Origin of the sequence: Pusillimonas sp. SM2304, from assembly GCF_031628915.1 — a bacterium.
Taxonomy (GTDB): Bacteria; Pseudomonadota; Gammaproteobacteria; order Burkholderiales; family Burkholderiaceae_B; genus Pusillimonas_C.
Genome location: NZ_JAVLUJ010000001.1, coordinates 1,832,449 through 1,888,072, shown reverse-complemented (window position 1 = coordinate 1,888,072; position 55,624 = coordinate 1,832,449). Strand labels below are relative to the sequence as shown.

At 60.5% G+C, this 55,624-nt stretch carries 59 protein-coding genes and 1 pseudogene (2 of these 60 running past the window's edge); 33 read left to right on the top strand and 27 right to left on the bottom strand.

All coding sequences use genetic code 11. The features are described 5' to 3' along the window. The 3 genes from RE432_RS08840 to RE432_RS08830 all read left to right on the top strand — a co-directional run. Nucleotides 1–389, top strand: the end of a protein-coding gene (locus RE432_RS08840) for an alpha-hydroxy acid oxidase (protein WP_310932962.1). 739 nt of this gene lie to the left of the window's left edge; 389 of the gene's 1,128 nt are visible here — the last part of the coding sequence; its start codon lies off the left edge, out of view; the stop codon is at nt 387–389. A 311-nt stretch (nt 390–700) separates the two neighbouring features. Next, nucleotides 701–2,878 (top strand): TonB-dependent receptor, encoded by a 2,178-nt coding sequence (locus tag RE432_RS08835; protein ID WP_409079838.1) that lies wholly within the window; start codon nt 701–703, stop codon nt 2,876–2,878. Nucleotides 2,879–2,983: 105 nt separating this feature from the next. Then, a complete protein-coding gene (locus RE432_RS08830) occupies nt 2,984–3,724 on the top strand; it encodes a tetratricopeptide repeat protein (protein ID WP_310932960.1) in 741 nt (246 codons plus the stop codon). A gap of 34 nt (nt 3,725–3,758) precedes the next feature. Here the strand turns inward: RE432_RS08830 and RE432_RS08825 are convergent, their stop codons facing one another. The 3 genes and pseudogenes from RE432_RS08825 to RE432_RS19605 all read right to left on the bottom strand — a co-directional run. Further along, entirely contained in the window at nt 3,759–4,397 is a 639-nt protein-coding gene (locus RE432_RS08825) for a carbonic anhydrase (protein WP_310932959.1), read from the bottom strand. Nucleotides 4,398–4,529: 132 nt separating this feature from the next. Further along, nucleotides 4,530–7,049 carry a membrane-bound PQQ-dependent dehydrogenase, glucose/quinate/shikimate family gene (locus RE432_RS08820; protein ID WP_310932958.1) on the bottom strand — a complete coding sequence of 840 codons (2,520 nt, stop codon included), beginning with the start codon at nt 7,047–7,049 and terminating at the stop codon, nt 4,530–4,532. A 137-nt stretch (nt 7,050–7,186) separates the two neighbouring features. Continuing rightward, nucleotides 7,187–7,279 (bottom strand): annotated as a pseudogene (locus RE432_RS19605) (class A beta-lactamase LEN-27); the annotation flags it as partial. Between the two features lie 132 nt (nt 7,280–7,411). Here RE432_RS19605 and RE432_RS08815 point away from each other — a divergent pair. Both RE432_RS08815 and RE432_RS08810 read left to right on the top strand, forming a co-directional pair. Next, nucleotides 7,412–7,669 (top strand): AbrB/MazE/SpoVT family DNA-binding domain-containing protein, encoded by a 258-nt coding sequence (locus RE432_RS08815; protein WP_310932957.1) that lies wholly within the window; start codon nt 7,412–7,414, stop codon nt 7,667–7,669. After that, entirely contained in the window at nt 7,666–8,064 is a 399-nt protein-coding gene (locus tag RE432_RS08810; RefSeq protein ID WP_310932956.1) for a type II toxin-antitoxin system VapC family toxin, read from the top strand. Before RE432_RS08815 ends, RE432_RS08810 begins: the two co-directional genes overlap by 4 nt. A 60-nt stretch (nt 8,065–8,124) precedes the next feature. Here the strand turns inward: RE432_RS08810 and RE432_RS08805 are convergent, their stop codons facing one another. The 6 genes from RE432_RS08805 to RE432_RS08780 all read right to left on the bottom strand — a co-directional run bounded on the left by RE432_RS08805 (nt 8,125) and on the right by RE432_RS08780 (nt 12,961). Then, nucleotides 8,125–8,505, bottom strand: a complete 381-nt coding sequence (locus RE432_RS08805; protein ID WP_310932955.1) for a PIN domain-containing protein — start codon at nt 8,503–8,505, stop codon at nt 8,125–8,127. Further along, nucleotides 8,502–8,708 carry a type II toxin-antitoxin system VapB family antitoxin gene (locus tag RE432_RS08800; protein WP_310932954.1) on the bottom strand — a complete coding sequence of 69 codons (207 nt, stop codon included), beginning with the start codon at nt 8,706–8,708 and terminating at the stop codon, nt 8,502–8,504. Before RE432_RS08800 ends, RE432_RS08805 begins: the two co-directional genes overlap by 4 nt. 83 nt (nt 8,709–8,791) lie before the next feature. After that, a complete protein-coding gene (locus RE432_RS08795; protein ID WP_310932952.1) occupies nt 8,792–12,028 on the bottom strand; it encodes an autotransporter outer membrane beta-barrel domain-containing protein in 3,237 nt (1,078 codons plus the stop codon). Nucleotides 12,029–12,184: 156 nt separating this feature from the next. Further along, nucleotides 12,185–12,430: a PIN domain-containing protein gene (locus RE432_RS08790; protein WP_310932951.1), complete on the bottom strand. Its 246-nt coding sequence runs from the start codon at nt 12,428–12,430 to the stop codon at nt 12,185–12,187. Next, nucleotides 12,427–12,708: a type II toxin-antitoxin system YafQ family toxin gene (locus RE432_RS08785; protein WP_310932950.1), complete on the bottom strand. Its 282-nt coding sequence runs from the start codon at nt 12,706–12,708 to the stop codon at nt 12,427–12,429. The genes RE432_RS08790 and RE432_RS08785 overlap by 4 nt, the downstream gene beginning before the upstream one ends. Then, the gene (locus tag RE432_RS08780) at nt 12,695–12,961 is read right to left on the bottom strand and encodes a type II toxin-antitoxin system RelB/DinJ family antitoxin (protein ID WP_310932949.1); all 267 of its coding nucleotides are present in this window, start codon (nt 12,959–12,961) and stop codon (nt 12,695–12,697) included. The genes RE432_RS08785 and RE432_RS08780 overlap by 14 nt, the downstream gene beginning before the upstream one ends. 287 nt (nt 12,962–13,248) lie before the next feature. On the opposite strand from RE432_RS08780, the gene RE432_RS08775 reads away from it, so the two are divergent. Further along, a complete protein-coding gene (locus RE432_RS08775; RefSeq protein WP_013744695.1) occupies nt 13,249–13,536 on the top strand; it encodes a co-chaperone GroES in 288 nt (95 codons plus the stop codon). A gap of 30 nt (nt 13,537–13,566) precedes the next feature. After that, nucleotides 13,567–15,213 carry a chaperonin GroEL gene (groL, locus tag RE432_RS08770; protein ID WP_310932947.1) on the top strand — a complete coding sequence of 549 codons (1,647 nt, stop codon included), beginning with the start codon at nt 13,567–13,569 and terminating at the stop codon, nt 15,211–15,213. Between the two features lie 121 nt (nt 15,214–15,334). Here groL and RE432_RS08765 read toward each other — a convergent pair whose 3' ends face one another. Genes RE432_RS08765 through RE432_RS08755 form a run of 3 tightly spaced genes read right to left on the bottom strand, consistent with a single transcriptional unit; the run spans nt 15,335 to nt 18,009 of the window. Beyond that, a complete protein-coding gene (locus tag RE432_RS08765; protein ID WP_310932946.1) occupies nt 15,335–16,528 on the bottom strand; it encodes a CoA transferase in 1,194 nt (397 codons plus the stop codon). Nucleotides 16,529–16,552: 24 nt separating this feature from the next. Further along, nucleotides 16,553–17,014, bottom strand: a complete 462-nt coding sequence (locus RE432_RS08760; protein WP_310932944.1) for a MaoC family dehydratase — start codon at nt 17,012–17,014, stop codon at nt 16,553–16,555. 26 nt (nt 17,015–17,040) lie between these two features. Beyond that, a complete protein-coding gene (locus RE432_RS08755; protein ID WP_310932943.1) occupies nt 17,041–18,009 on the bottom strand; it encodes a tripartite tricarboxylate transporter substrate binding protein in 969 nt (322 codons plus the stop codon). 162 nt (nt 18,010–18,171) lie between these two features. Here RE432_RS08755 and RE432_RS08750 point away from each other — a divergent pair, with 162 nt between their 5' ends. From RE432_RS08750 to pyrF, 3 genes are all read left to right on the top strand, one after another. Beyond that, a complete protein-coding gene (locus tag RE432_RS08750; RefSeq protein ID WP_310932942.1) occupies nt 18,172–19,098 on the top strand; it encodes a LysR family transcriptional regulator in 927 nt (308 codons plus the stop codon). Between the two features lie 74 nt (nt 19,099–19,172). Continuing rightward, nucleotides 19,173–19,556: a diacylglycerol kinase gene (locus tag RE432_RS08745; protein ID WP_310932941.1), complete on the top strand. Its 384-nt coding sequence runs from the start codon at nt 19,173–19,175 to the stop codon at nt 19,554–19,556. A 126-nt stretch (nt 19,557–19,682) separates the two neighbouring features. Next, nucleotides 19,683–20,498 (top strand): orotidine-5'-phosphate decarboxylase, encoded by an 816-nt coding sequence (gene pyrF, locus RE432_RS08740; protein ID WP_310932940.1) that lies wholly within the window; start codon nt 19,683–19,685, stop codon nt 20,496–20,498. On the opposite strand, the gene RE432_RS08735 is transcribed toward pyrF, so the two are convergent. The 6 genes from RE432_RS08735 to ribBA are packed head-to-tail and all read right to left on the bottom strand — an operon-like array spanning nt 20,482 to nt 24,716. Continuing rightward, nucleotides 20,482–20,988, bottom strand: coding sequence for a CinA family protein (locus RE432_RS08735; protein WP_310932939.1), 507 nt, complete (start codon nt 20,986–20,988; stop codon nt 20,482–20,484). The two genes, pyrF and RE432_RS08735, sit on opposite strands and share 17 nt — an antisense overlap. Further along, the gene (locus RE432_RS08730; RefSeq protein WP_310932938.1) at nt 20,985–21,509 is read right to left on the bottom strand and encodes a phosphatidylglycerophosphatase A; all 525 of its coding nucleotides are present in this window, start codon (nt 21,507–21,509) and stop codon (nt 20,985–20,987) included. Before RE432_RS08730 ends, RE432_RS08735 begins: the two co-directional genes overlap by 4 nt. A gap of 33 nt (nt 21,510–21,542) precedes the next feature. Next, nucleotides 21,543–22,502, bottom strand: coding sequence for a thiamine-phosphate kinase (thiL, locus tag RE432_RS08725; RefSeq protein WP_310932937.1), 960 nt, complete (start codon nt 22,500–22,502; stop codon nt 21,543–21,545). A gap of 11 nt (nt 22,503–22,513) precedes the next feature. Then, nucleotides 22,514–23,038, bottom strand: coding sequence for a transcription antitermination factor NusB (nusB, locus tag RE432_RS08720; protein ID WP_310933073.1), 525 nt, complete (start codon nt 23,036–23,038; stop codon nt 22,514–22,516). Further along, on the bottom strand, nt 23,001–23,525 hold the full coding sequence (gene ribH, locus RE432_RS08715) for a 6,7-dimethyl-8-ribityllumazine synthase (protein ID WP_310932936.1): 525 nt from the start codon (nt 23,523–23,525) through the stop codon (nt 23,001–23,003). The genes nusB and ribH overlap by 38 nt, the downstream gene beginning before the upstream one ends. Nucleotides 23,526–23,540: 15 nt before the next feature. Then, the gene (gene ribBA / locus RE432_RS08710; protein ID WP_310932935.1) at nt 23,541–24,716 is read right to left on the bottom strand and encodes a bifunctional 3,4-dihydroxy-2-butanone-4-phosphate synthase/GTP cyclohydrolase II; all 1,176 of its coding nucleotides are present in this window, start codon (nt 24,714–24,716) and stop codon (nt 23,541–23,543) included. 130 nt (nt 24,717–24,846) lie between these two features. On the opposite strand from ribBA, the gene RE432_RS08705 reads away from it, so the two are divergent. The 6 genes from RE432_RS08705 to RE432_RS08680 all read left to right on the top strand — a co-directional run bounded on the left by RE432_RS08705 (nt 24,847) and on the right by RE432_RS08680 (nt 30,331). Then, complete coding sequence (locus RE432_RS08705) at nt 24,847–25,668, top strand: IclR family transcriptional regulator (RefSeq protein ID WP_310932934.1); 822 nt, start codon at nt 24,847–24,849, stop codon at nt 25,666–25,668. Between the two features lie 109 nt (nt 25,669–25,777). Beyond that, nucleotides 25,778–26,770, top strand: coding sequence for a phosphate/phosphite/phosphonate ABC transporter substrate-binding protein (gene phnD, locus RE432_RS08700; RefSeq protein WP_310932933.1), 993 nt, complete (start codon nt 25,778–25,780; stop codon nt 26,768–26,770). A 6-nt stretch (nt 26,771–26,776) separates the two neighbouring features. After that, a complete protein-coding gene (gene phnC, locus RE432_RS08695) occupies nt 26,777–27,547 on the top strand; it encodes a phosphonate ABC transporter ATP-binding protein (protein ID WP_310932932.1) in 771 nt (256 codons plus the stop codon). After that, nucleotides 27,535–28,416 carry a phosphonate ABC transporter, permease protein PhnE gene (gene phnE, locus RE432_RS08690; protein ID WP_409079827.1) on the top strand — a complete coding sequence of 294 codons (882 nt, stop codon included), beginning with the start codon at nt 27,535–27,537 and terminating at the stop codon, nt 28,414–28,416. Before phnC ends, phnE (RE432_RS08690) begins: the two co-directional genes overlap by 13 nt. After that, nucleotides 28,413–29,216, top strand: coding sequence for a phosphonate ABC transporter, permease protein PhnE (gene phnE / locus RE432_RS08685; protein WP_310932930.1), 804 nt, complete (start codon nt 28,413–28,415; stop codon nt 29,214–29,216). The genes phnE (RE432_RS08690) and phnE (RE432_RS08685) overlap by 4 nt, the downstream gene beginning before the upstream one ends. Before the next feature lie 98 nt (nt 29,217–29,314). After that, nucleotides 29,315–30,331 carry a CYTH domain-containing protein gene (locus tag RE432_RS08680; protein ID WP_310932929.1) on the top strand — a complete coding sequence of 339 codons (1,017 nt, stop codon included), beginning with the start codon at nt 29,315–29,317 and terminating at the stop codon, nt 30,329–30,331. Here the strand turns inward: RE432_RS08680 and ftsY are convergent. After that, a complete protein-coding gene (gene ftsY, locus RE432_RS08675) occupies nt 30,328–31,656 on the bottom strand; it encodes a signal recognition particle-docking protein FtsY (RefSeq protein WP_310932928.1) in 1,329 nt (442 codons plus the stop codon). The genes RE432_RS08680 and ftsY overlap by 4 nt on opposite strands. A gap of 57 nt (nt 31,657–31,713) precedes the next feature. Here ftsY and rsmD point away from each other — a divergent pair, with 57 nt between their 5' ends. From rsmD to RE432_RS08660, 3 genes are all read left to right on the top strand, one after another. Further along, nucleotides 31,714–32,304: a 16S rRNA (guanine(966)-N(2))-methyltransferase RsmD gene (gene rsmD / locus RE432_RS08670; protein WP_310932927.1), complete on the top strand. Its 591-nt coding sequence runs from the start codon at nt 31,714–31,716 to the stop codon at nt 32,302–32,304. A gap of 88 nt (nt 32,305–32,392) precedes the next feature. After that, complete coding sequence (gene coaD, locus RE432_RS08665) at nt 32,393–32,905, top strand: pantetheine-phosphate adenylyltransferase (RefSeq protein ID WP_310932925.1); 513 nt, start codon at nt 32,393–32,395, stop codon at nt 32,903–32,905. Nucleotides 32,906–33,007: 102 nt separating this feature from the next. Then, on the top strand, nt 33,008–33,259 hold the full coding sequence (locus tag RE432_RS08660) for a YfhL family 4Fe-4S dicluster ferredoxin (protein ID WP_310932924.1): 252 nt from the start codon (nt 33,008–33,010) through the stop codon (nt 33,257–33,259). A 10-nt stretch (nt 33,260–33,269) separates the two neighbouring features. On the opposite strand, the gene RE432_RS08655 is transcribed toward RE432_RS08660, so the two are convergent. Then, nucleotides 33,270–33,659, bottom strand: coding sequence for an MOSC N-terminal beta barrel domain-containing protein (locus RE432_RS08655; RefSeq protein WP_310932922.1), 390 nt, complete (start codon nt 33,657–33,659; stop codon nt 33,270–33,272). Further along, nucleotides 33,656–36,280, bottom strand: a complete 2,625-nt coding sequence (locus tag RE432_RS08650) for an AsmA family protein (protein ID WP_310932921.1) — start codon at nt 36,278–36,280, stop codon at nt 33,656–33,658. Before RE432_RS08650 ends, RE432_RS08655 begins: the two co-directional genes overlap by 4 nt. 266 nt (nt 36,281–36,546) lie before the next feature. Here RE432_RS08650 and RE432_RS08645 point away from each other — a divergent pair, with 266 nt between their 5' ends. Further along, nucleotides 36,547–37,824 carry a bifunctional O-acetylhomoserine aminocarboxypropyltransferase/cysteine synthase gene (locus RE432_RS08645; protein WP_310932919.1) on the top strand — a complete coding sequence of 426 codons (1,278 nt, stop codon included), beginning with the start codon at nt 36,547–36,549 and terminating at the stop codon, nt 37,822–37,824. A 58-nt stretch (nt 37,825–37,882) separates the two neighbouring features. Here the strand turns inward: RE432_RS08645 and RE432_RS08640 are convergent, their stop codons facing one another. Further along, on the bottom strand, nt 37,883–38,296 hold the full coding sequence (locus tag RE432_RS08640; protein ID WP_310932918.1) for a YidB family protein: 414 nt from the start codon (nt 38,294–38,296) through the stop codon (nt 37,883–37,885). A gap of 130 nt (nt 38,297–38,426) precedes the next feature. Here RE432_RS08640 and RE432_RS08635 point away from each other — a divergent pair, with 130 nt between their 5' ends. The 10 genes from RE432_RS08635 (at nt 38,427) to RE432_RS08590 (ending at nt 47,329) form a co-directional block, all read left to right on the top strand. Beyond that, entirely contained in the window at nt 38,427–39,545 is a 1,119-nt protein-coding gene (locus RE432_RS08635) for a Re/Si-specific NAD(P)(+) transhydrogenase subunit alpha (protein ID WP_310932917.1), read from the top strand. Further along, on the top strand, nt 39,545–39,862 hold the full coding sequence (locus RE432_RS08630) for an NAD(P) transhydrogenase subunit alpha (protein WP_310932916.1): 318 nt from the start codon (nt 39,545–39,547) through the stop codon (nt 39,860–39,862). The genes RE432_RS08635 and RE432_RS08630 overlap by 1 nt, the downstream gene beginning before the upstream one ends. After that, nucleotides 39,859–41,298: an NAD(P)(+) transhydrogenase (Re/Si-specific) subunit beta gene (locus RE432_RS08625; RefSeq protein WP_310932915.1), complete on the top strand. Its 1,440-nt coding sequence runs from the start codon at nt 39,859–39,861 to the stop codon at nt 41,296–41,298. The genes RE432_RS08630 and RE432_RS08625 overlap by 4 nt, the downstream gene beginning before the upstream one ends. After that, a complete protein-coding gene (gene lhpI, locus RE432_RS08620; RefSeq protein ID WP_310932914.1) occupies nt 41,291–42,196 on the top strand; it encodes a bifunctional Delta(1)-pyrroline-2-carboxylate/Delta(1)-piperideine-2-carboxylate reductase in 906 nt (301 codons plus the stop codon). Before RE432_RS08625 ends, lhpI begins: the two co-directional genes overlap by 8 nt. Before the next feature lie 52 nt (nt 42,197–42,248). Beyond that, the gene (locus tag RE432_RS08615) at nt 42,249–43,712 is read left to right on the top strand and encodes a 2-hydroxymuconic semialdehyde dehydrogenase (RefSeq protein ID WP_310932913.1); all 1,464 of its coding nucleotides are present in this window, start codon (nt 42,249–42,251) and stop codon (nt 43,710–43,712) included. An 18-nt stretch (nt 43,713–43,730) separates the two neighbouring features. Further along, nucleotides 43,731–44,159, top strand: coding sequence for a RidA family protein (locus tag RE432_RS08610; RefSeq protein WP_310932912.1), 429 nt, complete (start codon nt 43,731–43,733; stop codon nt 44,157–44,159). Between the two features lie 41 nt (nt 44,160–44,200). After that, nucleotides 44,201–44,737, top strand: a complete 537-nt coding sequence (locus RE432_RS08605) for a 3-hydroxyanthranilate 3,4-dioxygenase (protein ID WP_310932911.1) — start codon at nt 44,201–44,203, stop codon at nt 44,735–44,737. Continuing rightward, entirely contained in the window at nt 44,734–45,735 is a 1,002-nt protein-coding gene (locus RE432_RS08600) for an amidohydrolase family protein (protein ID WP_310932910.1), read from the top strand. The genes RE432_RS08605 and RE432_RS08600 overlap by 4 nt, the downstream gene beginning before the upstream one ends. 94 nt (nt 45,736–45,829) lie before the next feature. Beyond that, a complete protein-coding gene (locus tag RE432_RS08595) occupies nt 45,830–46,591 on the top strand; it encodes a flagellar regulator YcgR PilZN domain-containing protein (protein ID WP_310932909.1) in 762 nt (253 codons plus the stop codon). 78 nt (nt 46,592–46,669) lie between these two features. Further along, nucleotides 46,670–47,329, top strand: a complete 660-nt coding sequence (locus RE432_RS08590; RefSeq protein ID WP_310932908.1) for a thiopurine S-methyltransferase — start codon at nt 46,670–46,672, stop codon at nt 47,327–47,329. A 36-nt stretch (nt 47,330–47,365) separates the two neighbouring features. Here the strand turns inward: RE432_RS08590 and RE432_RS08585 are convergent, their stop codons facing one another. Genes RE432_RS08585 through RE432_RS08565 form a run of 5 tightly spaced genes read right to left on the bottom strand, consistent with a single transcriptional unit; the run spans nt 47,366 to nt 52,543 of the window. Further along, nucleotides 47,366–48,646: a TRAP transporter large permease subunit gene (locus RE432_RS08585; RefSeq protein ID WP_310932907.1), complete on the bottom strand. Its 1,281-nt coding sequence runs from the start codon at nt 48,644–48,646 to the stop codon at nt 47,366–47,368. 12 nt (nt 48,647–48,658) lie between these two features. Continuing rightward, on the bottom strand, nt 48,659–49,162 hold the full coding sequence (locus RE432_RS08580; RefSeq protein WP_310932906.1) for a TRAP transporter small permease: 504 nt from the start codon (nt 49,160–49,162) through the stop codon (nt 48,659–48,661). Between the two features lie 52 nt (nt 49,163–49,214). Further along, entirely contained in the window at nt 49,215–50,603 is a 1,389-nt protein-coding gene (locus RE432_RS08575) for an FAD-linked oxidase C-terminal domain-containing protein (protein WP_310932905.1), read from the bottom strand. Between the two features lie 4 nt (nt 50,604–50,607). Then, a complete protein-coding gene (locus tag RE432_RS08570; protein ID WP_310932904.1) occupies nt 50,608–51,630 on the bottom strand; it encodes a TRAP transporter substrate-binding protein in 1,023 nt (340 codons plus the stop codon). 40 nt (nt 51,631–51,670) lie between these two features. After that, nucleotides 51,671–52,543 carry a fumarylacetoacetate hydrolase family protein gene (locus RE432_RS08565; RefSeq protein ID WP_310932903.1) on the bottom strand — a complete coding sequence of 291 codons (873 nt, stop codon included), beginning with the start codon at nt 52,541–52,543 and terminating at the stop codon, nt 51,671–51,673. A 112-nt stretch (nt 52,544–52,655) separates the two neighbouring features. Here RE432_RS08565 and RE432_RS08560 point away from each other — a divergent pair, with 112 nt between their 5' ends. The 3 genes from RE432_RS08560 to RE432_RS08550 form a co-directional block, all read left to right on the top strand. Continuing rightward, entirely contained in the window at nt 52,656–53,351 is a 696-nt protein-coding gene (locus RE432_RS08560; RefSeq protein WP_310932902.1) for an FCD domain-containing protein, read from the top strand. Nucleotides 53,352–53,551: 200 nt separating this feature from the next. After that, nucleotides 53,552–54,802 (top strand): branched-chain amino acid ABC transporter substrate-binding protein, encoded by a 1,251-nt coding sequence (locus RE432_RS08555; protein ID WP_310932901.1) that lies wholly within the window; start codon nt 53,552–53,554, stop codon nt 54,800–54,802. 109 nt (nt 54,803–54,911) lie between these two features. Continuing rightward, on the top strand, nt 54,912–55,624 hold the 5' portion of the coding sequence (locus RE432_RS08550) for a branched-chain amino acid ABC transporter permease (protein ID WP_310932900.1). It continues 229 nt past the right edge of the window; the window shows 713 of its 942 coding nt (coding positions 1–713); its start codon is at nt 54,912–54,914; the stop codon falls past the right edge of the window.

The window sequence follows — 55,624 nt, the reverse complement described above, 5'->3', positions numbered from 1 at the left end:
TCCAGGCTGGCGCTGCGGGTTTGCTTGTATCCAATCACGGCGGCCGCGTGCTGGATACCGTCCCAGCCACCATCGAGGTTCTGCCCGCGATCATGGACGCCGCCGGCAATACGCCCGTGCTGCTGGACGGCGGCATCAGACGAGGAACCGACGTGCTGAAGGCGCTGGCCCTGGGCGCCAAAGCCGTCCTGCTTGGCCGCCCCATCATCCATGGCCTGGCGGTCAATGGCCCATCCGGCGTCGCCCACGTCCTGCATATTCTTCGCACGGAATTCGAAATGGCCATGATGCTTTGCGGCTGTAAAACCCTGGCCGATATCGACCGGTCCGTTATCTGGCCCCCCGACGCCTCGCCACGGCTGACGTCCAAATCAAGCCTCGACGCGTGAATGTAAGCTTGAAGTCAGCAATATTTCAGCTTTATGACAGTATGATTTAAGCATTAATTCAGCACTATTTAAGCTTAAGTTCAGCTAACGCCGCCGAAACAGCAGAAATGTTGTTTTGATGCAAATAACTCGACAGAATCCACCAGATTTACAAGCCGACGCAAAAACAACCAGCGTAATATAAATTAAGAAACAAGAATTATTCGCATGTTTGTTTAAGGAAAATCCCTGTGTCAAATCAAAATATCCCGTCCCCCGCCGGCAGCTTGGGGCTGAGCGGAGGGCTTGCTGTTGCGCTGGCCACCCCCTCGCTGTTCCTGAGTCCTTCAGCTATTGCCCAGACAAGCAATCAAGACAAGCCCAGCCAGTTGGCGCCCATTGAAGTCCAGGGTGAAGTGGTCAATGAATACAACGTGAAGCAATCCGCTTCGCAGAAGTTCACCGCGCCGCTGGTCGACACGCCCAAATCGGTGCAAGTCATTCCACAGGAAGTCATCCGCGACCAGGCCGCATCATCACTGACCGACGTGCTGCGCAACACACCGGGCATCACCTTCGGCGCCGGCGAGGGCGGCAACCCGCTGGGAGACCGCCCCTTCATTCGCGGCTACGACGCGCAAGGCAGTACGTTTGTCGATGGCTTGCGCGATATCGGCGCCACCTCGCGCGAGGTGTTCAATCTGGAGCAAGTGGAGGTCGTCAAGGGGTCGGACGGCGCATACGGTGGACGCGGCGGCGCCGGAGGCAGCATCAACCTGATCAGCAAGACCGCCAAGCTGGATAACTTCACCAACGCCAGCCTGGGCGTCGGCACGGACAATTATTATCGCAGCACGGTCGACGGCAATTGGCAGTTGACCGACACCGCGGCCTTCCGCCTGAACGGCATGTTCCACTCGGCCGATGTGGCGGGGCGCGATATGGTGGACAACAAGCGCTGGGGGATTGCGCCCACCATTTCGTTCGGCCTGGGTACGCCCACCCGCGTCACCATGAGTTATTACCATCTGGATACCGACGATCTGCCCGACAGCGGCATCCCGTATGCATTTGAGCGGCCCCGAGTCCATGTCATGGGCCCGTTGAACGTGGATCGCGACAACTTTTACGGCCTGAGCAGCGACTATCGCAAGACCACCAGCGACATGGCGACACTGGGTATCGAGCACGACCTGAACGATAAACTCACGCTGCGCAACACCACCCGTTATACCCATTCGGATCAGCGCTATGTCTGGACCCAGCCCGACGACACGCAAGGCAACGTCGTGAATGGCCTGGTCTGGCGGCGCGCCAATACCCGCGACAGCGCAGTCAAGAGCCTGGCCAACCAGACGGAACTGGTCGGCCAGGCGCAAACCGGCTCACTCAAGCACAGCTTCAACCTGGGTATTGAACTGTCGAAGGAAGCGGGACGAAAAGACAGCCTGGACATTGCCCGCGGCTCGGGAAGCGGCCCGAACAACGCATGCAATTTCGGCGTGGGCGCGGCATCCAACTACAATTGCACAAGCCTGTACAACCCCAATCCGCACGATCCATGGGTAAATACCGGTACCGGCGGCCCGACCGGAAACCGGGGCGATTCCGAAACGATCACAAAGTCGATCTACGCGTTCGACACCATCGAGTTCAACGAGCAATGGCAGGCTGGCCTGGGCATACGGGTCGATGACTATTCCACCCAATACACCCCAAGCGGCGCCGATACCATCGATCGCGATGACACGCTGGTGAATTATCAGTTGGGCCTGGTGTATAAGCCCACAGAGAACGGCAGCATCTATGTCTCTTACGCAACGTCTTCCACACCGGCAAACTCAATGCTGGGCGAAGGCAGCGAAAGCCAGTCGCTGACGCCCGGACGCGGCGGGGTCGGCATCAACGCCGCCGATATGGCTCCGGAAAAGAACAAAACCTATGAGATTGGCACGAAATGGGACTTTTTCGATAGCCGCATGAGCTTCACAACGGCGGTTTTCCGAACGGAAACGACCAATGCCCGTGTCACACTGGCCAACGGCGACTATGCGATGGCCGGCAAGAAGCAAGTCGACGGTCTTGAGCTGGGTCTTTCGGGCGCTATGACACCCAAATGGCATATTTTTGGCGGCTACACCTATTTGCGCAGCGAGCTGAAGAACAACGGCACGGGCAGCGCATCCGCCAACGATGGCAATGATTTCCCCAACACACCCCGCAACAGCTTCAGCCTGTGGTCGACCTACCAGCCCACCACGCAGCTGACCCTGGGCGCAGGCGCCTATTATGTGGATTCGCAGTACGGTGATCCCGCCAACAAGCTGGAAATTCCGTCGTACTGGCGCTTTGACGCCATGGCCGCCTATCGCTTCAACAAACACTTGAGCGCCCAGCTGAACGTGCTGAACCTGACCGACAAGACTTATTACGACAAAGCGTACGGCGCCCACTACGCGAATATCGCCCCGGGACGCAGCGCCATTCTTAACCTGAGCCTTTCTTACTAGACCCAGCTTTTCGTGCCCGCAGGGCGCGGATTACCGGGCTGGCCGCCGCATGATCCGTGGCGGCCAGCCCGGCACCGTTGCGTTACGATCGCGTAAGTTTCCGACATGAACGAAATCCCCATACGGACCTTCAATGCCACAACACCCGAGCAGTTTCGCCAAGTGCTGCATGGCCCCGCCGACGAAGCTGCCCGATGGATGGCGACCGCCGCCGAACATGGCGTCCTGGAGGCCCAGGTTCATTATGGGCAGATGCTGCTTGACGGACGGGGCGTAAAGCGGGACGCCGGACAAGCTTTCCAATGGTTCAGGCTGGCCGCAAATGCCGATCATGTGATGGCCATGAACATGACTGGCCGTTGCTACGAAAACGGCTGGGGCGTGCCGCACGACTTGATCATGGCCAATTACTGGTTCAAGCTGGCGGCTGAACGCGGCCTGGACTGGGGTATGTATAACTACGCCACATCCCTGGCGCTGGGCCGTGGCCTGCCCCACGACCGCGGCCAGGCCCTGCGCTGGTTACTGCGCGCGACTGCGCTGGGCCATGCAAAATCCTGGAATTTGCTGGGCGGCTTTCATGAAGATGGCTGGGAAGTGGACGCCGACTTGGATAAGGCCATGGAATGCTATCGCAACGCTGCGGAAGGCGGCGATTTTCGTGGCCAGTTCAACTATAGCCGGCTGCTGGCCGAGCAAAACCGCATGCGGGAAGCGGTGGACTGGATGCGGCGGGTGCCCGAAACGGCAACCGCCGCCTTTATGCAGAAAACACGCCTGTTTCTGGCGGACAGCAGGCACCATGCATTTCAGGCGCTCAGCGCAAGCCACCTGTTTCAGCCTTGACGTTCCGAAGCAACAGGCAGGCCGGCATACCGTCTTAGTTTTCGCAATAGGGTTCAAATTGCCCGGTGGCCGAATTGCGCAGGAACAACAGGCCTGTTGCCACGCCGAAATAAGCCCCATGCACCGTTAACCGCCCATCTTGCACGCGTTGCTGAACGGCCGGAAAAGTCAGCAGATTGGCCATGCTGTGCTCGACCACCGCCCACTCCAGCCGCCTGATCCAGCCTTGACGGTCATCGCCAGGAGCCCCCAGCCGCTCGGCCACCGGGGCAATCTGCGACATCCATTTCCCGATAAAGTCGCGCTTGGTCAGCGGCGGCGCTTGATCGGCGAAGGCCTTGACGCCTCCACAGCTTGCATGGCCCAGCACCACGATATGCTTGACCTCAAGGGCGTTGACCCCGAATTCAATGGCCGCGCTGGTTCCATGGAAGGACTCTTCCGTATCGGACTCGCAAGGAGGAACCAAATTGGCAATGTTGCGGATCACGAACATCTCGCCCGGACCGGCATCGAAAATGGTTTCGGGCGCGACCCTGGAGTCACCACAGCCAATAATCATGATTTCCGGATGCTGACCTTTTTCGGCTAATTCTTCGTAGCGCTCTCGCTCGCGCGTCAAGCGTCCGTCAAGAAATGCTTTATAACCGTCGGTGAGCCGTTGAGGAAACATGATTGCGCCTTGATGAGTGGAATTCTTGTCATTTTACGTCCATGACCGCGGCACAGAAAAATTCCTTATTTATTATTTAACTAGGCGCTGCCCGGCGCGGACGCCAGGGCAATCGCCATTTTCCGGCCGCCTTCAATAACGCCGCTCCGGCGCAGCGGGCTCAGTACGCTCAGCGGGGGTATCGCCGCCGCTGGCGCCTGTTTCCTGCTCGGCGGTGTCTTCAGGCAGCGATGCCGGCGCGCCGCCCTTGGGCAAAGCGTACGCCACAACATAATCGCCACGGTCGGGCGACTGACGCGCGCCCCCTGCGGTGGTGACGACGAACTGGCGGCCGCTCGCTGGCGAAAGATAGGTCATGGGAGTCGCCTGCGCGCCGACAGGCAAACGGCCCTTCCAGATTTCTTCGCCATTGGCGATGTCAAAGGCGCGCAGATAGTAATCCTGCGTACCCGAGAAGAAGACCAAGCCACCTGCGGTGCTCACGGCCCCTGACAAGGTCGGCATGCCCAGCGGCACCGGCGCGCGCACTTTGAAGCCATGCATGACGACATCTTCGACCGTACCCAAGGGACGTTGCCAGACGATTTTGCGGGTTTTCAGGTCGATACCGGTCAGTGTGCCCCAGCTTGGCGGCTGGCACGGAACATCCAGAAAGGAATTGAAAGGCCCCTTGAAAGCCTGATAAGGCGTGCCCTTCTGGACATGTACGCTGAAGCCTTTACCCAATTCCCCACGACGCGCCTCGGCGTCTTCCTGGGGAACCAGCCAGACGACCTGGGCTTGGCGAATGTCATTGACGATCAGCAAGCCATTGGTTTCGTCGACCGAGACGCCACCCCAGTTCATACCGCCGTAGAACCCGGGGTAAATCAGCGTGCGCTCACCGGTCACCTTGGTAAACGGACCGTCATAGCGCGCTTCACGGAACTGGATGCGGCAATACAACTGATCGAAGAACGTGGCGCCCCACATGCTTTCCTCGGTCAGGACATCCGTGCCGATAGAAGGCATCCCTACCGAAAATGGCTGGGTCTTTGCAATCTTGTCGCCTTCCATAAAGGATTGCGGAACGGGCTTTTCTTCGATCTCGGCAATGGGTTCGCCCGTACGGCGGTCAAGCATGAAGATCTGGGCGGTCTTGGTGGCAAGAATCAAGGCCGGCGTCACACCGCCGCCCTCGTTGGGCAGGTCGTACAAGGCGGGCGGCGTCCCGTTGTCATAGTCCCAGGTATCCAGATACACCGTCTGCCGATGCCAGACTTCCCGTCCGCTTGCAAGATCAAGCGCCACGACGGACGTCGAGTATTCATTCGTCGCATCTGAACGATGCCCGGCCCAGAAGTCGGGCGTGCCGTTGCCAATGGGCAAATAGATCATGCCCAGCTTTTCGTCGACCGCCGGCGTGCTCCAGAAATTGGGCGTGCCTCGTGTATAAGTTTCGCCCTCAGGCGGCAATTTGGTAATGTCAGGGTTGCCCAGATCCCAGGCCCAGGCCAGCTCGCCCGTATCGGCATCAAATGCCCGCACGACACCCGAAGGCTCGCCTGTTTCACGGCCATCCCATACCCAGCCGCCCACGACAATCAGCCCGCCCGCCACGGTGGGTTGCGAGGTGGGCATGTAATACCAGGCTTTCAGCTCACCCATCCCTACCGTCAGGTCGACGGCACCGTGCTGACCGAAGGATTCGCACAGCTCGCCGGTTTTTGCATCCAGGGATAAAAGCTGCGCTTTCATTGTCGTGGTGATGATACGCGTCGAGCACATGTCGGACGGCGCCGCAGGGGCAGCAGGTTCGTTCGCGCCGGCGTCCAATACGCTGGATGCGGGCGCCGGTTCATCGGGCGCCGGCTCATAATAGGCGACCCCACGGCAGCGATTCCACATCTTGTTGCTTTCGACCTTCGGGTCGAACATCCAGCGTTGCTCGCCCGTTTCGGCATCCAAGGCAAAGACCTTGTTCCGCGGCGTGCACAAATAAAGCGTATCCCCGACCTGGATGGGCGTATTCTGGTCTTCAGAACCTTCTATCGCCTGCTCACCCGTCTGGAACGTCCAGGCGACTTCAAGCTCATTCACATTATCGCGGTTGATTTGCTGGTAGGGCGCATAGCGTGTGCCAGCCGCCGATTTGCCATAGTACTTCCAGCTATTGTCTGGATCGCTCGGGTCGGTGACAACCGGCGGAGCGCTGGCCAGCTCCACGGTATTCGAAATGACCCCGTGCGGCGTGAACATCGAGACCCCTCCGGCCACCAATACGGCCAGCTGTGCCGCCGCCGCGGCATAGGCGACGCGGCAAGGCCTTCCCGTCAAGCGGGGAACCAGCAATGCGGCGACCAGGCCCAGGACAAGGATCGGCGCCATGCGCGGCACCCAGCCCCAGAAGGTCGTGCCGATTTCAGCGTATGCCCAGACAACCGTGGCGGCAAAGACCGCCGCATACAGCCAGGCGCCAAGAACATGCCGCCGGGCATAGAGCACGCCGGAAAGGACCATCGCGATGCCCGCGGCCAGGTAATACCAGGAACCGTCCAGCGCAACCAGCCGGATACCGCCCAGCGCAAGAACCAGGCCGATAACGGCCAAAATAATGCCAAATAAAGTAGTAGGCCAGCGGCCTTGATTTCCAGCGTGGTTGCCCAAGGACATAACGACTCCTGATTGTCGGCGATCAAGTCGCCAAATATGCGCATCCTGCAAGGACGAGCATTACTGCGTTTGGGACCATTATACGAACCGGGGCATTCATCCATGCACCCATCGCCAGGCGCCAAAAATAAAAAGCATCATTGCCTCAAAGACGCGGCAATAGCCTGCCCAATGGAAGCGATGGCGGCATTGCGCTCATCCATGGATGCGTCGGTTTCCGTCAAGTAGATGGGCGTGCGCTGAGAGGCGATCGCCCCCTCGGCGTTAATCTATTCCGGGCTGCATAACAGCTATTTCGTTCTTGTATGTAAGGTAAATATGCCTTACATACAAGATGTATTGAATAGGAGGTTTCTGAAAAAATGCTAACGTTGACTGTCACGGCAAAAGGCCAAGTTACCTTCAAGCGGGAATTGCTAAAGCATCTAGGTGTCATGCCCGGCGACAAACTTGAAATCGACAAACTGCCCGATGGCAGAATATCGATAAAGGCGGCCAAATCAGGCGGTAAGATCCGCAACGCCTTCGGCATTCTGGCAGATAAGAACACAAAAAATATCACGCTGTCTATTGAAGAGATTGACGCGCTGACCCAGGATGCATGGGCCGGCAAGAAATGAAGATCACAGCCGATACAAACGTGCTTTTACGCTTTCTGCTTAACGATGATCGCAAGCAAGCAGCAGCGGCGAGCAAAGCCCTCAACAGCGCGTCCGTGGTCGCTATCGCCCTGCCTGCTTTGTGTGAAGTCGTTTGGGTATTGTCGCAGGGCTACAAAATAGCCGCTTCAGATATTGCTGACGCCCTGGAGGCTTTACTTGACAGCGAAAACGTCGAAGTGAACCGTGGCGCAGTGGATGCAGGCCTGGACCTGCTAAGGGCGGGTGGCGATTTTGCCGATGGTGTTATTGCTTTTGAAGGGATGGCACTTGGCGGGTCGATTTTTATCTCGTTCAACAAGAAAGCCATTTCCTTGCTGAAAAAACGCGGAAATGCGACACGGCTCTTAACCTAGGATGTAATTGCTGTCGATTGTCATTGTCGAGTTGCAAACTGAATGGCGTAATTGCCAAACTCAGTGAGTCCCTGACCGGTGTATCACCCCAAAGCGTTCTGCCAAGGCTGAAAGCCGCTTATCCAATGTCCAGAGCTCTGTTTGCGGCGTCATCATGGCCGAAGCCAAGAGCAGCATATCAACCAGCCCGCAGCCTAAACCGTAAAGCTTTTCGGATTCAACGAAGTCCAAGGTTTCTTTCAGGGTTGCTTGCTGAGAGTGCCGTAGGCTATCGAGGTCGACCAGAATACGTGCCCGATCGGGTGGGGTTCCACAGGCCAGTTCACCAAGGACCATGGGGTGCACCATGACACGATCGCGCTCCAGCAAATAGACCAATCCCTGATTCTTGCGCCGGAAGTGATCGACCCATACCGACGTATCAATCAATACACCATTCATGCTTCGGGGGGCTCCTGCCGGCGGCGCGGTATATCAGGCATCTGCGGCGCCTCCCCCCCGAGCGCCGCAAGCCGTTTGGCAGACTGAACACGCACGTACGTCTTGACGGCTTCACGAATAAGATCGGCTTTTTCAATACCCGGGTCGGCGACTTGCAGCGCTCTTTCAAACAACGCATCGTCAATCGTTACTGTGGTTCGCATGCTTGCCTCTACTCATCCTGCATCAATATGCGCATCATGTTACATCAAAACTGTGCTTGCACCTGGGTTTCCTTGTGTTCTTCCTACCACCTCATCCGAAAGCCCACCCGTCCGGCAATGGAGTAGCTGTCTGCAAACCGGTTCAGGCTGGTGTTGACCAGGCCTTCGCCATAGATCGAGTACTTGTCGTCATCCCAGTTGTAAGAGCCGCCTATGCCCAGGCTGGCCCATAAGGGGTCGTTGCGGCTGGCGAAGCGCTTGTCGGCCACGTTGACTTTTGTCGCGCCCAGGAATTCGTAGTGCAGGTTGGCCAACCCATACACATGGGTACGGATAGGTGTACCGCGAGCATTGAATCGCGAACTTTCGTGGTCAAGCGTTACGCCCAGGCGCCCCTGTAAGCTTTCTCCATGGCCGTTGCTGACGCGCGCGCCGAATGTATCGGTGAACGTGTCGAAATCGACGTTGGAGTAAACCACTTGGGCCTGTGGGGTAACGGACCAGGCAGAGTCCAAGACGATGCGTTTGCCGCCTTCGATGGATGTGGCGTAGCCGAAGCCGTCATTGCCTTGGGTGAGGCTTCTGCGGGCAAGCCTGGAGTCCAGGTCGCTGTCGTACCACGTCATGCGCGCTTGGCCGTCAAGATAAAAGCCGCTTTTGCTGTACCAGGTCAGGGTGCCTCCGACGCCGTAGCCATCGGTGCTGATCTCTCCGTCGCCATGCGCGGACTTGGTGTTGCTTTTACCGTGGGTATAGTGAACGGCCAACCCGCCTATCAGTTTGCCGTCCTTGGACTCGTCCAATACGCGGTCCACGCCGATCTGAAGCCTGAAAATATCTTGGTCGTAGCGGGTGTCCGAGGTGGTGGAATGCGGCTTGATGTGGGTGTGGGCGCCTTCCAAGCGGCCCCATACGCCGTTGCCTTCGATCGCCACGCCAGCGGTGTCGGCCGAGGTGTCCGGTTTATCGGCCAGATCGGCGCCCCGGCCAAGCGAATTGCCTGCGCCGGTCCAAGAGCGATTGCCGACACGCTGCTGCAAAGTGGGTACGCTGTTCAAAGCGAGCAGCGCTTGCGGGTAGGCCTCATACGAGGGAACGCCTGCCTGATAAAGTGGTGCTGCCGGGCGCTTCGGGTTGGCCGGTTCTCCCGTCTCTTGGGGGCTCAGCTGCGAACGCAGGTACCAGTCGCCATCGTCGGGCGTCGATACGCCCCCTTGATGAAGTTGATAAGCATAAGCGCCCGCAACAATAGCGGGCTTGTTGTTGACTGCATAGTCGCCAATGAGTGAAAAAACACCGTCCGACTGGCCACCGACCCCAATGACCCGAATACCTTCGGCGGTGGGCGCGCCGGTGCCGTTGACATTATTGACGAGCAAGCGTGTCGTGCCGACTGTATCGCCGCCAACAAGTAGTGTATCGGTTCTGGAATTGTCGTCGCCCAGAACGGTATCGATCTGCAAGCTGCCATTCGTACCGACGTAATGACCGGCGATCGTCATCGCATCGCCCGCCGCGGCATCTTGCATGTTGATCAGGCCGGCATTGCTCACGTCACCGCTGACAGAATAGATGCCCGTCCCACCGCCTCGCGTGGCAAAGGAAGAAGTGGTGTCAATATTGAGCCTGCCGTCCAAGGCAAGCGCGGCCATGCCATCGAGCGTGGCGCCGTTGCTCAGAAAGACGCCGGTATTGTCTTCGTTGGCCATACCGACTTTCCAGGCACCGTCATTGATGGACAGTGTGCCGCCATCAAGATTGACGACTTCCCAATTGACCAGGTGGCTGCCGTGAGTACCCGCATTGACGCCACGCAGATTAAGCGTGTCGACCATGCCGTCGGCGACAGATGTGTCATCGCCGCCGTCCAAGACCTGGCTGCCGTCATAGGCAAGCGCGCTGATGGTGGCAGTGTCGGAGCCATCCAGGCCGTAGAAACCGCTGCCGAATGTGCCGCCGCTCCAGTTGAAGGTGTCATTGCCTTCGTTATTGGCCAGGCCGTCACTGCTTTGTGCATTGCCTGGATCATCACCAAAGATATCGCCGGCGTACGCCCCGCCCACCAAGTTGAAGGTGTCGTCGTTGGGACCAAGATGCGCATCGCCCGTGACTTGCCCCGCGCTTGTCACCACGACGCTCCCGGCGCCGAGATGCTGTATCGCAAGGCCTGACGAGGCGCTCAAGGTTGCCGGCGAGGCAATGTCAATGGCAGTTGCGCCCGCAGCGGCGGTTAATATGCCTGCTCCGGAGCCGCCGCGTACTGCGCCGTTAAGGGCGACGCTGGTTACGCCCATTCCGCTGTTCGATGCGAGAATGCCGTAAGTTCCGCCGGTAATGGATCCAGCGGACTGCATCACGGAGAGGCCGGAGGTGTTGCTGCCGTTGCTCACAGAAACACCGGAACCCGTGGCGTTGATGGTCCCGGCGGTTGTGACATGGGTGGATCCGCTGCCGCTGTTGCTTCCGTATATTCCAGACCCATTGGCAGTGATAGTCCCGGCTGCCTGGCTTATGCGGACATCTTTTCCATTGCTGCTATTGAAGCCAGCAAGGCCTGCCCCTTGGCCTGTCGTGGTCACATCGCCTGCACTACTGATGGTTACGGATCCGGTGCCTTGATTGTTTCCGTAGATGCCGTAGTAGTGGCCGGAGACCATCCCGCTTGTTTGGGTCAGCGTAATATCGGTCGCCGACGACGCGTTGTAGGCATAAACGCCATAGGTATCCCAATATGCAGCGGCTTCGTCGCCTGCGGTCTGAACCACAGTGCCAGCGGTCATAATGGAGGTGCGCCCGGTTCCGTAATTGTCTACGCGTATACCATGCGAAACGCCGGTGATCGTTCCTGCGGTCTGCTCTATGATCACATCGGTGGCGGCGGCATCGTTATACGCCATAATGGCAAAATCCCCAGTGCCCGTTACGTCGCCGGCAACGGTAAGCCTGTTCGAGCCAGCGCCATATTTTTTTGAGTTGATGCCCGTTGCGCCTATGATGGCGCTTCCGCTGTCTTGCGAGAAGACCAGACTGCTGCCGGAGCCTGTTATATCAAAGCCGTCGCCGCTGCTGTTTATGTTTAGTGTGCTGTCGGCGATGATAACCAAGGGACCCGTTGAACCTGTTAGCACTTCGCCACTAGAGGCGCCTGAGCAAAGATAACTGCCGTCGAATTGCCCGGCACACGCTGCCCAGGCTGAATCGACCGCGCCCGTCCACGATGCCGGAAGCAACACAGGTGCGAAAGCAATACCTGCGACACGAGCGGCCATAAAACCAAATGACCTTGAAACCTTATGACCACAGATATCATTATTTGTCATTGGCTCTCCCTTGCACAACATTCGGTTTTAAGTTGAATTATTTCGCTGCAATGACGTTCATCCTAAGTCATCACGATGAATTTTTGAAAAAAACTTGCAGCAACTTAATGAAACTTAACAGTATTCGTTGTTCAAAATGGGGAGGACTAATATTTGTTATGCCATGTTGGCGACCCAATCTTCAATTCTTAAGCCGGGTACGCGCTCGAACGCGCGGCGGTTGTTGGTCACAACAATCAGCCCCTGAGAGCGGGCATGGCCTGCGATCATCTGATCATAGGGGCCAATCTGCTTACCCTCGCGGACAAGCTCAGCGCGAATCTGCCCTGTGTGGGCCGCGGCTTCGGGGTCATACTTGAGCACTTCCAGGCGAGCCGCGAAGCCTTCAATGGGTAAATTCAACCGAAAAGTTCGCTGTGTGAGCCAAGTCGCGCCAACCTGAGTGTGTCAGCATCGGACTTGCGATAGATCAGCAGCAGATCGGGCTTAATGTGGCATTCACGGTAGCCTGCCCAATCACCGATCAGGTCATGGTCACGGTATTTGGCATCAAGGGGCTGGTCGGTTGCTAACGCTACTAGAACAGGGCGTAAATCACTATCGAGCGTGTTCCTGTGACGACCTTTAGCTTCGCGTTTGTAATCTCGCTTAAATGACGAAGCGCGATCAATCAACCTCATGCAGGTCTGCCATCAGCTCGTCAACGCTGCCAAACCGCTTACCTTTACCGGCTTCAAGCTCAGCAATGGCCTTGCTTGTAGTCTTGTTAGGCACCTTCACCTCAAAGGGCAAACGACGTTCATCAGCCACGCGCAGCATCAGTAGCCGGATGGCATCCGAAATGGAGAGGCCCATGGCCTCAAGCGCAGCGGCGGCACGTTTCTTGGTATCGCTATCGATCCGAGCGCGTACATAAGTATCTGCGGTGCTCATAGGGGCTCCAAATAAATCTGTTTCAGCGCCTTTATTGTAGTCACAACGAGACTACACAACAAGCGTTTTGCAAAACCCCGCATCGGGTCGATTGCTAAGCTGAATGACGTAATTGCCAAACTCAATGACAATCGACAGAAAATCGACACATGGCGTATTTGTAACAAACACGCAGCCCCCTCTTGAAGATCCGCACATCGTCCTTATAATTAGCACTCGAAGGGGCGGAGTGCTAACATCGCCCCTCTGCCTTTATTGTTAATCATTTATTGAACAGGAGTTCCTCCATGGCACTGCGTCCTTTGCATGATCGCGTGATCATCAAGCGTCTGGACAACGAGCGCACTACCGCCTCGGGTATCGTCATCCCTGAAAGCGCGACTGAAAAGCCCGATCAGGGTGAAGTCATTGCTGTCGGTCCCGGCAAACGGTCTGACGACGGCAAAGTTCAGCCTGTTGACCTGAAAGTAGGCGACAAGGTTCTGTTCGGCAAATATGCCGGCCAAACGGTCAAGGTTGATGGCGAGGAAGTGCTCGTCATCCGCGAGGAAGAAATCCTCGCCGTGGTTCTTTAATCGCAACCGAGTCAATCAAGGAATTTTACAATGGCTGCTAAACAAGTTTTATTTGGCGATGATGCCCGCGTACGTATCGTTCGTGGCGTAAATACGCTCGCCAACGCTGTAAAAACCACTCTGGGCCCCAAAGGCCGCAACGTGGTGCTCGACCGCTCTTTCGGCGCCCCCACCGTCACTAAAGACGGCGTGTCGGTTGCCAAAGAAATCGAACTGAAAGACAAGTTTGAAAACATCGGCGCCCAACTGGTCAAGGAAGTGGCTTCCAAGACTTCCGACAACGCTGGCGACGGCACCACGACGGCAACCGTCCTGGCCCAGTCCATCGTTGAAGAAGGCCTGAAATACGTTGCCGCCGGCATCAACCCGATGGATCTGAAGCGCGGTATCGACAAAGCCGTTGGCGTCGCCGTCGAAGAACTCAAGTCCCTGTCCAAGCCTTGCACCACCAGCAAGGAAATCGCCCAGGTCGGCTCCATTTCGGCCAACAGCGATTCGTCTATCGGCGAAATCATCGCCAACGCCATGGACAAAGTCGGCAAGGAAGGCGTGATCACCGTTGAAGACGGCAAGTCGCTGGACAACGAACTGGACGTCGTCGAAGGCATGCAATTCGACCGCGGCTACCTGTCGCCCTACTTCATCAACAACCCCGACAAGCAAGTTTCCGTGCTTGAAGATCCGTATGTCCTGATTTTCGACAAGAAAATCAGCAACATCCGCGACCTGTTGCCCGTGCTCGAGCAAGTGGCCAAGTCCAGCCGTCCTTTGCTGATCGTTGCCGAAGACGTCGAAGGCGAAGCCCTGGCTACGCTGGTGGTCAACAACATCCGCGGCATCCTGAAAACGACTGCTGTCAAGGCCCCTGGCTTCGGCGATCGCCGCAAGGCCATGCTGGAAGACATCGCCATCCTGACCGGCGGCGTCGTAATCTCGGAAGAAACCGGCATGTCGCTTGAAAAAGCCACGCTGGAAGACCTGGGCCAGGCCAAGCGCATTGAAGTGGCCAAAGAAAACACCATCATCATCGATGGCGCCGGCGACGGCAAATCGATCGAAGCGCGCGTCAAGCAGATTCGCGTTCAGATCGAAGAAGCCACTTCCGACTACGACCGTGAAAAACTGCAAGAGCGCGTTGCCAAACTGGCAGGCGGCGTTGCCGTGATTCGCGTTGGCGCAGCCACCGAAGTCGAAATGAAGGAAAAGAAAGCCCGCGTTGAAGATGCCTTGCATGCCACGCGCGCTGCCGTCGAAGAAGGCATTGTTCCTGGCGGCGGTGTTGCACTGATCCGCGCCAAGGCCGCTATCGCCAAGCTCAAGGGCGACAACGTCGATCAGGAAGCCGGCATCAAGCTGGTCCTGCGCGCCGTCGAAGCGCCGCTGCGCACCATTGTTGCCAACGCAGGCGACGAGCCCAGCGTTGTGGTCAATAATGTGGCCAATGGCAAGGGCAACTACGGTTACAACGCCGCTACCGGCGAATACGGCGACCTGGTTGAGCAAGGCGTGCTGGACCCCACCAAGGTGACCCGCACCGCACTGCAAAACGCTGCCTCGGTAGCCAGCCTGTTGCTCACGACGGAAGCCGCTGTGGCCGAAATCGCTGAAGACAAGCCCGCTCCCGCCATGCCCGACATGGGTGGCATGGGCGGCATGGGTGGCATGGGCGGCTTCTAAGCCACCACTGCCGCACCGTCCCGGGCGCCACGCGCCCGGGCAACGCCAGCAAAAAAGCCTCCGAATCATTGTTCGGAGGCTTTTTTTTGCCATCAGGCCGCCGGAAGCATCCCGGCGCTCTTTACATATATTGCTCGATCACGCCCTGAGCGATCAGTTCGTCTATCTCGGTATCCAGGTATCCCTGCTGTAACAGCACTTCGCGGGAATGCTGCCCCAGGACAGGCGCGGCGCGCTTCACGCCGCGTGGCTGCTTGTTGAAGGTTACCGGGTAGGCGATGTGCGCGACTTCGCCAAGCGCCCTATGATGGCTCTTGACAACAATATTACGCGCCCTGACTTGCTCATGGTCCAAGGCCTCGGCCAGGGTTTGTATAGGCGAAACAGGCACGCCCGCCGCCCGCAGGATATCAATCCATGCTTTAGTGCCGCGGGTGCGCAAGCGGTCTTCCACCAAGACACAGGTTTGCGCAAAGTTCCGCACCCTGTCGGCGTTGGTGGCAAAGCGCGGATCGGCCACGTATTCCTCTAGGCCGGCGCAGCGGCAAAATTTTTGCCATAGCCTATCGTTGCCGACCCCGAGCATCAGCGAGCCATCCGAGGTTGCAAAAGCCTGATAGGGGCACAACGACGGATGGGCCGTGCCCATTCGCGCCGGGATCGCGCCCGACGCCCAGTAGTTGTGGGCCATATAGCCCATGTACCCCATTGCCGTGTCCAGCAGCGACACTTCGACATACGCCCCCTGGCCCGTATTCTTTCTGTGGAGCAAAGCCGCCAATATGCCCGATACCGCATGCAGGCCCGTGCCCAGGTCCACCGGCGAGAAACTGACCCGGGCGCATTCGCCGTCGGAAGCGCCAATACTGCTGACCATGCCGCTGAACGCCTGGAGCATGACGTCGTAACCCGGCTCCGCGCCCAGGGGGCCATCGCGGCCATAGCCGGAAATTTCGCAATAAATCACATTCGGCGCAATGCCCTTCAGCGTCTCGTAATCGACACCCAAACGCCTGGCCGTACCCGAACCGAATCCCTGAATGACCACATCGGCATCACGCGCCAGGCCGCAAAAAACAGCCTTCCCGCGCTCGCTCTTGAGATCAAGGGCAAGGCTTCTTTTGTTGTGATTGACCGCCATAAAGCTGGCGGACTCGCCGCCCCGCTTGGGCGTCCACGCGCGCGCATCATCGCCCATGGCAGGCGGCTCGATCTTGATGACATCCGCGCCCAGGTCCCCCAGGTACTGGGCGCACAAGGGGCCTGCCAGCACCTTGCTGAGATCCAGAATCTTTACTCCATCCAAAGGCAACATAAATAACGGCTTCCTGGCAATAAGTTAACGTGTCCGCTTGCGCAAAAGATATTTCTGCAGGCCGTCCATGACCACCTCTTCACGCTGATTCCTGACTTCAGAACGCAGGACGAGCACCCCTGTGGTGTTCCCCGGAATCATCTCCACGACTTCCAGCGAGGCATACAAGGTATCCCCCACAAACACAGGCTTCAGGAAACGGCTGCTCTGCTCGATGAAAGCCTTCAGCGATTCTTCAACCATATGGGGAAACAGGCCGGCGCCCGCCGCGGTCTGGATAAGCACCTGGAAACCGTGCGCAAGCATGTCGGGCATCCCGTGCGCACGGCAATACTCCACGTCGTAATGCACGGGATGGTTGTCCCCGCTGGCCATCTGGAAAGCAGCGAATAGCGCATCCGTCATGGTCCGGGAAGGAATATTGAAGCGTTCCCCCTGCTTGAAGTCTTCAAAGTAGCGCTGTTCGCAAAGTTGATGTGAGATCACGGTGTTCTCCTGAATCGGATAAATGTTCAGTTGCTGGACATATCGGAGGCTTTGACGACATCGCGCCATTTATTGATTTCAGCATCGATAAACGTGTCCAGATCGGCAGGGCTGGGCTGCTTTTCCAGCACCAGACCCATGGTATTGGCCTTTTCCTTCAGCCCTTCGTCTTGCAGCGCAGCCTCGAGACTGGACCTGAGCTTTTCAATGACTTCAGCAGAAGTGCCTTCACGGACAAGCGCTGCATTCCATGTGTACGCTTCGTACCCGGGCAGGTATTCGGCAAGAGCGGGAACATCAGGCGTTTGCGGCAAACGATCCTTCATCGTCGTGGCAAGCAGCCTTACCGTACCGGCATGCACTTGCGCCAAGCCGGTGGGCGCGCTGTCAATCATGAACTGGGCATGCCCCCCGATCACATCGGCCATGGCGGGCGCGCTTCCGCGATAAGGCACATGAATGGCATTGAACTTGCCGGTGTAATTAAGCAAGGCGCCGCCCAAATGAGGCGCGCTGCCAATGCCCGCCGACGCATAGTTCACTTGGCCGGGGTTGCCCTTCAGGTAATCGAAGAAGTCGGTGATGGATTGAACGGGAACATCGTTGTTGACCACCAGTACCAGCGGCGCGCGGGCAGCCAGGCCCACGGAAGAAAAATCCTTGATGGGGTCATAGCTCAGGCTGGCATGCAAACTGGGATTGACGGAATGCGCAACCGTCGCCAACAGGACGGTGTATCCGTCGGGCGCCGACTTGGCCACTGCTTCGGTTCCCAGCATGGTGCCGGCGCCGGCTTTGTTTTCCACAATCATGGTAGTCCCAAGCTTTTTGCCCCAGACATCGGTGAGCGCCCGGGCAAATGTGTCGGTAGGCCCGCCCGCCGCGTAGGGCACCACCAGCTTGATGGGTTTATCAGGATAAGCGGCCTGTGCGGAAACCGATGCGAGCAAGGAAATGCCGCAGGAAGCGATGGCCAAGCAGACACGAAATTTCATTTTTTTTATCGTCCTTTTAAAGAATCAAAGTTGAACTCCTGACCCCACTATAGGGCCGGCCATTCCGCAGGGTCCAGTTGAAATTTACGCCACATGGATTAGATTTTTTCTAACCGAAGATATAATTTCCGGTCCCGGGCAACTATCAGAAAGGGGTCTGAATTGCGGTACGAACTCACCGATCTTCGCGTGTTCATGGCGATTGCCAACGCAAAAAGCCTGACGAATGGCGCGCTGGACATGCACATGACGGCGCCAACCGCCAGCTATAGATTAAAAAATCTGGAACAGGCACTGGGCGCGTCATTGTTCAACCGCACGCCCAAAGGCATGGCCCTGACCTCGGCCGGCGAAACGGTTTATCGCTATTGCCAAACCGTCCTGTCGAATATCGACCGGCTGCACGGTGAAATGAGCCGCTATACATCAGGGGCTGTCGGGCAAATCCGCGTCTTCGCCAACAGCAGCACGCTCAGCCAGCTTCCCATTCCCTTAAGCCGCTTCCTTGCGGCTTATCCGAATGTGAACATCGATCTGGAAGAACACTTGAGCGATGAAACCGTCAGGGCGGTGCAAGAAGGCATCGCGGACATTGGCCTGGTGGCCAGCGTCGTGCATCTGCGCGGCCTGGAATCGATCGTCTACGGGCATGAAGAGCTCGTCCTGATCACTGTGCCGGGCCATCCACTGACAAAGCAAAAACGCGTCACCCTTGATATGGCGCTTCAGCACGACGTGGTGTCCATCGGCCGGAACAGCAGCAATTTTCTTTACTTGCAGCAGATTGCGAACAGTTTGGGCTGCCACCTGAACGTACGCGTGCATGTGCCCAACTTCGGCGCAGCGCTGCGCTGTGTGCAGCAAGGGGTGGGCATCACCCTGATACCGCGCTCTATTGCCCAACCCGCCGTCGATGAAAAGCGGGTCGATGTGGTCCGGCTGGATGAGCATTGGACGATGCGGCAACAGATGATCGTGGCCCGGTCGATGGCCACCCTGCCTGACTACGCTAAAGCATTTACCCGGCATCTGCTTGATTATTCCAGCGAGCACCAGGAACAGACAAATCACTTGGAACAATTCCGGTAACCTTATGCTTGCACACTCCGTGGGCAGATCGCGCTTCATTACCTACCCCTTCACATCTCGAGTACCATTCGTTTATGGATTCCCCCTATAAAAGCAAAGGCGGCTTGGGCCGTCTGGTCAACGCCCTGCGCTATTCAGCCCAAGGCCTGGGCGCGGCATTTCGGCACGAGGCTGCTTTTCGCCAAGAACTGCTGCTGGTGGCCGTTCTGGCGCCCGTGGCGATCTGGCTGGGCCGCAGCCTGGGCGAAATCGTGATGCTGCTGGGCACACTGTTTTTCGTATTGGTGGTCGAGCTGCTGAACTCCGGCCTGGAAGCATTGGCCGACACCATCACCCTGGAAGACCACCCTTTGATCGGCCGCGCCAAAGACCTGGGCAGCGCCGCCGTCATGCTGTCCATTCTGTTTGGCACCCTGGTGTGGCTAAGCGTGATCGCTTCGCATTTCCTGGCCGCCTAGCCATTGCACGGCAAAGCGCCCCGCAGCGCCGTGGAAGGCTGCGGCGGCCGCGGGGCGGCCCTGGAAGTCTTGCGCCTATAATCCACAGGCTGCATTCCGATCCGCACCATACCAAGAAAGCCTCTCATGATTTTCACGCAAAAACTGGAACGGGCCTGGGCCACCTCCAACTCCATGCTGACCATAGGCCTGGACCCGGACCCGCATCGCTTCCCCGCCGAGCTGCAAGGCCGCAGCGATGCCATTTTCGAATTCTGCCGGTCCATCATCGATGTCACGGCTCAATACGCCTGTGCCGTCAAACCGCAGATCGCCTACTTTTCCGCCCAGCGCGCCGAAGATCAGTTGGAAGCGCTGTGCGACTACATTCTTGAACACCACCCCGATCTGCCTATCGTCCTGGACGCCAAGCGGGGCGATATCGGATCGACCGCCGAGCAGTACGCCCGCGAGGCCTTCGAGCGCTATCAAGCCGACGCCGTGACCGTCAATCCTTATATGGGTTTCGATTCGCTGGAGCCTTATCTGGCCTGGAAAAGCAAGGGCGTGATTATTTTGTGCCGCACGTCCAACAAGGGGGGCTCCGACTTGCAGTTCATTGAGTCCACGGACGGTACGCCGCTGTATTTGCATGTTGCCTCGCAAGCGGCGGAAAAATGGAATACTTCCGGTCAATGCGCCCTGGTGGTGGGCGCGACCTTTCCGGAAGAAATCGCCAAGGTGCGCGCCCGCGTGGGCGATATGCCCCTGCTGATTCCAGGCATCGGGGCGCAAGGGGGGGATATCCCCTCGACGGTGCAGGCAGGCCGCGACAGCCAGGGAACAGGCATGATGATCAACTCATCGCGCGCCATTCTGTATGCCAGCGGCGGAGACGACTGGCGCGAGGCGGCGGCCCACGCCGCGCGCGCAACGCGCGACGCCATCAACGCGGTTCGATAAGCTCCAGGGCGGTACGCAAGGCGAACGCCACCGAGGCACTGCGCACCTGGGCGCGGTCGCCTTCAAACACTTTGGTCATGGCGCGCGTGACCACGCCCTGCCCCGCGCGCTGCGCAAAACCAAAACACACCATGCCCACGGGCTTGCCTGGCGTGCCGCCATCGGGCCCGGCAATGCCGGTGGTGGATATGGCCAGCTGCGACAGGCTGGCGGCAGCCAGTACGCCCGCCGCCATTTCCATGGCGGTTTCTTCGCTGACAGCGCCAAAGCGCTCCAGCGTATCGGCATTGACGCCCAGTTGCTCTACCTTGGCCTGGTTGCTGTAGGTGACGAAACCCCGGTCGAACCATTGGCTGGACCCCGGCGTATCGGTCATGGCGGCCGACAGCAGCCCGCCCGTGCACGATTCGGCGCAGGCGAACATCCAGCCGCGATCGATCAACAGTTGTCCCAGCCTGGGCGCATATACCGCGACGAACTCATCGCTCATGACAAGACCTCGAGTCTGACCAGAATGGCAATCAGCAGCAGGCTGTAGGCCGCTGCCACGATATCGTCCCACATGACCCCGAAGCCGTTCTTGAAATGGCTGTCGAAGAAATGAATGGGCGGCGGTTTAATAATATCGAAAAGACGGAAAATCACAAACGCCAGCAACTGCGCGCCAAAGCCGTCCGGGGTCAGCCACAAGACCAGCCAGAAGGCCACGATTTCATCCCAGACCATGCCGCCATGGTCGGGCCGGCCCATTTCCTTGCCCACCCGCTGGCAGGCCCAGCAGCCCAGCGCAAAGGCGGCTACCAAGGTTGCGGCAATGACCACGTCGGGCAACCGCGATACCGCCGCTACCCACAGCAGCCAGCCCAGCAAGGTACCCCAGGTACCCGGCGCCGGCCGGATCAGTCCGCTGCCAAAGCCAAAGGCAATCATCCTGGGAAACGATCTGAACACCCAGGCGGCGCTTGGCTCGGGCGGCAAAGGAGACTGGGCGGAGGGGTCAATGGCCGGCATACGGAAGCGTCTGTAAGAATGACAAATACATGATCAGGAGAAATGATCGAAACCGGCGGAATCCAGCACCATGGGCGCACCATCGGCGCCCTGTACCCGCAAGCCCGGCTCCGCCACGATCCGGCCTATCCGCGTGACCGGGCAGGCAGCGCTATGGGCAAGCGCCTGTATGCGGCTGCGCCGGTCTTGCGAGGCGGTAAAACAAAGTTGATACACATCGCCGCCGGCCAGCACAGCGCTCGGCACAAACGCGTCGCCCCGGCCCTGCAGGGCCGGATGCAGCGGCAAGGCATTGTAGTCAAGGTCGGCGCCGCAAGCACTGGCTTGCAGTATATGCCCCAAGTCCTGCAGCAGGCCATCGGAAATATCCAGCGCCGCATGCGCCACGCCGGCCAGCATCTGGGCGAACTGCCAGGGCGGCTCGGGCCGCTCCAGCGCGGGCCGCGTGGCGGCCAGCAGCGTATCGTCGGGGGGCAATCGGCCTTGCAGCAAGCGCAAGGCGACATCGGCGGCGCCCAGCGTGCCGGTCACCCAGATATCGTCGCCCGCCCGCGCGCCCGAGCGCAGCAAGGCCTGCTCGGGCCTGACCTGGCCCATGACGGTTACATTGATCACGATGCCCGCTATGCTGCGCGTCGTGTCGCCGCCCACCAACGGACATTGCGCCCGCTCGGCCAGACTATAAAAACCATCGGAAAAGGCGGCCAGCCAGCCCTCGTCGACACGGGGCAAGGACACGCTGAGCAAGCAGGCCAGCGGCCGGGCGCCCATGGCGGCCAGATCCGAAATATTGACCGCCAGCGCCTTATGGCCCAGCGACCACGGGTCCACATCGGGAAAGAAATGCCGGCCCTCGATCAACAGATCGGTACTGGTCGCCAGGTGATGCCCGGGCTCGACCTGAAACATCGCGCAATCATCACCGACCCCCAGATAGCCAGGCGGGGCCTGGCGCGTGAAGTAGCGTGCGATAAGATCGAACTCGTTATTCAACAGGATCTCGGCTAACGGCGCGCCGCGGCTTGTACCTCTTGCGGCCGGACATCGGCGGCCATTTTGTCGAGCACGCCGTTGACGAACTTGAAGCCGTCGGTGCCGCCAAACGATTTCGCCAGCTCGACGGCCTCGTTGATGGCCACCTTGTACGGCACCTCGATATGGTGGATGAGCTCGAAACTACCGATCAGCAAAATCCCGTGCTCGATCGGCGAAAGCTCGTCGAGCGGCCGGTCGACATAAGGCATGAAGCGCTCACGCAATGCCGGCGCCTCGCGCAGCACCCCGTGCAGCAAGGTCTTGAACCAGGTCGCGTCAGCATCCTGGAATTCTTCGTCGTCGCGGATGTGCGCGTCGATTTCGCCTGCGTCCTGCAGCCCGGCATCACCGCGCAGCAGCCAGGCATAAACACCCTGCAAGGCAAATTCGCGCGCGCGCCGGCGCGCGCTGCGGGCGTTGCCGCGGGCCGGGCCGCCCGACGATGCGCCCTGCGTTCTACTTGTCGTCAAAATCTTCGTCCTCGTCTTCTTCATCGTCGTAGTCATCGTCGTCTTCCGACTCTGGCTCGAGCGCCGCAACCAGGTTGGCCATCTCGACCGCGCTGCGGGCGCAATCACGGCCCTTCTCTTCGGCGCGCGACAGTGCCTGCTCGTCGGTGTCGGTGGTCAGGACGCCATTGGCGACAGGGATGCCGGTTTCAAGCGCCACGCGGCTGATGGCCGACGCGCTTTCGTTGCTGACTATTTCAAAGTGGTAGGTTTCGCCGCGAATGACCGCGCCCAGCGCAATCAGCGCGTCGAACTCGAAGGTTTCGGCCATTTGCGCCAGCGTCACGCCAAGCTCGAGCGCCCCGGGAACCGAAACCACCATGACGTCGCGTTCGTCTACGCCCATTTCGGCCAGTTCCGCCAGGCATGCGGCCAGTTCCGCCTGACCGATCTCTTCATTGAAACGAGCCCGCACGATGCCGATATGCAAACCTTCCCCGTTCAGATCGGGAGACAAAGTATAAGGGTTCATAGTCAGTAGTTCCTGTTAGGGTGTGGGTGTGGAAAGAGGTTCACTATCGTAACCCGTTATGGTCAAGGAAAAGCCCGCCATGCTGGGCATTTTTCGCGGCCGCGCCAAAAGACGCGCCTTGCCGACATTCAGATCCCGCATAATCTGCGCCCCTATGCCGTAGGTGCGCAAGCCATAGCGGCTTTCGCGGTCGGCAACGGCCGTTTCTTCGGTGGCGTTCTGGTTCCAGGCCTCGAACTGGCTGAAGAGCAGTTCCGTGGAGCCCTGGCAGTTCAGCAGGATGAGCAGGCCGGCGGGTGCCGCCACGATGGTCTTCAGGGCATCGGAGACGCTCCAGCTATGGGTGGTCGCCCCCTGGAACAGGATATCGAGCATGCTGGTGGGCTCATGCACCCTGACCAGGGTTTCGGTCTCGGGGGTGATAGCGCCATGCGCCAGGGCCAGGTGCAGCGCGCCGGAGGCCAGATCGCGGTAAGCCACCGCCTGGAACTCGCCCCAGGGCGTTTGCACATCGCGGCTGGCCAGGCGCTCGACCATGGACTCGTGTTCGCTGCGGTATTGGATCAGGTCGGCAATGGTACCGATTTTCAGGCCGTGCTCGCGCGCGAACAGCTTGAGGTCGGGCAGCCTGGCCATGGTCCCATCCGGTTTCAGGATCTCGCAGATGGCGGCCGCCGGGGTCAAGCCTGCCAGCGCGGTCAGGTCGCAACCCGCTTCGGTGTGGCCCGCCCGCACCAGCACGCCGCCGCGCACAGCCTGCACCGGGAAGATATGGCCGGGCTGCACCAGGTCGGCCGGCTTGGCATCGCGGGCCACGGCCACCTGTATGGTACGGGCGCGGTCCGCCGCCGAAATACCGGTTTCGACCCCCTCGGCCGCTTCGATGGACATGGTGAAATTGGTACCGAACCGTGTGCCGTTGCGGCTGGCCATCAAGGGCAGGTCAAGCTGCCTGCAGCGTTCTTCGGTCAGCGTCAGGCAGACCAGTCCGCGGGCATGGGTGACCATGAAATTGATGGCTTCGGGCGTTACATGCTCGGCCGCCATGACCAGATCGCCTTCATTTTCGCGGTCTTCTTCGTCGACCAGAATGACCATGCGGCCGGCGCGCAATTCGGCCACGATTTCGGTAACGGGGGATATCTCGTGGGATGACACTGCATCCAGGTCCGCATCGCGGGTGTTGCTCATGACTATTGACCCTATGGAAAGTTGGCTCATTTTAACGCCTGAAAGCGCAGAACTTCTTATTGTCGCCCACGATGAGCGGCAAAGCCGGGTAATATCGCGCTGAATAGACGATGGAACACGACGATAGCCTATGCCCGGAAACAAAATGACCGCCAACGCGAACGACGGACGGCGCAGCATCCAGTCGGTGGAAACCGGTTTTCCGCTGCTGGCCGCGCTGGTCGACGCGGGTGTGCCGCTGAACTTGCGCGACCTGGCCACCCGCGCCGGCATGACCTCGGCCAAGGCGCACCCCTATCTGGTGAGCTTTACCCGCGTGGGCCTGGTCCAGCAGGATGCCGGCACAGGCCAATACGAGCTTGGGCCCTTTGCCCTGCAAATGGGCCTGGTCAGCCTGCAACGCCTGGACCCGGTGCGCGTGGCCCTGCCCCATGTCAATCAACTGGCGGGACAGATTGGCCATACCCTGGCGATTGCCGTGCTGGGTTCGCACGGGCCGACCATGATACATATTTCGCAAGCCAGCTATCCGGTTCATGTCAACATGCGCAACGGTACCGTGATGTCCATGCTGCATACGGCCACCGGCCATGTTTTCCTGGCCTGGCTGCCGCCCAAGGTCGCGCAGCACTACATGGACCGCGAACTGGGCGACCAAGCCGTCGTGACCAGCATCAGTCCGCTACGGCCCAGCGCCCAGGCCATGCAGGCGCTGATCGCCAAGGTCCGGCAGGCGGGCCTGGCCACGGCGCAGGGCAACCCCTTGCCCGGCATCGACGCCTTGTCGGTGCCCGTGTTCGATCACTCCGGCAATATTGCGCTGGCCCTGACCAGCCTGGGGCCCAGCACCCTGTTCGACGCCACGGAAAACGGCCCCATCGCCCGCGCCCTGAAGCAATGCGCCACCGAGATCTCGGAGCGCCTGGGCCACCGGCCTGAATCCAAAGCCTAAAACGCGCTCTCCGGCCATCGAGGATTATTGCAATATTATTTCGCGTCATATTCAGATATGATTTAGACATAAACCAATAATTCACACGCAATCATCCGGAGACAACATCATGAAATCTTCCAAGGTATTTGCCTTGAGCGCGCTGTTCGCCCTGTTCGGGGCCTCGCAAGCGGCCTTCGCCCAAGACAGTTGCCCGAACCGGGGCGATCTGGACACCATGTACTGCGACGCCGACAATGATCTGGTCGCCGATACCCCCACTGATCCAGCCAAGCTCAAAACCCCTTCCACCGTGGTGTTCACCTACACCCCTGTTGAAGACCCGGCGGTCTATGCCGAAATATTCTCGCCTTTTACCAAACATCTGTCCGAGTGCGTCGACCGCAAGGTTGTCTTCTATCAGGTGCAAAGCAACGCGGCGGAAATCGAAGCCATGCGCTCGAACCGCCTGCATGTGGGCGGCTTCTCGACCGGCCCCACCAACTTCGCCGTCAATCTGGCGGGCGCCGTGCCCTTCGCCGTCAAAGGCAATGCCGACGGCTTCCAGGGCTACAACCTGATTCTTATCGTCAAGAAGGACAGCCCTTTCCAATCGCTGGCCGACCTGAAGGGCAAAAAAGTCGCGCACACTTCGCCCTCGTCCAACTCGGGCAACATGGCGCCGATCGCCCTCTTTCCCAAAGAAGGCCTGGTGCCGGGCAAAGACTACGAGTTCCTGTATTCGGGCAAGCATGACCAGTCCGTCATGGGCGTGAACTCGGGCGATTACGATGCCGCCGCGGTGGCGTCCGACGTATTTCACCGCATGGCCGAACGCGGCCAGGTCAAGGCGGAAGACTTCCGCATCCTGTACACCAGCGAAAAATTCCCCACGTCTTCATTCGCTTATGCGTACGACCTGGAACCCAAGTTCCGCGACAAGATGCTCAAGTGCTTTTACGACTACCGCTTCCCTGCCGAAATGCAAGAGGCGTTCGACGGCGCTGACCGCTTTTACCCGGTGACCTATAAAAAGGACTGGGCCATCGTGCGCGACGTAGCTGAAGCGGGCGGCGAAAGCTTTACACGCTCGGCCTACGACAAAGCCGCCAAGAAGAACTGATCCATTATGGGGGCATCGCTGCACATAAGTGGTCTGGCCAAGGAGTACAAGGCGAATCAGCCCGTGCTTCGCAACATCGACCTGGACGTTGCCGGCGAGGGCCTGACGGCCATCATCGGCCCGTCGGGCACAGGCAAGAGTACGCTGTTGCGCTGTATAAACAGGCTGATCGACCCTACGGCCGGCACCATCATTCTTGAAGAAGACGGCGCCCGCATCGATCTGGCCAAGATCCGGGGCGCCGCCCTGCGGCAGGCTCGCCGCCGCATCGGCATGGTCTTCCAGGAATACAACCTGGTCGAACGCCTGACCGTCATGGAAAACCTGCTGACGGGCCGCCTGGGCTATACCTCGCCTTTCAATGCCTGGCGACGCCATTTCGAACCGGCCGATATCGAGCATGCCTATAGCCTGCTCGATACCGTCGGCCTGGCCGGTTTCGCCCACCAGCGCGCCGATGCGCTCTCGGGCGGACAGCGCCAGCGCGTCGGCATCGCCCGCGCACTCATGCAGCGCCCGCAGTTGTTGCTGGCCGACGAGCCCACCTCGTCGCTCGATCCGAAAACATCGGTCGAAATCATGGAGCTGCTGGTCGAACAGGGCCGCGCCTTCAGCATTCCGGTCATCGTCAACATCCACGACGTCGAGCTGGCCAAGCGCTATGCCTCGCGCATCGTCGGCATGTCCGGCGGCCATATCGTCTACGACGGCCAGGCCAACGGCTTGGGCATGGACGTACTCAAGCAAATCTACGGGGGCGAGTCGTGGCTGGAGTAAGCACGCCGCCCGTGCGCCCCGCCGGCCGGCCGTTCGCGCTCTCGCCCAAGGCAAAATGGGGGCTGCTGGCGGTGGTGCTGTACACGCTGTTCGCGGCCACGCAGCTTGGTTTTTCCTGGGACCGGTTCGCCGCCGGGCTGGGCCATGGCGCAACGTTCCTGGCGCGCATGTTTCCGCCCAGCGTCCAGCGCCTGGACGTTCTGTGGAAGGGGATTGCCGAAAGCCTTGAAATCGCGGTGCTGGCCACGACGCTGGGCATTTTTCTGGCCCTGCCGTTAAGTCTGCTGGGCGCGCGCAACCTGATGCCGGTATGGGCAACCTGGCCGGCGCGCACCATTGTGTCTTTGTGCCGCGCGCTGCATCCCGTCATTGTCGCCATCATCTTTGTAAAAGCCGTCGGCTTCGGCGCCCTGGCCGGTGTACTGGCGCTTACGGTCGCCTCTATCGGCTTTATCGGCAAGCTGTTTACCGAGTCCATCGAAGAAATCTCGCTCAAGCAGGTCGAGGCGGTGCGCGCCACCGGCGCATCCTTTGCCAACGTCATCATTTTCGCGGTGCTTCCACAGGTTTTCGCCCGGTTCGTGGGGTTTTCCACCTATCAGATGGACTCCAACCTGCGCAACTCGACCATGGTGGGCATTGTGGGCGCAGGCGGGATCGGCGGCACCTTATTTTCCGCCTTCCAGCGCTTCGACTACGATTTCGTGTGCACCATACTGATCACCATCATCGCCATCATCATGCTGGGCGAACTGCTGGCCAGCGTCGTGCGCGCCATCTTGCTGGACAATGTCTCACTGGCCACGCTCTTCAAGAAGAAATCCCTGGCGTCGTCCAGCACGCCGCGCCCGCTCGAGGATGACGCATGAACACCGCCGCCGCCTCCACCACTTGGGTGCGCTATACGCCCGGCCAGCGCCTGTTGCGTTTCACGCTCTACCTGCTCTTTGTGCTGGCCATTGTCCAGTCTTTGCGCACCATCGACGTCATCCCCGAGTTCCTGTATGACGCCCCCACGCAAATGGCCGACCTGCTGCACCGGATGTGGCCCATATCGTGGCGCAGCTTTCCCGGTTCCATACAGAAGGCGCTGATCGAAACCCTGCACATGGCCACGCTGGGCACCATACTGGCCGTGATCATGGCCGTGCCCGTCGGCCTGGCGGCCGCCCACAACCTGACCCCCAATCGGGCCATCAATTTTCTGGCCCGGCTGATTCTGGTGTCCAGCCGCTCGATCAATTCCCTGGTCTGGGCCCTGCTGTTCATTGCCATTTTCGGCCCCGGCCCCTTGGCCGGCACCATTGCCATCGCCTTCCGCTCCATCGGGTTCATCGGCAAGCTGCTGGGCGAAGCCATTGAAGACGCCCAGCCAGGTCCCATCGAGGCACTGACCGCGACGGGAGCCAGCACAGGCGCGATCATTGCTTACGGTTACTGGCCTCAGATACGTCCCGCATTCTGGTCGATCGTGCTGCTGCGCTGGGACATCAACGTACGCGAATCGGCCGTCCTGGGCCTGGTTGGCGCGGGCGGCATCGGCATGGCGCTGAACAGTGCCATGGACCTGTTCCAGTGGGACAAGGTGTCTTTGATCCTGGTCCTTATTTTCGCCATTGTCATCATCGCTGAAATCATCATTACCCGCGCCCGCAAAACCTTGCTGTAAGCCCGCCCTGGAACCCGCCCTGGCAGCACGCGGGGCGTATTTCCCCCGGCAAACAAAAAAAGAGTACCATTCGCCCATTTCCGCCTTATGGGTGCATAGTGCTAGAACGAGAGCTCAAGCTTCATGTGCCGGCCCGTCACAGGCTGGCGCTGGAAAACGCATTGCGCGAGGCCGGCGGGTCGGAACTTCTTCTGCGCGCCCAGTACTTCGACACGCAGGATAATGACCTGGCCAAGTCCGGCATCGCCCTGCGCTTGCGCCTGGAAGGCCACCAATGGATGCAAACCGCCAAGGCGCCGGGCCCGGACGACCTGACGAGGCTGGAGTTGAATCACGCCCGTGCAGGCCTTGACCCAAAGCTGGACCTTGCGCTGTATCGGGACACCCCGCTGGAACATGTCTTCACACAGCTTGAAAAGCCCTTGATGCTCCGCTACGAGACCTCGGTCCAGCGGCTGGCGCTCCGGCACGGCATAGGCGACAGCCAGATCGAGTTCGCCTTCGACCGGGGGGTGATCAAATCAGGCCCGCTGACGCTGCCCCTGTGCGAACTGGAGCTGGAACAGATCAGCGGCCGCGCCGACGATCTGTTCGCCTTGGGCCAGCAGTGGATGCGGCGTTACGGGCTGATCCTGGATTTGCGCAGCAAGGCGGAACGCGGCAGCATTCTGGCCCGCATCGCCCTGTCGGCCACAGCCCCCGGGCAAGCGCCCGATTTCCTGCCCCTGCTCCAGGCGCGCCGCACGCAAGCGCCGGCCCCGGACACCCGCCTGCCGGCGCGGCAAGCCTACCAGCGCTGCGCCAACGAATGCCTGAACCAGATCATTCGCAACGCCACGCTGCTGGCGGGTGTCGAGCCCTTGGACACGCACCCCGATTTACGGTTTGAATACGCCGCCCAACTGCGCCTGGGCATCCAAGGCCTGCGCGCCTGCAGGAAACAGTTCGGACAGCCCCTGCGCCTGGACAACGCCGCACGCGACACCGAGCTGGGCGAATACTTTGATTTGTTCGGCCGCGAACCCGGCCAGGAATTGGCCTCGAGCGCGGCATTCCAATCGTGCCTGCTGGCTTTGCTGGCGGACTTGGTCGCCCTGGGCGACCCCGGGTCTTAATCGCCCAGCAAGGCTGCCGCAAACTCCCTGGCCACGAAGGGCTGCAAGTCGTTCATCCCCTCGCCTACGCCGATCCAGTACACCGGCACGGGGCGTACGCCCTGGCTGCCCGCGGCCACCGCCGCCAGCGTACCGCCCTTGGCCGTGCCGTCGAGCTTGGTCACCACCAGGCCGGTCAGGTTGATGGCGGCATCGAAAGCCCGGATCTGGGCAATGGCGTTCTGGCCCGTGTTGCCGTCGATCACCAGCAGCACCTCGTGCGGCGCGGCGTCATCGGCCTTGCCGATGACCCTTTTGATCTTCTTCAGCTCTTCCATCAGGTGCAACTGGGTCGGCAGCCGGCCCGCGGTATCGATCATGACGACACCCGCCTCGCGCGCGCGGCCGGCATTGACGGCATCGAACGCGACGGCGGCCGGGTCGCCGCCGTCTTGCGCAATCACCGATACATTGTTGCGCGCGCCCCACTCGACCAGTTGTTCGCGGGCGGCGGCGCGGAAGGTATCACCCGCGGCCAGCAGCACTTTGGATCCTTGCGCCTGGAAGTGATTGGCCAGCTTGCCAATGGATGTGGTCTTGCCCGCCCCATTCACCCCGGCAATCATGACGACCAGCGGCGCCGCCTTCCCCAGGGGAAACGACTTTTCCAGCGGCGCAAGATGTTCGGCCAGGATATCGCGCAGCGCCGCCTTGACCTGCCCCGCGTCTTCCAGATGTTCCTTGCGCACACGGGCGCGCAAGGCCGTCAGCAGCTTGTCGCTTGCCTCGACGCCCGCATCCGCCATGATGAGGGCGGTCTCGAGCTCTTCAAACAGCGATTCATCGACCTTGACGCCCACAAAAAGACCGCCCAGGCTTTGTCCCGTACGCGACAGGCCTTTCTTGAGCCGGGCCAGCCATGATGACCCTTTTTCCGCCGGGGCGGGCGCGGCCACGGGGGGTTCAGGCGTCTCAGGCGTTTCAGGGCTTTCAGGCGTTTCGAGGGGCGCGGGCGTGCTGGGGGTTTCAGACGCTTCCGTCACGGCCGGCGCCGTCGGGCTGCCTGGAGCCTCAGTGCGGGATTCGGCATCATCGGCCACGTCGGGGGCAGCCGGCGATGCGTGAGCGGCCGGCGGTGGGCTGGAAGGAAGGCTGGAGGCCGCATCCGGCGTGCCAGGCAGCGGTTCCGCGGGGGGGCCAAGCGGGGCTGCGGCGGGGTCTTGCCCCGCCGACGGCGCGGCGTCCTTGCCCTGCGGCAATCCTGTATCGTGGCTACCCTGTTCGTCTACCGCCTGCCCGGCGCTGTCGGCGGGCGCCGGCTTTTTCTTTTTAAAAAAACTGAACATACGTTTTACACTACCCGAATAGAGTTGACCAACACACAAAGCGCCCCCAGACCACGCATGAAGAAGCACGCAGTTCGTATTGTAGGCGGTGATTACCGCAAAACGCCCATTCCGGTGGTGGATGTCCCCGGGCTGCGCCCCACGCCGGATCGGGTGCGGGAAACGCTGTTCAACTGGCTGTATTACTTCTGGGATGGCGATTACGCGCAAAAGCGCGTGCTGGATCTATTCTCGGGCACCGGCGCCCTGGGGTTCGAAGCCGCCTCGCGCGGGGCGGCCCATGTGCAAATGGTGGAATCCCATCCTGCGGCCGTCGCCGCGCTGCGCGCCCTGCGCAGCCGGCTGAAGGCCGACAATGTCCGCATCCATGCAGGCGACGCCACGGTCGCGCTGGCGCGCATGACCGACGGTTCGTACGACCTGATCATGCTGGATCCCCCATTCGGCCAGGGCTGGCTGGACCGGCTGTGGACAAGGATTCCCGCGGTTCTCACGCCCAACGGCTTGTTGTATATTGAGTCGGAAGCGGCCGTCAGCCCGCCTGATGGATTCGAGCTCCTGCGGCAAGGCAAAGCCGGCCATGTGCATTTTCATCTGCTTCGATTTGCTGCAATGCAAAAAACAGTCAATAATCCTGAAATAAGCTGACGCCATAAACTTATTGGCCGGGCAGGCGGTTTGCAGCCAGCGCCGCCGCTCAGGTTTCTTCCTTAAATTCTCACAACTCGGAATGTGCATGATTACTGCAGTCTATCCCGGAACATTCGACCCTCTTACGCGTGGCCACGAAGATCTGGTGCGTCGCGCAGCCGGTCTGTTTGACCATGTCGTGGTGGGCGTCGCCCACAGCCATGCCAAAAAACCGTTCTTTTCAGTGAATGAGCGTGTTGAAATCGCCCAGGAAGTCCTTGGCCATTACACCAATGTCGAAGTCAAAAGCTTTGCAGGCCTGCTCAAAGACTTTGTGCGCGAGCAGAATGGCCGCGTTATTGTCAGGGGGCTGCGCGCCGTGTCCGATTTCGAATATGAGTTTCAGATGGCGGGCATGAACCGGCACCTGCTGCCCGAAGTCGAAACCCTGTTCATGACGCCTTCAGACCAGTACCAGTTCATTTCCGGCACGATTGTGCGCGAAATCGCCATATTGGGGGGGGACGTCAGCAAGTTCGTCTTTCCATCGGTCGAGCGCTGGCTGCACAGCAAAGCCAAAATACGGCGCGACGAACAAGAACAAAGCCAGCAGGGGTAATACGCAGGCCGCAGCCAAACTCCATTACACTGCAAGGGTATCCGGCTTTCTGGCCGGATACCCTTGCTTTTTTATATCCGTTTGTTTTATGCAGGAAGAATCATGGCGCTGCGCATTACCGAAGAGTGCATCAACTGCGATGTTTGCGAGCCGCAATGCCCCAACAATGCCATCTACATGGGCACTGAAATCTACGAGATCGAGCCCTCGCGATGTACGGAATGCGTGGGGCATTTCGACGAGCCGCAATGCCAGGTGGTATGCCCTGTCGAATGCATCATCTTCGACCTGGACCACCCAGAAGACCAGGGCCAGCTCATGGCCAAATATCAGAAACTGACCGCTGCGGACTGAGTTTTCCGCATTACAGTTCGGGCCAGAGCACCCTGCCCGCTTCCGGGTGCACCTTCATCAATTGGCATGGCTGGCCCAGAAACCGGGTCAGCCACGCTGCCGCAAGCTCGCCTTCGTCGACCACGTCGATCTGCTGCGCGCCCACCGTCGCGATGCCGCGAACGCTGTCATCGTCTTCGATGACATCCAGGGGAATATCCAGCCTGAGCATGCCCGGCGCCCGTATCACCAGGTAGCCCAGGCGTAGCTCGACCTGTATGTCGGCAAGTTGTTCGCAATGGCTTTGCGACAGCCAGGTGCCGGTGGCGTCCACGACCAGCCAGCGCTTGTCATAGGCCTGGGCCGCCGCCGCATGGGTACCGCCGCAAGCGACAATGGGGAAATAAAGCGCCGTGCTCATTGGCCCAGCAGCCCTTTCAGGGCGTCGCCAATGCTCTTGACTGGATCGGCCGCTTTCTTGGCCGGCGCAGTGGCCGGGGCGGGCGGTTTTCCGGTCTGGTTGGACAGCAGGTCGATCAAGCCGCCCTTGACCGCGTCCTTGACGGCCTTGCTGCTGATATCCTTCCATTGCACCTGGTAGCCCGGCCCGCTGAACGGCCCTGAAATACGCAGCGGCACCGCAACGCCCTTCAGGTCGGCCAGCGCCTTGCCGTCTTGTCCCGTACCGGTATTGACCACATTCACATTGACCATCACATCGAGCTGGTCGTTGACCAGGTCCACGGTGGCCGGCTTGCCCTGTGTGATGCGCAGCATGGGCGCAACCACGCTCAGCATCTTGATGGTGCCCTGCCCGTGATCGAAATTGATATCGGCGTCCAGGGCGGTGAAATCAGTTCTGCGCCCCGTATCGAAGCGGGTGACCACATCGGGCAACTGTCCGCTGAACATGTTGCGCACCACCTCGTTGACCTCGCGCAGTGTCTGGGCCACATCGATGCCGGTCACGGCGCCGTCGCGCACGCGCACGTTCGCCGTCCCGGTCAGGCCGGCCTCGAGCGCTGCCCCGGTGGTACCCTGGCTGCCCAGTTTGATCTTGACGGTGCCCGCTCCGGCAAAGCGATGCTCGTCGGCCACGGCCTGCAGCAGCGGACCCAGGGCGACCTTGTTCAAGGAGACATCCGCCGTCACCGCGTTCTGCGAGTTGGCCGTCAGGACGCCGTTCAGCGTGCCGCCATACAGATCAGCCTTGATGCCGCTGATCGTCAGCTTGCCCTGCGCGGCGCGAACCGCCGCGGCGAACTGCTTCGCCTCGAGGCTCTGAACCTTCAGGTCGCCGATGGATATGGTCCCGGTCAAGTCAGAGGCGTCAAGGAAAGACAGGTCGGGCATGATGAAGGCTTCATCCGCCTTGGCCGGCGCCTTGGGGGCCGGTTTGGGCGCAGCCGCCTGCGCGGGCGGCTCGTCGGCGGCAGACTCCGCCGGGGCGGCGGGCGCAGGCGGCTGCGCCGCGGGCGCCTGGGGAAACAGCGTATTGAAGTCCAGCTTGTCGGCGGCAAGCCCGAAGTCGATCTTCGGGCTTTTCAACTGCGTGGCCTTGACACGGAAATCAAGCTTGCTACCGCTCAGTACCGCGTTGATCTCACTGACCAGTTCGTCTTTGATCAGGTTGGCCTGCAAGCTGCCGATGAATGGAAACTCAAAGCTCCCGCCCGGCAAGGCGGCGTCTTCGATCCGGACATCGCCCTTCATGGCCGACAGGCCGCCGGCTTCGCTGAATACGTCCCAGTTGGCCGGAGAAGTCATCTTCAACTGCACCAAGCGGTCGCCCTCTTTGAGCCCGCCGTCTATCTTGAGCTCCTTCAGGGTGAGCTTGCTGGCATTGCCGCCTATGCCGCTCATGCCCAGGGCAATGCCCAGTACATGATTGGGCTTGCTGAATTTGACCGTGCCCGAAATCGGGTCGCCCGTGGCCGCCTCGGGGGACACGGCCAGGTTGGGGGCATCAAACGCGATTTCGAAGGCCTGGTCGGGCAAGTTACCCTTGGCGCGATAGGCCAGCTTTTCAACTTTCAGTTCCGCCTGGCTCCGGTCGACCTTCAATTGGGGCACGATCAGCGACGTCTCGAACCCTTTGATGGGCGACGCCCCCCCCACATCGCCCTGCACCAGAAACTCAAGGCTGCTGGCGCTCAGCATCTGGGAATAGGCGCTGTAGGCCAGGTTACCGCGCAACGTCACCGACTTGGCGGCCAGCGGCCCCAGCGCGCCGTTGGCCACGACATTGATTTTCTGCGCTGAATAAGCTTGCTGATCGGGATTGAACAGGACCAGCGCCTGGCCCTCGATATTGGCATCGGCAACCGGATGCTCGCCAATGATTTTGCCCTTCAGCGCCACATCGAACGCCTGATTGGCCGTCATCCGCCCGGTGTTCACTTCCAGCCGCTCTATCCGGCCGGCCGAACCGCTTACATTATCGTACAGATGAATTTCGCCATTCCTGAGATCCAGCCCCGCGATGTCGATCTGGAAGTCGGTGCCCTGCTGCGCCTCGGCGGCATAGGCAATGGGAAACACCGATGACGGCACCTTGACGGCCGCCTGTTCCGCAGGCGCGGACGGCACCAGGCTGGAAACCGCCATGGCGGGAGCCGCCATGCCCAGCGCTGCGGAACCCGGCCTGTCGACCAGATCGCGGAAATTGAACTGGCCTTTATCGTCGCGCGTGACCCAGGCCTTGAAGCCAGTGACCGCCACGTGATCGACCACCAGACGATTGAACATCAATGGCCAGATGGCCACGGCAAAGCGCGCGCTATCGATGGACGCGAAGGTATCGGTGCTGTTGCGGTTCGACAGCGATACGTCTTGCACAGACAAACCGATGCGTGGAAACAGCGATAACTGAATATCGCCCTTGATTGCCAAACTGCGCTGATAGCGCTTGTAGACAATTTCTTCCAGCTTGTTCTTGTAGGCGTTCGGGTCAAACGTCAGAAGGAAAATTGCGATGCCTACCAAGGCCACAATAGCCACCATGACGAGACTGATCAGTACCCGTTTCAACCAAACTTTCATTTACGGCCTCTAAAACTACGGGAGAGCCCCCACGAGCCATTTACGGCGAATAACTAGAATGCTAACCCAAGTCAACAACATTATTCAGGCGCGGGCGAACTTTCAGCCCTTGCGGCTTACAAAAAGTTAAATGCGAGGCGCGAGGCAGCGGATTATTACTAGCGGTTATATTGAAATAGAACAAACTTCTGGTCCGGGCTGTTCCCCATCCGCTGCTTGACGGTATGCTAACAGCCTCCCCATCCCATAACTTTAAAAGATCAGCCATGAAATTCGAGACACTTGCCATTCATGCCGGCTATCAGCCGGACCCCAACACCAAGTCGGTGGCGGTTCCCATCTATCAGACCACGTCCTACGCCTTCGACAGCACCCAGCACGGCGCCGACCTGTTCGACCTGAAAGTGCCGGGCAATATCTATACCCGCATCATGAACCCCACCAACGCGGTGCTTGAAGAACGCGTGGCAGCGCTGGAAGGCGGCGTGGCCGCCCTGGCGGTCGCTTCGGGGATGGCGGCGATCAGCTACGCCATCCAGACCATTGCCCAGGCCGGCGACAACATCGTGTCGGTCGCCAAGCTGTATGGCGGCACCTACAACCTGTTTGCCCACACCTTTCCCCGCCAGGGCATTACGGTCAAGTTTGCGCCGCACGACGACATTGCCGCGCTCGAGGCGCTGATCGACGACAACACCAAAGCGGTGTTTTGCGAGACCATCGGCAACCCGGCGGGCAACATCATCGACATCCAGGCGCTGGCCGATGCCGCGCACCGGCACGGCGTGCCCCTGATCGTCGACAATACCGTGGCATCGCCGGCCCTGTGCCGGCCCTTCGAGCATGGCGCCGACATCATTGTCCACGCCCTGACCAAATACATGGGCGGACACGGCACCACCATTGCCGGCGCGGTCGTCGATTCAGGCAAGTTTCCCTGGGCCGAGCACAAGCAACGCTTCCCCATGCTCAATGAACCCGACCCGTCTTATCATGGCGTGGTCTACACCGATGCATTCGGGCCCGCGGCGTTCATCGGCCGCTGCCGCGTGGTCCCGCTGCGCAACACCGGCGCCGCGCTGTCTCCCTTCAACGCCTTCCTGGTGCTGCAAGGCATCGAGACGCTGTCGCTGCGCATGGACCGCCACACCGAGAACGCCCAGAAGGTCGCCCAGTACCTGAAACAGCACGAGCAGGTGTCATGGGTGCAGTACGCCGGCCTGGCGGATCACCCCGAGCACGGCCTGGCGCAAAAGTACATGGACGGCAAACCGGCCAGCATCCTGTCTTTCGGCATCAAGGGCGGCGCCGCGGCCGGTGCGCGCTTTATCGATGCCCTGGAGCTGATACTGCGCCTTGTGAATATCGGCGACGCCAAGTCGCTGGCCTGCCACCCGGCCTCGACCACCCATCGCCAGCTCAGCCCCGACGAGCTTGCCGCCGCGGGCGTGGGCGAAGACATGGTGCGCCTGTCTATCGGCCTGGAACACATCGACGATATTCTGGAGGATCTTGCCCAGGCGCTGGACGCCAGCAAGGCCTGATCCTGCGCAAGCGGAGCCTGGAACGGCTCCGTTCAAGCAAGAGGCCGGCGCATCGGGGCTAGCGCCTGCCCAGCATGCCCGACAAGGCGCCCAGTAGAGGGCTGCTCTGCCCCGGCTGCATGCTGGCTTCGCCATCAGGCGTCGCCTGGTCGACCAGGCTGGGCAGCATGGCACTGAGCGCGCCGAGCACCGAGCCGCTATCCTGGCCCGAGCGCTGCGCGAGTTGGCTGATCAGGTCGTCGCCCAGCACAGACTGCAATTGCCCGGGCGAGACCGGCTGGTTCGGGCCGCTGCCAATCCAGGAGGCCACCACTTCGCCCAACCCGCCCTGCTGGAATTTTTGTATCAAGCCGGGCAGGCCGCCTGGATAGCTGTTGACCTGCTCTATCAGTGCCGGCAGCAGTGCAGCCTGCGTCTTTGCCTGTGGGTTATCGCCGCCCACGGCGGAAACAATAGAATCCAGCAACCCCATACCCGCCTCCTTTTACATAACGGCCCGCCCAGTCTAACGGATTTCGGTGTAGCCAATTGCAAATAACTGTCAGCAGTTCGGGTATAGTAGCTTCCAGAAAATATTCAAACACCTGTGGTGGAGAGGCTTTATGCAAATAGGAATCCCACGTGAGCGCCTGCCGGGCGAAACACGCGTGGCCGCGACGCCGGAAACGGTCAAGAAATATGTGGCGGCCAAACATACGGTCGTGGTCGAGGAAGGCGCCGGCGCCCACGCCCATTTTCCCGACGACGCCTACGTTCAGGCAGGCGCGCAAATCGTCGACGCCGCCCAGGCCCTGGGCGCCGAGCTCGTGCTGAAGGTCCGCGCGCCGGACGCCGGCGAACGCCAGCACATGAAACGTGGTGCCGTGCTGATTGGGATGCTCGACCCCTTCGACGCCGACGGCATCGCCGGCCTGGCCAGCGCCGGCCTGACCGCATTCGCGCTCGAGGCCGCGCCGCGCATCACGCGCGCGCAAAGCCTGGACGTCTTGTCGTCGCAGGCCAACCTGGCCGGCTACAAGGCCGTGCTATTGGCCGCCAATCAGTACGGCCGGCTGTTCCCCATGATGATGACCGCCGCCGGCACGCTCAAGGCGGCGCGGGTCGTCGTGCTGGGCGCCGGCGTGGCCGGGCTGCAGGCAATTGCCACGGCCAAGCGCCTGGGCGCCGTGGTCGAGGCGTCCGACGTACGGCCGGCTGCCAAAGAGCAGATCGAATCACTGGGCGCCAAGTTCATCGACGTGCCCTTCGAGACCGACGAAGAACGTGAAATCGCCCAAGGGGTGGGCGGTTATGCACGCCCCATGCCCCCCGCCTGGATGGCGCGGCAGGCCGCCCTGGTGGCGGAACGGTGCAAGCAGGCGGACATCGTGATCAGCACCGCGCTGATTCCTGGCCGCCCGGCGCCGCAATTGATCAGCGCCGAAACCGTCCAGGGCATGAAACCGGGCTCGGTCATTGTCGACCTGGCCGTAGAACGCGGCGGCAACTGCCCCTTGTCGGAAAAAGACCAGGTGGTTGAAAAGCACGGCGTTGCCCTGATCGGCTACAGCAATCTGGCCGCCCTGGTGCCGCACGATGCCTCGGCCCTGTATGCCCGCAACATCCTGGACTTCATGAAACTGATCGCCAACGCCGAAGGCGAACTGGCCATACAGCATGATGATGAAATCGTTACCGCCTGCCTGATGAGCAAGGACGGCGCCGTATTAAGGAGCTCCTGATGGAAGCAGTCAGCCCTACCCTGATCAATCTCATTATCTTCGTGCTGGCCGTCTATGTGGGTTTCCACGTCGTCTGGAACGTCACGCCCGCTCTGCACACCCCCCTTATGGCGGTCACCAACGCCATCTCGGCCATCGTCATCGTCGGCGCCATGCTGGCTGCCGCGCTGACTGAAAGCAGCCTGGCCCGGTACATGGGCGTTTTTGCCGTGGCCCTGGCCGCCGTCAACGTCTTCGGCGGCTTCCTGGTCACGCGGCGCATGCTCGAAATGTTCAAGAAGAAAGAAAAGAAAACCAGCACAGGAGGCCAGGCATGATCTCGCACGATCTGGTTACCCTGTTTTATCTGATCGCCTCGGTGTGCTTCATCCAGGCGCTCAAAGGTCTGTCGCATCCCACGACATCGCGCCGGGGCAACGCCTTCGGCATGGCGGGCATGGCCATCGCCATCCTGACCACGGCGGCGCTGATCGTGAGCCTGGCCACCGAAGGCACGGCCGGCATCGGCCTGGGCTGGGTCGTGCTGGGCCTGCTGATCGGCGGCAGCATCGGCACCGTCATGGCCAAGAAAGTCGAAATGACCAAGATGCCGGAACTGGTCGCCTTCATGCACAGCATGATCGGCCTGGCCGCGGTCGCCATTGCCATTGCCATCGTGGCCGAACCCGACGCCTTCGGCATTACGGCGGCCGGCGCCCTTATTCCCGTGGGCAACCGGCTGGAACTGTTCATCGGCACTTTTGTCGGCGCGATTACCTTTTCAGGCTCGGTCATTGCTTTCGGCAAGCTGTCCGGAAAGTACAAGTTCCGGCTGTTCCAGGGCGCACCGGTCGTGTTCAGCGGCCAGCATATGCTTAACCTGGTCCTGGCCCTGGTCATGGTCGCCTGCGGCCTGTGGTTCATGGCCACGCAAGACTGGCTGCCCTTCATCATCATGACGGCCCTGGCCTTTGTGCTGGGCGTATTGATCATCATCCCGATCGGCGGCGCCGACATGCCGGTGGTGGTCTCGATGCTGAACAGCTATTCGGGCTGGGCCGCCGCAGGCATCGGCTTCTCGCTGAACAATCCCATGCTCATCATCGCCGGGTCCCTGGTGGGTTCGTCGGGCGCCATCCTGTCTTACATCATGTGCAAGGCCATGAACCGGTCTTTCTTCAACGTGATTCTAGGCGGGTTCGGGGCCGAGCCGGGCGCTGCCGCCGCCGGCGGCGATCAGGCCCAGCGCAACGTCAAGTCGGGCAGCCCCGATGACGCCGCCTTCCTGATGAGCAATGCCGAATCGGTCACCATCGTGCCCGGCTACGGCCTGGCCGTCGCCCGCGCGCAGCATGCGCTCAAGGAGCTGGCCGAAAAGCTCACCGAGCAAGGCGTGACCGTCAAGTACGCCATTCATCCTGTGGCCGGCCGGATGCCTGGCCATATGAACGTGCTGCTGGCCGAAGCCGAGGTGCCTTACGACCAGGTCTTCGAAATGGACGACATCAACGGCGAGTTTGCCCAAACCGACGTCGTGCTGGTGCTGGGCGCCAACGACGTGGTCAACCCCGCCGCCAAGAACGACCCGCAGTCGCCCATTGCCGGCATGCCCATCCTGGAAGCCTACAAAGCGCGTACCGTCATCGTCAACAAGCGCTCCATGGCCGCCGGCTACGCAGGCCTGGACAACGAACTGTTCTACATGGATAAAACCATGATGGTGTTCGGCGATGCCAAGAAGGTCATTGAAGACATGGTGAAAGCCGTTGACTGACGTGCTTGTTCACTCGGCGCAGCAAACCGCCGACCTGCTGGATTTTCCCAGCCTGATGGCCTGCCTGGCCACGGCGGCCGGCGAGCTCGCGGCCGGCGCCATTGCGGCGCCGGAGCGCCAAGTGGTGCCCATGCCGCAAGGCGGCGTCATGCTCTCGATGCCGGCCGCGGCCAGCGACCTGTGCATTCACAAGCTCGTCAATGTCGTGCCCGGCAACCGGACCCGGAAGCTGCCGACCATCCACGGTGTCGTGACGGCCTACGACGGCGCCAGCGGCCAAGCGCTGTTCGTGCTCGATGGCCCCACCGTCACGGCGCGCCGCACGGCCGCCATCAGCATGCTGGGCCTGGCAAGCTTTCTGGCCGCCGCGCCGCAACGCATCGCCCTGATCGGCACGGGCGCGCAGGCCGATGGCCATGCCGAGGCCCTGGCCGCTTTGTATCCAGGCCTGGACGTCGCCGTGATCGGGCGCAGCCCGGACAAGGCGCAAGCTTTCGTGTCGCGGCACCGGCATCTGCCCCTGGCGCTCACGGCCGGCACGGCGGTGCCCGACGATGCGCAAGCCGTCATGACGCTGACCACCAGCAGCACCCCCGTCTACGGCGAGGCCGCCCGGCCCGGGCGGCTGGTCATAGGCGTAGGGGCATTCAAGCCGGATCTGGCCGAAATCGCACCGGCCACCCTGCATGCCAGCCAGGTGTATGTCGACGACCTGCACGGCGCGCGTCACGAGGCCGGCGACCTCATCCAGGCCCATACCGACTGGGATCAGGTCAAGACACTGTCATCGGCACTGGCCGGCGGCGTCCCGTTCGACACGCCGATCGTCTTCAAGTCCGTCGGCTGCGCAGCCTGGGATCTGGCCGCGGCGCGCTGCGCCCAGTCAAAAATAAAATAGAATAAGCCCATACAAGAAAAACAAGACCACAATCATTCGTGATGGAGACAACATGGCCGATGTACCGCTGCTCCGGTGCTTCGTTGACGGACAATGGCTGGAAACACCGCAGCGGTTTTCCAATATCAATCCGGTCAATGGACAATTGATCAGCCAGGTATGCGAGGCGGATGCCGCCACCGTGGAGCGCGCGGTGCAGGCGGCCAATCGCGCTTCGCAAGAAACCTGGAAAACCCTGACCGCTCAAGAACGCGCCGCGCTGCTCCACCGCATCGCCGATGGCATAGAACAGCGTTTCGACGACTTCGTCTTGGCCGAAGTCATGGATACCGGCCGCCCCGTGCATCAGGCACGCTCGCTGGACGTCGCGCGGGGCATCGCCAACTTTCGCACCTTTGCCGATCTGGTCAAGACAGGCGCCAGCGACATGTACGAAGGCAGCGCCCCCGACGGCGCCAAAGTCATCAACTATGTCACGCGCAAGCCACTGGGCACCGTCGGCATCATTTCGCCTTGGAACCTGCCCCTGCTGCTGCTCACCTGGAAAGTGGCGCCGGCCCTGGCCATGGGCAACTGCGTCGTGGTCAAGCCTTCTGAAGAAACCCCATCGTCCGCCACGCTGCTGGCCGAAGTCATCCAGGCGGTGGGCCTGCCCCACGGCGTGTTCAACCTGGTGCATGGCTTTGGCCCCGATTCCGCCGGTGAATACCTGAGTACGCATCCCGGCATTGCCGCCATCACCTTTACCGGCGAATCCCGCACAGGCACCACCATCATGAAAGCGGCGGCGGAAGGGGTCAAGGAAGTCTCGTTCGAGCTGGGCGGCAAGAACGCCGCCGTTGTCTTTGCCGATGCCGATTTCGAAGCCGCTGCCGCCGGCGTCATGCGATCCAGCTTCACCAATTCCGGCCAGGTCTGCCTGTGTTCCGAGCGCGTCTATGTCGAACGCCCCATTTTCGAGCGTTTCGTGGCGGAATTGAAACAGCGCTGCGAAAAGCTGGTGCTCGATTATCCAGACGCGCCCGATGTCGACATGGGGCCGCTGGTTTCGCTGCAGCATCGCGACAAGGTCCTGTCTTACTATCAACTGGCGCGCGAAGAAGGCGCGACCATCGTCGCGGGCGGCTCCGTGCCGGTTTTCGGCGATGAGCGCGATCAGGGCGCCTATGTGCAGCCCACCATCCTGACCGGGCTGCCGGACACGGCCCGCTGCATGCGCGAAGAAATCTTCGGGCCCGTGTGCCATGTATCGCCTTTCGATACGGAAGACGAAGTCATCCATCGCGTCAATGACAGCGCCTATGGCCTGGCCGCCTGCGTCTGGACCACCCACCTGTCCCGCGCGCACCGCGTCGCCAGCCAGTTTGAAACCGGCATCGTCTGGGTCAATACCTGGTTCACGCGCGATCTGCGCACCCCGTTCGGGGGCACGAAGCTATCGGGCCTGGGGCGCGAAGGCGGCCGCTACTCGCTGGATTTCTATTCCGAAATCAGCACCATCTGCATCAAGCTTTAAATCACCAAGGACAAGAAAATGGGCCATCCTTCCACAGCACGCGTTGTCACCGGCAAAGCCACACCCCGCGGCGCCTTCCCGCACATCAAGCGCGCCGGGGATTTCCTGTTTGTGTCCGGCACCAGTTCGCGCCGCCCCGACAACAGCATTGCGGGGGCATCGGCCGACGCCATGGGCACGGTCACGCTGGATATTCGCGCGCAGACCCGCGCCGTGATCGAGAATATCCAGGATATTCTGGCCAGCGAAGGCGCGGGGCTCGAACACTTGGTCGAGATTTCGGCCTTTCTGGTCAACATGAACGACTTCGGCGGGTACAACGAAGTGTACGGCGAATTCTTTTCGGCCGATGGCCCCACCCGCACGACCGTTGCAGTCCATCAATTGCCTCACCCGCAGCTGCTGATAGAAATCAAGGCCGTCGCTTACTTCCCCGCGCAATCCTGAGCGCCCCGCCCGCGCCCGACCAACCCGCACAGGAGACCGATATGCTGACCTACGGTAAACCGTTCAACTTCGAGCGCTGGATAGACGAGCACGCCCACCTGCTCAAGCCGCCGGTCGGCAATCAGCAAATCTGGCAAGACAGCGATTTCCTGATCACCGTCGTGGGCGGCCCCAACAGCCGTACCGACTACCACGATGACCCGCTGGAAGAGTTTTTTTATCAACTGCGCGGCAATGCGTATCTGAACCTGTGGATAGACGGCAAACGCGAACGGGTCGACCTGAAGGAAGGCGACATCTTCCTGCTTCCGCCGCGCGTCAGGCATTCGCCGCAGCGGCCCGAAGCCAATAGCGCCTGTCTGGTGATCGAGCGCCAAAGGCCCGAAGGCCTGAAAGACGGCTTCGAATGGTATTGCGAATCGGACGACGGCTGCGGCCACTTGGTGCACCGCGTTGAAACGCAGCTGCAAAGCATCGTCAAAGACCTGCCCCCGCTGTTCAAGGCTTTTTACGAATCCGAAGAAAAACGCCGCTGTCCGAATTGCGGCAAGCTGCATCCTGGGAAGTCGGCATCATGAAGAAAATAGACATGCACGCGCATTTTTTTCCGCCTATCTCGCAGGCGCTGGCTGCCGGCCTGGACGCCGACAAAGCGCCCTGGCTGGCCATAGACAGCGGCGGCGAGACCGGGCAGATCATGAAAGGCGCACACCCCTTCCGGCCCGTCTACCGCGCCCTGTGGGACCCGCAGCAGCGCCTGGAGGAAATGGACAGGCACGGCATAGACCTGCAGATTGTCTGCGCGACACCCATTATGTTCGGCTACGAATTTCCCGCTGAACAGACTGCGTCGTGGGCGGCGCGCATGAACGACCTGGCGCTGGAGCATTGCGCGGCTGACCCGCACAGGCTCAAGGCCATGGCCCAGGTCCCCCTGCAAGACCTCGAGCTGGCCTGCCGCGAGGCGTCGCGCGCCAAGGCCAGCGGCCATGTCGGCGTACAGATCGGCAGCCATCTGGGCGCGCGCGACCTGGACGACGAGCATCTGGTGCAGTTCCTGATCCATTGCGCCAACGACGGCATACCCATCCTGGCGCACCCCTGGGACATGATGACCGATGGGCGCATGAAAAAATGGATGCTGCCCTGGCTGGTCGCCATGCCGGCCGAAACTCAACTGGGTATTTTGTCGCTGATATTGTCGGGCGCCTTCGAACGCATCCCCGCCAGCCTGAAGCTGTGCTTCGCCCATGGCGGCGGCAGCTTTGCCTTCCTGCTGGGCCGGGTGGACAATGCCTGGGAATGCCGCGACATTGTCCGGCAGGACTGCCCCCAGCGCCCTTCCAGCTACACCAACCGTTTTTATGTGGACAGCGCTGTGTTCGATGCCGGCGCATTGCGGCTGTTGGTCGATGTGATGGGCGCTGACCGGGTCATGCTGGGCTCCGACTACCCCTTCCCGCTGGGCGAACAAAATATCGGCAAGCTGGTGGCCGACAACCCCTGGCTGACCCCCGCTGACAAGCAAAGCATCAGTGCAGGCAATGCCGTCGATTTTTTTGATCTTCGCGGCTAAGAAACAGTTTGCAATAAAATGTGTTTATCATAATCGGTTAGACTAGGGACGGCCAATCCGTTCTTCATGCGACCCTCTATAGCTCTGTTAACTCATGTCAACTGCCACGCATAGTGTCGCCGACGATAACGGCGATCCCTACCAGACGAGTTCCCAACTCGAGATCGTTCGATTGCTGCGCTCCATCGAAGCCAGGAAGGCCTTGCTGCGCATGCACCTGAAAGGCCGAGCCGTTGCCATCGTCACAACCATTCTCGAAGTCGACGCGGCCAACCATCGCTTGATCGTCGACGTATCCAGCGACCCCGATTTCAACGAGCGCATTATCAAAGCCCAGTCGGTCACCTTCGACACCATGCTGGACAAAATCCATATCCAGTTCTCGACGACCGACATCACACCCTGCCTGCAAGACAATCTGCCTGCGCTGAGCATGCCTATTCCGCAAACGCTCAGCCGCATACAGCGCCGGGAATACTACCGGGTCGATACCCCGGTCACCCATCCGGCATCGTGCAAAATCCCCATCAAGGGCGAGCACGGCACCATCGAGCACAGCCTGATCGTCAAAGACATCAGCGCGGGCGGCGTCTCGCTGGTCGATGCCGATCACATACTCGACAACAGCAAAGGCGCGACCTACAAGCACTGCAAGCTGGAACTGCCCGAAGTGGGCAGTGTCGTGACCGAACTGCGGGTCATGCGTTCGCAAGACGAAAGCCTTGCCAACGATGTCGAACGCCGGGTCATTGGCTGCAAGTTCGTCAATTTGCCCAATCCCATGCAGATCATGGTGCAGCATTACATCGGCCTGCTCGAACGCAAGCTGAACGCAAAACGCCGCGGCTTCGATTAAGGCCCGTCAACACTGTCGAACAGGACCGCGGGTGGCGCCACCCCGGCGGCATCCGCCCATTTTGCCTAAGGATGAATCATGGACGCCGACTTCTGGCTGGCACGATGGCGTGAAGACCGCACGCACTTTCACCAGCAACGCGTTACCCCCTTGCTTCAAAAGTACTGGCCCGCATTGGAATTGCCGGGCAGCGCCCGCGTATTGGTACCGCTATGCGGCAAATCGCTGGACATGATCTGGCTGGCCCAGCAAGGCCATGCCGTGCTGGGCGTAGAGCTGGCGCAACAGGCGATCGAACAGTTCTTTGACGAGAACGGCCTGCATCCCGCCATCGAAGACAGCCCCATCGGCCCCCGCTACCAGGCAGGCAATATTGACATCATCTGCGCCGATATCTTTACGCTGGACGCGCATACGCTGTCGGGCTGCGCAGGGGTGTATGACCGTGCCGCGCTGGTTGCCTTGCCCGCCGGCATGCGGCGGCGCTATGTCGAGCATGTATATGGGCAGCTCGCCAGCCAGTATCGCGGGCTGCTGCTGACGCTGGACTATGAGCAGGAGCAGATGGACGGACCGCCCTTCGCGCTCAAGGACGCTGAAGTGCAAAGCCTGTATGCCGGCCACTCGCGCGCCACGCTGATCGACCAGCGCGGCATCCTGGACAAAGAGCCCAAGTTCGTCGAGCGTGGGCTGAGCCGGCTGGACACGCTGGTCTACCGGCTTGACGGCACGCGCTGACGCGAGGCCCGATACAACAGCCTCGCGCCGCAGCGGCTAGCGCGTCATGAAATGCAGCGGCGCCAGCACCAGTTGCGGAAACAGGATCAGCAGCAGCAACACCGCCGACTGCGCCAGCAGATAGGGGGTCACGGCGCGGATGACCGGCTCCATGCGCACCTTGGCCACCCCGCACACCACATTCAACACCGTCCCGACCGGCGGCGTAATCAGCCCGATGGCGTTGTTCATGATGAACAGCACACCGAAGTACACGGGGTCGATGCCCGCCATGCGTACCGCCGGCATCAGCACCGGGATCAGGATCAATATGGTCGGCGCAAAATCCAGCACCGTGCCCACGGTAAACACCAGCATCATAATGACGAGCATCAGCAATATCGGGCTGTCTATCAGGGGCTGAAGTATGTCCGCCACCACCATGGGAATGTTGGCCGCCGCGATCAGCCACGCCGAGACTTGCGCCGCCGCCACCAGGAACATGACGATGGCGGATGTTTTCCCGGCCGCCAGCAGCAAGCCGTACAGGTGCCGCAGCTTGAGTTCGCCATACACGACAAAGCCCACGAACAGCGCATAGAAAACGGCCACCACCGCGGCCTCGGTCGGCGTGAAATACCCTGCTTTCAGGCCCCCGACAATGATCACCGGCATGAGCAGCGCCCAGAAGCCGGCGGTCGTTGCCGCCCAGCGCTGGCGCGACGACATCTTGCCGCCGCGCGGCATCTCGTCGCGCTTGGCCTGATAGGCCCAGGTCGCGACCAGGGCCAACGCCATCAGCAGGCCGGGCACAATGCCCGCGATGAAAAGCTTGGTGATCGAAATGTTGCCCACCACCCCCAGCATGACAAACCCGATGGAAGGCGGAATGATGGGGGCAATGATGCCGCCCGACGCAATCAGCCCGGACGCGCGCGGTACGTTGTAGCCGGCGGACCGCATCATGGGAATCAGCAATGCCGCAACGGCTGCCGTATCGGCAATGGCCGAGCCCGACAGCGACGCCATGATCACGCAGGCAAAGATCGCCACATAGCCCAGCCCGCCCTTGAAATGCCCGACCCACGCGCCCGCGACATCGACGATGCGCCGGGAAATGCCCCCCGCGTTCATCAGTTCGCCCGCCAGGACGAAAAACGGAATGGCGATCAATGGGAAGCTGTCCGCCCCGGACAGCATGTTCTGCGCCATGATCTGCGCATCGAAGAAGTCCATGTACCACATCATGGCCATGCTGCAGACCATCAGTGCAAAGGCAATCGGTACGCCAAGCGCCATGGCGGCCAGCAACGACAGAACGAAAATAGCGATAAGCATGTCTGATTCCCGCTAGTCGATGTAGGCCGACGGAATCAGCTCGGCGGCGGACACCCTGCCTGTCGCCAGCCGCAGGATATTGAACAGCGCCAGCATGCCGATCGATGCCGCGCAAAGATAAGCCGCCGAGTACACCACGCTCATCGAAATGCCGGTCACGAGTCCGGTGTTCGCCACATTGAGCGCGTGCTGCTTGAGCAGGCCCCACAGCAGGACGCCGCAGCAGGCCAGCACCAATGCCTGTCCCAGCAATACCGCGATGAAGCGCGGCTTGCCCGACAGGCGCCTGACCAGGATATCCACGCCCAGATGGCCGCTTTCGCGCATGGCAACGATGGCGCCCAGAAATGTCAGCCAGATGAACATGAAGCGCGACAGCTCTTCGGCGATGTTGATGCCCGAGTTGAAGAAGTGGCGCAGTATCACATTGCCGAATACCATCAGGCACATTGCCGCCAGGCAGATCACCATGACGAGCTCCAGCGTCTTGAAGTACCAGACCGTAAGTTTTTTCATTATTGAGTATCCAGGTAGTTGTCCTGTGGATGGCGGCTTGCGGCGCGAAGCTTCACTGTGAAAATATCTTGCCCGGATTCATGATATTGCGGGGATCAAGCGACTGCTTGATGCGCCGCATGACGTCCACGGACACGCTGCCCAGCTCATCGACCAGAAAACCTTGCTTATGCAGGCCGATGCCGTGTTCGCCCGTGCACGTGCCGTCCATCTCCAATGCGCGGGCGACCAGGCGCGCATTGAGCGCCTCGGCCTGATCGATCTCGCTTTGGGCGTCGCCGTCAACCAGCACCTGAACGTGAAAATTGCCGTCGCCCACATGACCGACCACCGGCGCAATCATTCCCGATCGGCGCAAGTCTTCAATGGTTTCATTGACGCAATCGGCAAGGCGCGAGATGGGCACGCACACGTCGGTGACGATGGAACGAGCGCCGGGGCGCAGTTGCAAGGCGGCAAAATACACGTTGTGCCGCGCCTCCCAGAGTTTGCTGCGCGCTTCGGGGCTGGCCGACCATTCGAATTTTCCGGCGCCGAAATCCTGCGTGATCTCTTGCACCAGCGCGATTTGCTCGTTCAGGCCCGATTCGCTTCCATGAAACTCGAAGAACAAGTGCGGCTGCTCGGGAAGGCCTGTCTTGCTGTACAGGTTGAGCGCCCTGATCGCCACCGGATCGACAAATTCGCAGCGCGCCACGGGAACGCCCAATTGAATAATCTGAACGACCGCCTGGACCGCGGCATCGATGTCCGGGAACGCACACACCGCCGCCGTCGTGCTTTCGGGCAAAGGGTGCAGCCTGACGGTCGCTTCCACCACGACCCCCAGGGTGCCTTCCGACCCCACGAAAAGGCGGGTCAGGTCGTAGCCCGCCGCTGACTTCCGGGCGCGCTGGCCTGTTTTCACGACTTCCCCGCTTGCCGTCACCACGGTCAGGTTCACGACGTTCTCGCGCATGGTGCCGTAGCGCACGGCATTCGTGCCCGAGGCCCGTGTGGCGCACATGCCGCCAAAGCTGGCATCGGCCCCCGGGTCGACGGGGAAGAACAGGCCGGTATCGCGCAGCACGGCATTCAAGGCCTTGCGCGTGACGCCAGGCTGCACCGATGCGGTCTGGTCCTGGGCATGGATGGCCAGCACACGATCCATTTGCTGCAGATTCAGGGTCAGGCCGCCCTGCGCGGCCAGGGTGTGGCCTTCCAGGGATGAGCCCGCGCCGTAAGGAATGATGGGGACGCTGAACTGATCGCACAGCTTGACGATGGCCACCACCTCGGCCGTATCCCGGGCATAGGCCACCGCGTCGGGCGGCATGGCGGCGAAGATCGACTCATCGCGGCCATGCTGCTCGCGCACCGCCATACTGACCGAGAATCGGTCGCCCAGCAGTTCATCAAGCTGGCCGGTAAACGCTGCCGGTAGCGTGCATGGCTGTGTCATGGCCTTACTTGCCCGCACGCGCCGCGGCAATTTCGGTGCGCACCAGCGTCATGAACTCGGGACCGATCTTTTCCAGATGCGGCGCAATGGCGGGCGGGACAAGATCGCGGATTTTTTGAAGGTCATCGTCGGAGAAACGGCTGACCTCCATGCCTTCGTCTTTCATGTGCTGCAGGGCAACGTCGACTTCGGAAGCGGTCAGCTCCCGCTGATAGACGGTTGCGTTCTTTGCCGCCGCCGTCATGAGCTTCTGCTCTTCAGGCGACAGGCCGTCCCAGAACTTCTTGGACACCGCGAAGATCAGCGGCGAATAAACGTGCCCCGACAAGGTCATGTATTTCTGCACTTCGTAGAAGCGCTGCGTATTCATGAGCACGACCGGGTTTTCCTGCCCATCGAAAGCCTTCGTTTCCAAGGCGACGAACAATTCCGACCAGGCCAGCGGCGACGCATTCGCCCCCAGCGCCTTGAATGCATCCAGCGTCAGCGGATTGGGCTGCGTGCGCAGCTTGAGCCCTTCCAGATCCGCCAGCGTGTTCACGGGACGGCGCGAATTGGTGATGTGACGGAAGCCGTTTTCCCACCAGCCCAGCACATGGATACCCACGGCACTGAGTTTTTCATTCAGGTAGTCGCCCACCGCGCCGTCAAATACGGCATGGGCTTCGGCTTCGGACTGGAATAGAAACGGAACGTCCTGGAAGCCCAGCTCTTTGACCTGACCCAGCATCGCCAGGGCGCTGCCCGTGTAGAATTCCTGCACGCCGCCCTGCAAGGCGCCCAGCATCTGAGGATCCGGCCCCAGCGCCTGATTGGCGATCACCGAGATCTTCATTTTTCCGTTGGTGGCCTGGCTCATTTCGGCCGCGAACTTCTTGGCGGCTTCGCCCGCCGGATGGTTGTCCGCCATGCCGTGGCCGAAACGGGCGTTGTACGCCTTGAATTCCTGCGCCTGCGCACTGCTGGCGGCTGTGACGCCGGCCATGGCCGTGAAGGCAGTGATGGCCAATAGATGCTTGAGTTTCATGGTTGTCTCCTTGGGATTGTAATTATCAGGATGCGGTGGTCTATGCGGCGGCATCCGCGTGCTGAACCCGGTTTCTCAGCAAGCCGATACCTTCTATTTCTACTTCGCAGACATCTCCGGGCTTCATATACAACTGGGGGTCGCGGGCATGTCCGATACCGGAAGGCGTGCCCGCGACGATCACGTCGCCGGCTTCCAGCGTCATGGCTGCGCTGATCGTGACGATAAGTGATTCAACGTCAAACACCATGTCCGCCGTATTGGCCGACTGCACGGTCTGGCCGTTCAGGCGGGTTTCCAGCTTCAGGCCGCGCGCGCCTGGCGGCAGTTCGTCAGCCGTGACCATATACGGCCCGAATGCCCCCGTGCCATCGAAATTTTTCCCCACCATCCATTGCGGCGATTTGAACTGATACTCGCGTACGCTGCCGTCATTGAACACCGAGTAGCCCAGGACGTGATCCAGCGCCGTGGCGCGGGAAATACACTTTCCGGCCTTGCCGATGATGACGGCCAGTTCGCCTTCATAGTCCAGCGTGCTGGACAGCACGGGGTAAAGCATGGGGGCATCATGGGCGATGACACTGGTATTGAACCGGGAGAACAAAGTCGGGTAGTCCGGCTGCTCGAAGCCGCTTTCAGCCGAATGATCCGTGTAATTGAGCCCGACACAGATAATCTTGGCGGGCTCGCCGACCGGCGGCAACAGCTGTACCGCATCGACATCGACAGCAGACTGCTGCAGCATGGCGCGGGCCGCCGCCGCAAAGGCCTCGGGCCCCTTCCGTATTTGCGCATCGACCGAACCGGGATACGAATGGGTTTCTGCCGTGCATCCGTGCCACTGCCCCGTCTCGGCATTGCTCACAGCCCAGCCTTCGCGGCCACCAGCCAAATAACGGACAACCTTCATGTTGGAATCTCCTCCCTGTCAAGTTGGGCAGACTATAGCATTCATTATCTATTAATTGAAGAAAAATATATTATTTACTGATTAGAATAAACCCGTATAGAATGTAGATTCTATGAGCACAAGCCATAAACTCACGCAAGCAGAGATGGCGCGCCACCTGATTCGCGCCGAAATTCTGGACGGCAGCCTGGCCCCGGGGGCCAAGCTCAACATCAAGTCGCTGGAAGGCAGGCTGAACGTCAGCCTGGGCGCCATCCGCGAAGCCCTGTCGCGCCTGAGCGCCGAAGGCATGGTCACCGCGGAATCGCATCGCGGCTATCGCGTCAGCGCAGTCAGCGCGGAAGAACTGCTGGATCTGACCCAGACCCGCATCGACATTGAATCGCTGTGCCTGAGCCAGGCCATACAAAACGGGGATGTCGAATGGGAAACCCGGATCGTCGGCGCCGCGCACCGCATGGAACGGCTGCAGCAATCCCCTTCCGATACCGAGGCGCGGATCACGGAAAGCTGGATACAGGCGCACGGCGAGTTTCACGAAGCCTTGGTCAGCGCCTGTCCCAGCGCCTGGCTGCACCGGATGCGCACGCTGCTGTATGAGCAAAGCGAACGCTACCGCCGGCTGTCCGTGCCGCTGGATACCGACCACCGGGATGTGCGCGAGGAACACCGGCGCCTGATGGACGCCGTCTTGCGCCGCGACACGCCCGCGGCCCTGCAGGAGCTTGAGCGGCACCTGTTGGCCACGGCGCAAATCATTCTGCGCTCGCCCCTGCTTCAATCGACCCGGGCGGAATCCTCAGGGTAATCACTGATCGTCAATGTCCTTTATCGACTCCGGACTGTCCCATATTGATCTATTGGAAAGGGTCTTCCCCCTTTACCATTTGCGTGTCCCATCCACTCACGATCAATAGCGACAAAGGCCGCCAACCGATCCGGTGCAAACGCACGGAACGCATCAGGAAAGCGGGTTCAGGCCTATACAAAATCCTCTGGAGACATACGATGAAACTGCATCACATCCTTGGTTGCACCCTATCCTCCGGCCTCATGCTGGCCTCTACACTGGCAATGGCCGCCCCCGTCAAGATTGCCATTCTTGAGACCCTCTCGGGCCCTCAAGCCTCCACCGGCCTGACCTATCGCGCCGCCGCCCGTTATGCAGTGGACCAAATGAATGCGAATGGGGGATGGAACGGCGAGAAAGTCCAGCTTGTCGAATACGACAACCAGGGGGGTCCAGCCGGCGCCGCCGACAAGTTGAAAGCAGCCATTGCCGATGGCGTGCAAATCGTGGTGCAGGGCGCGTCCTCGGCAATCGGCGGCCAAATTACCGAAGACATACGCAAGCACAACCTGCGCAACCCCGGTAAAGAGCTTATCTATCTGAATGTGGGGGCCGAAGCTCAAGAACTGACCGGTAAAAAATGCCAGTTCTATCACTTTCGCGTGGCCGGCAATGCGCCGGTGCGCGTGCAGGCCCTGGTGGCCGGCATGAAAGAAGCCGGGGCCCTGGGTACGCGCGTTTATGCCATCAACCAAAACTACTCGTGGGGCCAGGACATGGAACAAGCCATTGTCGATAGCGCTGCCACCGGGGGTTACGAGGTTGTCGAAAAAACACTTCACGATGTCAACAAAGTGCAAGACTTCGCCCCCTACGTGAACAAGATTGCCGCCACCAACGCCGATACGGTGATGACAGGAAACTGGTCCAACGATTTGCTGTTGTTGATGAAGGCAACCAGGGCGGCCGGCCTGAAAGCGCGATTCGGCACGGTATACCTGGACCAGCCCGGCAACATTGCCAACGCGGGCGACCTTGCCCTGGGCCACTTTGTGGTGCAGGCCTTCAACCCCGAGGCCGCAGGCGCCGAGGGCGAGGCATTTGTCAAGGATTACCAAGCCAAGACCGGCCATGTGCCCACGTTCATTGAGCCGCAAACCGTCTTCGGACTTCAGTTGGTGGCCGACGCCATGGGCCGGGTCCAGCCCGAAAACGGAAAGCTGAACATCCAGAAGCTTGCTTTCGAGATGGAGAAGGCTTCGATCGAAACCCCCATGGGCACGCTCAGCATGCGTGCCGCCGACCATCAAGCACAAATGCCCATGGTGGTTTCCGTTGCGTCGAAAGAGGCCGTCTACAAAGCGGATGGCACTGACCTGGGCTTCAAGCCCGTGAAGGTGTTCAGCGCCGACGAAGCGGCGACGCCGGCGCAGCCAGCGTGCAAAATGCAGCGGCCCGACCCGGCGTAAAGCCAAACGCAAAGCGGTTCCCGCTACGTAAATCGACTGGTCCTGCCTGGCTGCGCGCCAGCCCCCGGCAGGCCAGGCAAGAACCATTCAAGCCTGCTTCGAGATTTCTATGGATTTCCTTGTCATATCGCTATTGAACGGCGTGATCTATGGCCTGCTCCTGTTCATGGTGTCAGCCGGGCTGACGCTTATATTCGGGATGATGGGCATACTGAATTTTGCCCACGCCTCCTTCTACATGCTGGGCGCCTACTTTGCCTATGCCCTGCAAGGCTCGCTAGGATTCTGGGGCGCCCTGATCGCAGCGCCATTGCTGGTCGGACTGATAGGGGTGCTGGTCGAGCGCTACATCTTGCGCCGGGTACATCACCATGGCCACGCGCACGAGCTGCTGATCACCTTCGGCCTGTCGTTCATCATCGCCGAACTGGTCAAGCTGTTCTTTGGCAATTACCCGGTCAATTACCGGGTACCCGATGCGCTGGATTTTTCCGCGTTCGCCCTCGGCGGCCTGAACTACCCGGCCTACCGCGTGTTCATGGGCGTGGTCGCCATCTCGATGTTCGTGGCCATCTATCAATTGCTCACCCGCACCCGCGTAGGCATTGTGGTCAGGTCGGCGCTGTATCGCCCCAAAATGGCGGAAGCGCTCGGACATAACGTTCCGCTGGTGTTCATGGGGGTCTTCGGCGTGGGGGCCGCATTGGCCGGCCTGGCAGGCGCGGTGGCCGGCGCGTTCTACACCACCAACCCCAACATGGCGCTTGAACTGGGCGTCATGGTCTTCGTGGTGGTCGTCGTGGGAGGCCTGGGTTCGTTGGG

Excerpts from the sequence above, each read along its gene's own strand:
- RE432_RS08785 (WP_310932950.1), bottom strand. The coding sequence starts at position 12,708 with ATGAGGTTGATTGATCGCGCTTCGTCATTTAAGCGAGATTACAAACGC.
- pyrF (WP_310932940.1), top strand. The coding sequence starts at position 19,683 with ATGATTTTCACGCAAAAACTGGAACGGGCCTGGGCCACCTCCAACTCC.
- RE432_RS08560 (WP_310932902.1), top strand. The coding sequence starts at position 52,656 with ATGAGCACAAGCCATAAACTCACGCAAGCAGAGATGGCGCGCCACCTG.
- phnE (WP_310932930.1), top strand. The coding sequence starts at position 28,413 with ATGAACACCGCCGCCGCCTCCACCACTTGGGTGCGCTATACGCCCGGC.
- RE432_RS08580 (WP_310932906.1), bottom strand. The coding sequence starts at position 49,162 with ATGAAAAAACTTACGGTCTGGTACTTCAAGACGCTGGAGCTCGTCATG.
- RE432_RS08575 (WP_310932905.1), bottom strand. The coding sequence starts at position 50,603 with ATGACACAGCCATGCACGCTACCGGCAGCGTTTACCGGCCAGCTTGAT.
- RE432_RS08705 (WP_310932934.1), top strand. The coding sequence starts at position 24,847 with ATGCCCGGAAACAAAATGACCGCCAACGCGAACGACGGACGGCGCAGC.
- groL (WP_310932947.1), top strand. The coding sequence starts at position 13,567 with ATGGCTGCTAAACAAGTTTTATTTGGCGATGATGCCCGCGTACGTATC.
- ribBA (WP_310932935.1), bottom strand. The coding sequence starts at position 24,716 with ATGAGCAACACCCGCGATGCGGACCTGGATGCAGTGTCATCCCACGAG.
- RE432_RS08745 (WP_310932941.1), top strand. The coding sequence starts at position 19,173 with ATGGATTCCCCCTATAAAAGCAAAGGCGGCTTGGGCCGTCTGGTCAAC.
- RE432_RS08655 (WP_310932922.1), bottom strand. The coding sequence starts at position 33,659 with ATGAGCACGGCGCTTTATTTCCCCATTGTCGCTTGCGGCGGTACCCAT.
- RE432_RS08825 (WP_310932959.1), bottom strand. The coding sequence starts at position 4,397 with ATGTTTCCTCAACGGCTCACCGACGGTTATAAAGCATTTCTTGACGGA.
- RE432_RS08630 (WP_310932916.1), top strand. The coding sequence starts at position 39,545 with ATGGAAGCAGTCAGCCCTACCCTGATCAATCTCATTATCTTCGTGCTG.
- RE432_RS08805 (WP_310932955.1), bottom strand. The coding sequence starts at position 8,505 with ATGAATGGTGTATTGATTGATACGTCGGTATGGGTCGATCACTTCCGG.
- RE432_RS08730 (WP_310932938.1), bottom strand. The coding sequence starts at position 21,509 with ATGCCGGCCATTGACCCCTCCGCCCAGTCTCCTTTGCCGCCCGAGCCA.
- RE432_RS08610 (WP_310932912.1), top strand. The coding sequence starts at position 43,731 with ATGGGCCATCCTTCCACAGCACGCGTTGTCACCGGCAAAGCCACACCC.
- RE432_RS08795 (WP_310932952.1), bottom strand. The coding sequence starts at position 12,028 with ATGACAAATAATGATATCTGTGGTCATAAGGTTTCAAGGTCATTTGGT.
- RE432_RS08650 (WP_310932921.1), bottom strand. The coding sequence starts at position 36,280 with ATGAAAGTTTGGTTGAAACGGGTACTGATCAGTCTCGTCATGGTGGCT.
- RE432_RS08585 (WP_310932907.1), bottom strand. The coding sequence starts at position 48,646 with ATGCTTATCGCTATTTTCGTTCTGTCGTTGCTGGCCGCCATGGCGCTT.
- RE432_RS08565 (WP_310932903.1), bottom strand. The coding sequence starts at position 52,543 with ATGAAGGTTGTCCGTTATTTGGCTGGTGGCCGCGAAGGCTGGGCTGTG.
- RE432_RS08615 (WP_310932913.1), top strand. The coding sequence starts at position 42,249 with ATGGCCGATGTACCGCTGCTCCGGTGCTTCGTTGACGGACAATGGCTG.
- phnD (WP_310932933.1), top strand. The coding sequence starts at position 25,778 with ATGAAATCTTCCAAGGTATTTGCCTTGAGCGCGCTGTTCGCCCTGTTC.
- RE432_RS08780 (WP_310932949.1), bottom strand. The coding sequence starts at position 12,961 with ATGAGCACCGCAGATACTTATGTACGCGCTCGGATCGATAGCGATACC.
- phnC (WP_310932932.1), top strand. The coding sequence starts at position 26,777 with ATGGGGGCATCGCTGCACATAAGTGGTCTGGCCAAGGAGTACAAGGCG.
- RE432_RS08800 (WP_310932954.1), bottom strand. The coding sequence starts at position 8,708 with ATGCGAACCACAGTAACGATTGACGATGCGTTGTTTGAAAGAGCGCTG.
- rsmD (WP_310932927.1), top strand. The coding sequence starts at position 31,714 with ATGAAGAAGCACGCAGTTCGTATTGTAGGCGGTGATTACCGCAAAACG.
- ftsY (WP_310932928.1), bottom strand. The coding sequence starts at position 31,656 with ATGTTCAGTTTTTTTAAAAAGAAAAAGCCGGCGCCCGCCGACAGCGCC.
- coaD (WP_310932925.1), top strand. The coding sequence starts at position 32,393 with ATGATTACTGCAGTCTATCCCGGAACATTCGACCCTCTTACGCGTGGC.
- RE432_RS08775 (WP_013744695.1), top strand. The coding sequence starts at position 13,249 with ATGGCACTGCGTCCTTTGCATGATCGCGTGATCATCAAGCGTCTGGAC.
- RE432_RS08570 (WP_310932904.1), bottom strand. The coding sequence starts at position 51,630 with ATGAAACTCAAGCATCTATTGGCCATCACTGCCTTCACGGCCATGGCC.
- RE432_RS08765 (WP_310932946.1), bottom strand. The coding sequence starts at position 16,528 with ATGTTGCCTTTGGATGGAGTAAAGATTCTGGATCTCAGCAAGGTGCTG.
- RE432_RS08605 (WP_310932911.1), top strand. The coding sequence starts at position 44,201 with ATGCTGACCTACGGTAAACCGTTCAACTTCGAGCGCTGGATAGACGAG.
- RE432_RS08640 (WP_310932918.1), bottom strand. The coding sequence starts at position 38,296 with ATGGGGTTGCTGGATTCTATTGTTTCCGCCGTGGGCGGCGATAACCCA.
- RE432_RS08645 (WP_310932919.1), top strand. The coding sequence starts at position 36,547 with ATGAAATTCGAGACACTTGCCATTCATGCCGGCTATCAGCCGGACCCC.
- RE432_RS08555 (WP_310932901.1), top strand. The coding sequence starts at position 53,552 with ATGAAACTGCATCACATCCTTGGTTGCACCCTATCCTCCGGCCTCATG.
- RE432_RS08755 (WP_310932943.1), bottom strand. The coding sequence starts at position 18,009 with ATGAAATTTCGTGTCTGCTTGGCCATCGCTTCCTGCGGCATTTCCTTG.
- RE432_RS08815 (WP_310932957.1), top strand. The coding sequence starts at position 7,412 with ATGCTAACGTTGACTGTCACGGCAAAAGGCCAAGTTACCTTCAAGCGG.
- RE432_RS08810 (WP_310932956.1), top strand. The coding sequence starts at position 7,666 with ATGAAGATCACAGCCGATACAAACGTGCTTTTACGCTTTCTGCTTAAC.
- RE432_RS08830 (WP_310932960.1), top strand. The coding sequence starts at position 2,984 with ATGAACGAAATCCCCATACGGACCTTCAATGCCACAACACCCGAGCAG.
- RE432_RS08820 (WP_310932958.1), bottom strand. The coding sequence starts at position 7,049 with ATGTCCTTGGGCAACCACGCTGGAAATCAAGGCCGCTGGCCTACTACT.
- RE432_RS08660 (WP_310932924.1), top strand. The coding sequence starts at position 33,008 with ATGGCGCTGCGCATTACCGAAGAGTGCATCAACTGCGATGTTTGCGAG.
- RE432_RS08590 (WP_310932908.1), top strand. The coding sequence starts at position 46,670 with ATGGACGCCGACTTCTGGCTGGCACGATGGCGTGAAGACCGCACGCAC.
- RE432_RS08625 (WP_310932915.1), top strand. The coding sequence starts at position 39,859 with ATGATCTCGCACGATCTGGTTACCCTGTTTTATCTGATCGCCTCGGTG.
- RE432_RS08735 (WP_310932939.1), bottom strand. The coding sequence starts at position 20,988 with ATGAGCGATGAGTTCGTCGCGGTATATGCGCCCAGGCTGGGACAACTG.
- RE432_RS08595 (WP_310932909.1), top strand. The coding sequence starts at position 45,830 with ATGTCAACTGCCACGCATAGTGTCGCCGACGATAACGGCGATCCCTAC.
- nusB (WP_310933073.1), bottom strand. The coding sequence starts at position 23,038 with ATGAAGAAGACGAGGACGAAGATTTTGACGACAAGTAGAACGCAGGGC.
- RE432_RS08635 (WP_310932917.1), top strand. The coding sequence starts at position 38,427 with ATGCAAATAGGAATCCCACGTGAGCGCCTGCCGGGCGAAACACGCGTG.
- ribH (WP_310932936.1), bottom strand. The coding sequence starts at position 23,525 with ATGAACCCTTATACTTTGTCTCCCGATCTGAACGGGGAAGGTTTGCAT.
- RE432_RS08600 (WP_310932910.1), top strand. The coding sequence starts at position 44,734 with ATGAAGAAAATAGACATGCACGCGCATTTTTTTCCGCCTATCTCGCAG.